Below are 57,671 nucleotides of genomic sequence, written 5' to 3' on the forward strand. Positions count from 1 at the left end.
GCAGTACCAGCAGGAACATCAGATCCAAATAACCCATGTGATCCAAACCCATTAGCAGTACCAGGCGGCGATTGTGATGGCGATGGAAACTCAAATGGCACAGATCCTAATCCAACGGTACCAACAGCAGCAGATGATACAGGAACAGTAGCTGTAGGAAGTACAACGACGATAGACATTTTAGGAAATGATGATTATTTAGATAACTCAGATCCAACAAATGGCGGAACGACGACTATTACACAAACAGGCGGAACAGCAGGTGGCACAGTAACTTTTGATCCAACAACGGGAACCTTAGATTACACACCACTACCAGGTGAAGCAGGAACAGTTGTAACCGTAGTTTATGAAGTATGTAATGATGCAAGTGGTACACCAGTATGTACAACAGCAACAGTAACAATTACGGTGTTAGCATGTCCAAGTCCAGTAGATACTGATGGCGATGGTTTAACAGATTGTGAGGAAACTACAGGCGTAGACGATCCAAGTACAACAGCCGTGCCAGCAGGAACATCAGATCCTTTAGATCCATGTTCAGATAGTAGTGGTGTAATTACAGATGGAGAGACATCTAACCCAATTTTTGCAAATGCAGATTGTGATGGAGATGGTGTTACAAATGGAGATGAATTAAATCCACCTAATGGAGGAACAGCAACTGATCCAGGAGATCCATGTGATTATAATGTAGGTGATATTTCAGCACCAATCACGGCAGGAGTAGATTGTGATGGTGATGGATTAAATGATTCTGAGGAAATTACAGGAGTAGATGATCCAGCAACACCAGATAATCCAAATGGTAATACTACAGATCCAAACAATCCAGATACAGATGGAGATGGTGTATTAGATGGAACAGAAGGTACAAACGGTACAGATCCAAATGATCCATGTGATTATAACGTTATAGATATTACCGAGCCAATTACGGCAGGAGTAGATTGTGATGGTGATGGATTAAATGATTCTGAGGAAATTACAGGAGTAGATGATCCGGCAACACCAGATAATCCAAATGGTAATACTACAGATCCAAATAACCCAGATACGGATGGAGATGGTGTATTAGATGGAACAGAAGGTACCAACGGAACAGATCCAAATGATCCATGTGATTATAACGTTATTGATATTACAGAGCCAATTACGGCAGGAGTAGATTGTGATAATGATGGATTAAATGACTCTGAAGAAATTACAGGAGTAGATGATCCGGCAACACCAGATAATCCAAATGGTAATACTACAGATCCAAATAATCCAGATACGGATGGCGATGGTGTATTAGATGGAACGGAAGGTACTAATGGAACAGATCCAAATGATCCATGTGACTTTAATGTAATTGATATTACAGAGATTCCAAGCGGACCATTCTTAGATGCAGATTGTGACGGAGATGGTGTTCCAAATGGTGTTGAAATCGATCCAGATGGTGACGGAACTCCAGGTCCAAATGGAACAGATCCAAACGATCCTTGTGACTTTAATGTAGAAGATCAAGATTTATCTACTGTAAGTGACGAATGGTTAGAATTAGACTGCGATGGAGATGGCATATTAAATGGAGATGAATTAGGAGATGTTAACGATAATGATATCCCAGATTACATTGAAGTGAATAATGGAGATCCAAATGCAGATGATGGTGTAGAAGTATTCGATATCATGACACCAGGTGACGGTGATGGATTAAATGATGTATTCGTAATTAGAGGTTTAGATAAATATCCAAATAACACAGTTAAAATCTATAATAGATGGGGTGTGTTAGTATTCGAAACACGTGGATATGGACTTAACAATAACTTCTTTACAGGAGAGTCTAATGGTCGAGTAACCATTGAGAAGAATAAACAACTTCCAGTAGGTACTTACTACTATGTTCTTGAATATGTTAACAATTCAGGAAACACAGTTAAGAAAGCTGGACCACTTTACATCAACAGAAGATAAAAACAACTTTAATTCAGAGGGTTTTTTATAAGCCCTCTGAAATATTAATCATCAATTATGAAAAAAAATAGTATAAAATTCTTTTTAGGACTTGTCTTAGGATTTTGCTTTTTCAACGTACAAGCGCAACAAGATGCTCAGTATACACAATATATGTACAATACATTAAGTGTGAATCCAGCTTATGCAGGCTCTAGAGATGTGTTTAGTTTTGTAGGTTTATATAGAACGCAATGGGTTGGTTTAGATGGTGCACCAGATACATTTACAGCTTCTATGCACTCTCCTTTAAGTGAAAAAGTAGGAATTGGATTAAACGTAACTAACGACAGAATATTTATTACAAGCGAAACGTATATTGATATCGATTTTAGCTACACCATTAAAACCGGTGAAGAAGGACAACTGGCTTTCGGATTAAAAGGTGGTGGACATTTTCTAGATATTGATACGCAAAGAGCTATTCGAGGTCCATACAACGTAAATGATGCAGGTTCTCAGGTTAATATAGATAATAAATTTTCTCCTCAGTTTGGATTAGGATTATACTATTATACCGATAAATTCTACTTAGGTTTAAGTGCTCCTAATATTTTAGAAACCGAACATTTTGACGAAAATTCGCCAGATTTAGGATCTTTTGCAACAGCTAAAGAGCGTATCAATCTGTATTTAATTGCAGGTAGAGTTTTTGAACTAAGTGAAGATATCGATTTTAAACCTGCAGTATTATTTAAAGGTGTTGCAGGAGCTCCGTTACAGGCAGATTTATCGGCAAACTTTTTATTTAATGATAGATTTACTGCCGGATTGGCTTACAGATGGAGTGCTGCATTAAGTGCACAATTAGGATTTCAAATCTCTGATGAGTTAATGTTAGGTTTTGCTTACGATAGAGAAACTACAGAGCTTCAACGTTATAATGATGGTTCTTTCGAAGTGTTTTTAAGATACGAGTTATTTAAACGTAACGATAAAATGATTTCCCCAAGATTCTTTTAATACAACTTAGATATGATTAAACAGGTTTTAAAATATAGTATATATACGTTTTTATTAATTGGAGCAGTAGTTGCTAACGCGCAAGAGAGACAATTAAAAAAAGCAAATGAGAAATTCGATAACTATTCTTTTATAGATGCCAGAGAAGCTTATATCGAAGTTTATGAAAAAGGATATCAGTCGGCAGACTTATTTCAGAAATTAGGGGATTCCTATTACTTTAATGGCGATTATGTAAATGCCGAAAAATGGTACGAAGAACTTTACAAATTAGAAGGCGCTTCAACTAAACCAGAATACATGTATAGATATGGTTTGACTTTAAAATCTTTAAAGAATTACGAGAAGTCTGACCAGATTATGATGGAGTTTTCTAAAACTAAACAAGAAGATGAGCGAGCTGAAATCTTTATAAATGAAAGAAATTATTTAAAGGAAATTGAGAAGAATTCTGGACGTTTCACTTTAAAGAATGAAGATTTTAATTCAGATTTATCAGATTATGCACCTTCGTTTTATGGTGAGGAATTAGTTATTTCAACCAATAGAGATAGAGGTACAGCAACACATAGAATACATACGTGGAACAATCAACCGTTTTCAGATCTATTTGTAGTTCATGTGGGTAAAGATTCAGGAGAGAAAGCTATTGATAATTTTGACAACACCATTAATTCTAAATTCCACGAGTCTTCATCTGTATTCACAAAAGATGGAAAAACAGTGTATTTTACACGTAATAATTATACAGATAAAAAATTAAAATCAGATAATGAAGGAGTTAACCGTTTAAAGTTATACAAAGGAGTTAAATCTGAAGACGATAAATGGACTGTAACAGAGTTACCTTTTAATGGGGATAATTATTCTGTAGCTCATCCTGCTTTAAGTGTGGATGAAAGTATATTATATTTTGCGAGCGATATGGAAGGTGGCATGGGAGCTTCAGATTTGTATATGGTTACTATAGATGGAGATTCTTACGGAACACCAGTTAATTTAGGAGAAGGTATTAATACAGAATCTAGAGAAACTTTTCCATTTGTAAGTGCAGATAACCGTTTATATTTTGCATCAGACGGACATCCAGGTTTGGGTGGTTTAGATGTTTTTGTTGCAGAAATTTATTCTGAAAATGATTTTAGTGAAACATACAATGTAGGAGCGCCTGTAAATGGCATTGCAGATGACTTTACATTTATTATAAATGCAGACACTAAAAAAGGCTATTTTGCCTCAAATAGAGCAGAAGGAAAAGGTGATGATGATATCTATAGTTTTGTAGAGAATAGATCTTTAGTATTTCCATTTGAACAAACTATTGAAGGTGAAGTTTTAAATGAAACCACAGAAGAACCTGTTGAAGGAGTAACGGTTTCTTTAATAGATGATGAAGGCAACGTTATAACAACTGTTACAACTAACGATGAAGGAAAATATACTTTACCATTAGAAGAGCGCTCTACACAGTACGCAATTCGTTATGAAAAAGATAATTTTGAAACTAAAGAAAAACCGTTTGCAAGTACTAATGAAAACGGAAGAGTTTTTAAAGATGTTGAAACGATTAAGTTAGGTAACAACTTAGGCGTTACTCAAGTTGGTTTAGGAGATGATTTAAATAATGCACTAGGCTTAAATCCTATTTATTTTGATTTCGATAAGTCTAATATTAGACCAGATGCAGAAATTGAATTACAAAAAGTAATCGCTGTTATGGAAAAATATTCTAACCTAAAAATTGATGTGCGTTCTCATACCGATAGTCGTGCTAATGATGCTTACAATGATGCATTGTCTAAAAGAAGAAATAAATCGACATTGAACTACATTATTAGTAAGGGAATCGATAAAAATCGTTTAACAGGAGATGGTTATGGAGAGAGCAAATTAGTAAACGAATGTTCTAATGGCGTAGAATGTACCGAACAACAACATCAGCTTAACCGAAGAAGTGAATTTATTATTGTGCAACAATAAACTTCTATATTAAAGAACTAAAAAAAGCATCAAATGAAAGTTTGATGCTTTTTTAGTTTAAACCAATCTATTTTCAATAATAGAATCTACACAATCCGGATTTAATAAAGTGCTGATGTCTCCAAGTTCGTCGATTTTATTTTCGGCAATTTTTCTTAGAATACGCCGCATAATTTTACCACTTCTGGTTTTTGGTAAACCTTCGGTAAACTGAATTTTATCTAATTTAGCTATAGGTCCAATGTGTGTAGCAATAAGCGTATTAATTTGCTTCTCAAGAGCTTCTAAATTAAAGTTTGGTGGTGTTTCTTTTAATGTGATAAAACCATACAATGCATTTCCTTTAACCTCATGAGGGAAACCAACTACGGCACTTTCTGCAATATATTCGTGTTCATTTATAGCATCTTCAATAGGAGCGGTACCTAAATTATGCCCTGAAACTATTATAATATCATCCACACGACCAGTAATCCTATAAAACCCCGTAGCATCTCTTAATGCGCCGTCTCCTGTAAAGTATTGATTTTTAAAAGTTGAAAAGTAAGTGTTTTTATAGCGTTCATGGTCGCCCCAAATGCTTCGTGCCATACTCGGCCAAGGGAATTTTATGGTTAATCTTCCAGCTACCTGATTTCCTTTAAATTCTTTACCTTCGTCGTCCATTAAAGCCAATTGTACACCAATAAAAGGTAAGGTCGCAAAAGTAGGTTTAGTTGGCGTTACATAGGGAATTGGAGTAATCATAATTCCACCTGTTTCGGTTTGAAACCAAGTATCTACAACAGGACATTTGTGTTTACCTACATACTCGTTATACCATTTCCAGGCTTCTTCATTTATCGGTTCACCAACCGTACCAATTACTTTAAGGCTTTTCAGTTTAAAAACTTCAACATAATTTTTTCCTTCTTTAGCTAATGCTCTAATGGCTGTTGGAGCTGTATAAAATTGATTGACGTTGTGTTTTTCAACAATTTGCCAGAAGCGACTATAATCTGGAAAACTAGGCACACCTTCAAACATTACAGAAGTTGCTCCATTGCATAATGGTCCATATATAATATAACTATGTCCGGTAATCCAACCTACATCTGCTGTACACCAATACACATCATTTTCTTCATATTGAAACACATTTTTAAATGTATATGCGGTATAAACCATATATCCTGCAGTGGTATGTAGCATCCCTTTTGGTTTTCCGGTAGAGCCAGACGTATAAAGTATAAATAAGGGGTCTTCTGCAGCCATAATTTCCGCAGGACAAATAGGAGAAGCTTCATTTAAAAGTTCTTCTAACCAGAAATCTCTTTCAATCTCCATTTGGACTTCTTCTCCAGTTCGTTTTACGACTAAAACCGTTTCTAAATCTTTACAATTCACTAAAGCATCATCTACAATCTGTTTTAAATTCAATGTTTTTGCACCTCTGAAAGATCCATCGCTGGTAATCATCATTTTACAGTTACAGTCGTTAATACGAGTCGCTAATGCAGTTGCCGAAAACCCTGCAAAAACTACAGAATGTACTGCACCAATTCTAGCACAAGCTAAAATAGCAACTGTAAGTTCAGGAATCATAGGTAAATAAATACAGACGCGGTCACCTTTTTGCACACCTTTAGCCTTTAAAACATTAGCCATTTTACACACCTGTTCATAAAGTGCAGCATAGGTAATATGTTGTGCTTTTTCGTTGGGATGATTGGGTTCAAAAATGATAGCCGTTTTATTGGCTCTGGTTATAAGATGTCTGTCCAGACAATTTTCTGTGATATTTAATTGTGCGCCTTCAAACCATTTAACCTCTGGTTTTGTAAAATCCCAGCTTAACACCTTATTCCATTTTTTATGCCAGATAAACTGTTCTTCAGCTATTTCTGCCCAAAAGGTTTCAGGTTCATCAATAGATTTTTTATAAACTTGAAGGTATTCCTGTAAATTTTTAATGTGATATTGACTCATATGTAGAATTTAAAACACTTCAATTTAAATAAAAATTAAATAATATTATGGTCTTGTAGGTTCTAATAGTATATTTAAACATATTTTTTAGTTATGAAACGTAGAACATTTTTAACCACATCTGCATTAGCATCATCTGCATTAGCATTTCCAAATATAGCTGTTCAGCCTTTATTCAATTCCACAGAAATAGAAACAGAAAAGCCTTTTAAAATATCAATATCACAATGGGCTTTTGAAACGGAGATTTTTGGTAAAGGCAGAGAAAACTACAAATTATTTAAACATAATTTGGAGCATAATCCCGATGCTGTATTGCAAGGTTCTATGAAAAATACAGATATAATATATAAAGCTCAGGAACTTGGAGTGAGTGGAGTAGACCTAGTGTCTACAATGATGTATAGCAAGCGAGACGATAAAAAATGGCAGAGACATTTTTCTAAAATGGCTAAAAATGAAGGCATTCAATTGGTTTGTATGATGGCAGACACACAAACTAAAATAGGAGATTTAGATCAACTGAAGCGGAAACAATCTGTTGAAGACCATAAACGCTGGATTGAAGCCGCTAAAGAATTAAATTGTGAACATATCCGGGTGAATCCATTTGGATCAGGAACTTATTTACAACAATTAAATCAATGTGCGGAATCTTTGGCAGAATTAAGTGAATTTGCCGACAAGACAGGAATTAAGTTGACGGTTGAAAATCATGGTCATCCATCAAGTAACGGAGCATGGCTAAATATGTTAATTGAATTAACCAACCATAGTAACTTGGGATTATTTTTAGATTTTGGTAATTTTTTTATGGGAGGTTTTAATGCTAGACCAAGACGTTGGTATGACGAAACACAAGGGATTTTAGATTTGGCACCATTTACCACAGGAGTTAGTGCCAAAGCACGTGAGGTAAAAATGGATGGCACAATTACAGATGTTAATTACGATTTTTGTACTGCAGAGGTATTAAAACACGGATTTAAAGGCTGGATGAGTGCAGAGTATGCAGGTAAAGACTTATCGAATACTGAAGGTAGTCAAGCTATTATTAAAAAATTAAGAGCTTTACAGAAAGCACATTCTAAATCTTAAAACCTAATTTAATTCCGCCCCATTTTGAAACACCATCGGTTTCAAACTGTTTGCTTAAGATAACCCTACTGTACTCCAGATAAAAACCATTGGTTTGTAAGACAATTCCATAATTATTTTGCATCGTTAAACGCTCTATTTGTCCCGAGTTAATAGTATAAGGGCTTGAAGTATTAACCAAACCACCTTGCAAGGTAGCATCGTAAGCTATAGCCGTAAGTTCTGGCTGTATAAAAGCATAGATTTTAAACCCTTTTTGATTAGCAAATTCTAGATAAGGATTGTTTATTAATCCAACGGTTATAGAACTTCCTAAAGAGACATTTGTAAATAAAGTACCTAATTGCAAAGTCGAATAGCCTTGAATAGCAAGAAGATTCTTATAACGTAACAGTTCTTTTTCGGCTGTAAATTTATAGTTTAAAACCACATCGTTTTTAATTTGATTTTGCCATCCCATAGGAATTTTATTTCCTGTAAGTTCGTGTATACCAACCTGCATTTCCTTTCCAAACGCTCCAGGTCCAATTAATCCAAAACTAAAAGCAGAAACAAAACGCATTTTTTTATCTTGTTCTACAGCTGTTTTAATAGATTTTAATAGTATAGATGCCGAAAATGGTCTGTCGCCAAACTGTATAGCTTCAGAAACATAATTATCTGGTGTAAATCCAATATGCTCTAATGTTAAAGCATAATTCTCTCGTGTATTTTTAAAGTTTATAAATAGGGAATTTATGGGGTTTTTTTTAAGCCAGTCTTTACTTAAACTGAAACTATAGCCTTGTGTATAATCTCGATCTCTGTTAGCAAAATAATCGTTATCGTAATTAAATTTAAAATACGATGACGTTTGCAGGCTTCTAAACGAAGCATTTTCGTCAATTTTTTGAGCATAACTCTTTACAAAAGCAAAGCAGAGTACTAATAAGATTAATTTTTTCATACTTTTACATACGCTTAATCATTTCATTTGGTTTTAAAAAGCCAATTCTAAAATATCCGATAGATTTTGATAACAAAAAGGCTTTACTTTCTTGATGCTGTTAGAGCATTTGCCATTTTAATGATGTTGCAAGGTCACTTTATAGACTCACTGATAGATCCTATTTACAGAAATTTAGAGAATCCTTTTTACGCAACTTGGAACTATTTTAGAGGGATTACTGCGCCTACATTTTATACCATTACAGGTTTAGTGTTTTGCTATTTATTATTTAAAGCGAAAGAAAAAGGGGACACTCAAAAGCGTATAAAAAAAGGTTTAAGTCGTGGACTTATGCTTATTCTAGTTGGATATTCCTTACGTATCAACTTTATAGCTTGGTTATTTGGCTATTTTGACACTTATTTTTTAGTCATAGATGTCTTGCAGTGCATTGGATTATCTTTAATTCTTATTATTGGGTTTTACTGGCTTTTAGGAAAAAGCAAAACTCTTTTAGCGCCGTTTTTTTTAATTTTAGGAACCATTATATTTTTAACAGAACCGCTTTACAGAACTATAAGTTTTCCAGAGCTACCATTGTTTTTAAGTAATTATCTCTCAAAAAGTAATGGCTCTGTATTTACCATGATTCCTTGGTTTGGTTATGTAGCTTATGGTGGGTTTATTGCTGCGCTTATGCATAAATATCAGAATGCAAAACAATTTAGACTAGTTACAACCGGATTATTTTTAATACTTGGATTGCTATTTATTTTTGCTTCTACTCCTTTTTTAAGACAATTAACAATGTGGACAGATATCCAATTATTTGCAGACAGTGGTAACTACAATTATTTGTTTTCTAGATTAGGAAATGTGTTGGTCATATTTGCTTTATTTTTTGGAGCAGAGCCTTTTCTTAAACAATCTATTATTACCAAAATAGGTCAAAAAACACTGTCGATTTATATTATCCATTTTATTATTATCTACGGAAGCTATACCGGTTTTGGTCTAAAGAGTTTTTTCTATAAGTCGCTAACCCCAACCGAAGCTGTTTTGGGTGCTATAATGTTTATGGTGGTCGTTTGCTTTATTTCTTTTCATTATGTGAAGACCAATAAGTTTGTTTATAATTATTTAGGTAAATTAGTGGGGATATTTAAGAAAAACCAAACCATAGATGAAGACTAATTTTACAGAAATACAAAAATTTAACCAATGGTGGCTTTGGCTAATATTAATTGCTGTTTGCTGCATTCCTATGTATGCAATCCTTCAACAGATTATTTTAGATAATGGTCCATATGGCAATAAACCTATGTCAAACTCAGGCTTAATTGCAACTGCAACTTTACTAATAGGTTTAATGGTACTATTTTATATATTCAAACTGGAAACTAAAATAGACCAACACACTATTCACTTTAAATTTATTCCATTTGTTAACCGAACAGTTTCTTGGAAAGATGTTAAGCATGCCCAAGTGGTGGACTATGGATTTGTTGGTGGTTGGGGTATTAGATTATGGACCAAATACGGTACTGTTTATAATGTAAAAGGCTCTAAAGGATTAGCTATAGAACTACATAGCGGAAAACGCTTTTTAATTGGAACTCAAAAAGAAAAAGAGCTAATTCTTTTTGTCGAAAATGTGGCATCAAAAAATTTTCAAAATTAAAAAAACACCTAAAACCTATAAATATGGCATCAAAATTATTTGATTTTAGTAATATTAAAGGCGATTTTACAGGTGGCCTGGTTGCAGGTGTGGTCGCTTTACCATTAGCACTTGCATTTGGAGTACAGTCGGGATTGGGAGCTACTGCAGGACTTTATGGTGCCATTATGGTAGGAATATTTGCGGCACTTTTTGGCGGTACTCAAACTCAAGCGAGTGGACCTACAGGACCAATGACTGTTGTAGCAGCTGCTTTAGTAGCTGCAGCTATTGAGATTACTGGTAGTTTAGAAGCTGCAATGGGAATTATACTTCTAAGCTTTTTATTTGGTGGGCTTTTACAAATTGTTTTTGGACTTATAAATATTGCAGGTTATGTAAAGTATTTTCCATACTCAGTAGTTTCAGGGTTTATGAGCGGTGTTGGGTTAATAATTATTATCTTACAACTGTTTCCTTTTGCAGGCCTTACTTCGGCTAAGTCTACCATTTCTGTCATTCAAGACTTTCCTAGGCTTTTTAATGATTTTAATGTATATGCATTGGCATTAGGAGCTTTAACCATAGTAATTTATTATGTCTTCCCTCTTATCACGAAAGCGATTCCAAGTGCGTTAGTGGCTTTAGTAGTTGCTGCTTTGGCAGGTTATTTACTAGGCTGGGATGTGCCAATTATTGGAGAAATTCCATCGGGAATTCCTAATCTTCAAATAGGAACTATGTTTAGTAATATTGTACCAGAGTCTTATCCAATAATTATAGAATATGCGGCGGTTCTTGCTGTTTTAGGAAGCATAGATTCCTTATTAACCTCTGTAATTGCAGATAATATGACTAAAACCAAGCATAATAGTAACAGAGAATTAATAGGGCAAGGTATAGGAAATATGCTTGCAGCTATTTTTGGTGGTATTCCTGGAGCTGGAGCGACTAAAGGGACAGTTGTTAATATTAATGGAGGAGGAAAAACTCGCCTTTCAGGAATTATACATGGCTTATTTTTATTAGCTGTTTTGTTCGGTTTAGGTTCTCTTGCAGCATATATTCCGCTTTCTGTTTTAGCCGGATTATTAATTCCAATTGGGTTTAAAATAATAGATATTAAAGGTCTGAAACACTTGTTTAGAGTGCCAAAAGCGGACGCAGTTGTGCTTATTTTAGTATTATTAGTTACTACATTTGGGAGTTTAATACAAGCTGTTGGTATAGGTGTAGCTTTAGCTTCTATTTTATTTATGAAAAAAGCCAGTGACTTAGGTGAAAAAGGAATTATCTCAGAAAAAATGGAAAGTTTAGAAGACGAGAAACCTTGGCAAGATGAATTACCTTTTTATAACTCATTTAAAGATCAAATTTTAATTAAACATTTAAACGGACCATTATTTTTTGGTTTTACAGCACATTTAAAAACCCAAATTGCTTTAATAGATCCTAAAATTAAAGTATTAATTATCCGAATGGACAAGGTGCCTTTAATTGACCAATCTGGACTTTATGCTCTGGAAGATATAGTTTTCGATTTAGAAAAAAGAGGTGTACAAGTGTTATTTGTTAATTTGCAAGAACAACCTTTAGATAAATTAAAGTCTATAGATATAATCGCAGATTTAGTTGCAGAGGAGCATCTGTTCAAAAATATTTCTGATGCATTTGCTTATATAAAAGCAAAGTTTAAAAAAGGCGAAGACATTTAAATCTTTGCCTGATAGGTATATAAATCATAATAACGACCTTCTTGAGCGATAAGTTCATTGTGGTTGCCACGCTCTGCAATTTTACCGTTTTCAATGACTAAAATCTGGTCTGCTTTTTTAATAGTACTTAATCGGTGTGCAATTACGATAGTAGTTCTGTCTTTGGTTAATTCCGATAAACTTTTTTGAATTAAACCTTCACTTTCCGTATCTAAATTAGATGTTGCTTCATCTAAAATAATCAGTTTAGGATCTGCCAAAATTGCTCTGGCTATGGCAATACGCTGTCGTTGTCCACCAGAAAGTTTTACGCCACGTTCTCCAATCAATGTATCTAAGCCTTTATCAAAACGGTCCGTAAATTCGTTGACATAAGCGGCATTTACAGCATGTTGTAATTCTTCTTGGCTTGCATTAGGTCTAGGAAACATAATGTTTTCTTTTATACTACCCTCAAACAAAAATTCATCTTGTAATACCACACCTAAATGCTTTCTAAAGCTATTGAGTTTTACTTTAGTAATATCTACACCATCAATAGTTATTTTACCGCTTTTAGGATTTAAAAACGTAGCAGATAAGCCAGCAATTGTAGATTTTCCAGAACCAGAACTTCCCACTAAAGCAACCACAGAACCACTTGGTGCTGTAAAGCTGATGTTATGGAGTACATTTTTATCTTCTTCATAGGCGAACGTAACGTCTTTAAATTCTAAGTTACCTCTAAACTGTTTTAGTGTCTCTGTACGGTTTTTATCATCTTCTTCTGTAGCAATTTGCATCAACTCTTCAGTTCTATCTAATCCCGCTAAGGCTTCAGTTAATTGACTACCAATATTACTCATTTGCACAATAGGGGCAATCATAAACCCAAGAACTAAAGTAAAGAACAGAAAATCTCCAGATGTCATTTGGTCTTGCATCATATAATAACCACCAATCCCCATAATTCCTGTGGTAGCCACACCAATTAAAAAGGTAGATGAGCTGGTCATTAATGCTGTTGCAGTTAAACTCTTTTTAACGTTTTGGTACAATTCATCTACACCTTTCTCAAACACTTTTTCTTCCTGAGCTTCTGCATTAAAGGCTTTAATAACTCTTATACCTGCTAAAGTTTCGGTTAAACGTCCTTTTACTTCAGCATTAATTTTACCACGTTTTCTAAAAATAGGTCTTATGTATTTAAAAGCTTTTAAAGCAATAAAGGCAAAAATAGATAGTGGCACAAATACAAAAAGTGTCATCCAAGCGTTAAGTTTTATTAAAATAATTAAAGAAACAACTGCAGTAAACGACCCGCCAACTAATTGTACCAAACCAGTTCCAATTAAATTACGAACACCTTCCACATCGCTCATAATTCGAGAGACTAATGCTCCAGATTTGGTATTGTCAAAAAAACGAATAGGTAAAGCCATTACTTTTTTTTGAACTTGTGCTCGTAACTCACTTATTAAATATTGAGCCTGCACACTTAAAATACGGGTTAGGAGAAAAGAACTAATGGCTTGTATGGTAATAGCAGTTATTACAATAGCAATAAGTTGATATAATTGGGCAGTGTCTTTGTTTGGGACTACTTGATCTAGCAAAACTTTACTTTGCCATGGTAAAATTAAACCCGACAAACTTCTTATAACAATTAATAATAAGCCAATAAAAACCAACTTACGTCTAGGCCAAATAATGGTTTTAAAGGCTGTTTTTAGATTAACTGTTTTATTTTTTTTATTAGGAGATTTATCTTGAAGATGTTTCATTTTAAATGCTGAAAGTTTTTACAAAGATACACCGCTAAATGCGGTTCTCTATATGATTGTAAATTAAAAAAGCGACTCTTTACAGAATCGCTTTTAATTTTATAACTATATAGTTTTAAAAAACTAGATCAACATTTAAATCGAAATCGTCGTAAATAGCTTTATCTTTTAACCCGTCAAAAAAGCTAGAAGAACCATATTTCACGTCGTATTTAGTACGGTCTACTTTTAAATTTGCAGTGGCTTTGTTACCATATACAGACATGGTGAATTTTTGAGCGTTAGTTTTACCCTTAATGGTTAAATTACCTTCCACTGCATAAGCATTTTTACCAGAAGGTGTAACTTTAGTAATCACTAATTGAGCTTCTGGGAAATTTTTTACTCCAAAAAAATCATCAGATTTTAAATGACCATCTAAGTTGTTTTTCATATCACCTTCTAAATCTGTTGTATTTATAGAAGTCATATCAATAACAAAAGACCCACCAGCAAGAGTATTGTTTTTAAATTCTAAAGAGCCAGATTTTAAAGCAATAGTTCCTTCATGAGAGCCTGTCACCTTATAACCTTTCCAAGTTACCGTACTTTCTGAAGTTTTTACAGGTTTTGTTTCATTTAAAGCTGTAAATGATAGTGAAGCAAATGCCACAACAGCTAATACAAGTGTCGATTTAATTAAATGTTTCATAATAAGATTGTTTTTGTTTTTATGTTGATACAAAGATGAATCTAATCCTAACGAAAAAAAATAATATAGATTATTAAATGAAGTTAATGTAGATTAATTTTAAGTACATCATTTACTCATCTTGTTTTTATAGTAAATGTATGATTTGAGTTTTACTATTTTAATACTGAGATAAATCTAATTCTTCAAAATCATTTATATCAGATAGTTTAATAAGTTTTTCTATTTCAATAGTGTGCCAAGTTTCCTCAAAGGATTCAGCTTGTCCTTCAAGATCTTCATTAGTGTTTTGTTTGATTAATTTCTGTTTAGTTAAAAAATTAATACTGAATTCTCTTAGTGTAATAGGACCACGACTAGTAACGGCATTATAACCAATTAATTCAAATCCGGAATTTTGAAAACGAAAGGTATAGTACCAAAAACCATATCTACCATGTCCAAAATGAATTTGTAAGGTGCCATTTTTTATTTCTAGCCATAATTCTGGTGGATAATAATTGCCTCCATCTTCATTTTCAGAATAAAAACAGCTGGAGTTTTTACTTGCTAGTTGGTAACCGTTTTTGTATTTAAATAATACAATTATACCTCGCCTATTTCTATCTACCTTGTTGCCAAATCTATTAGTAACAATAGCTGATGTGTCTGTTTCTTTAATGACTAAAATACAATCGTCTATTTTGTCATTATTTAGATCTCCAAAATAAGTTTCAGACTCCACATAGCCTTCAGGAATAAAATTAGAAGGCATACTACTTTGAGCTTCGCCAAAATTAAAGCTAAACAACAAAAGCGTTATTAAGTATTGAGTTTTAAACATTTGATTATCTATAACACCAAATTTAAATTTCCTTAAATACAGTATGGTTGATTTAATATAAATTATTTATCTAACAATTCAACAATCTAAACCAAGCTATTCTTCATTTTACTAAAAAACTCTTTAGTGATCCCTAAATAAGAGGCAATCATGTATTGTGGAATACGTTGTTCTATTTCGGGATAAGCATTTTTAAAATGAAGGTAACGTTCTTTAGCAGTTAAGCTTAAATTTCTAATTAATCGTTTTTGGGAAGCCACAAATGCACGCTCAATAATTTTTCTGAAAAACCGCTCAAGTTTCGGAACTTTTTCAAAAAGGACTTCTATGGTATCATAATGAAATTGAATAACGGTAGTGTCTTCCAAACATTGTACATTAAAATCGGCTGGAGTTTGGGACACAAAGCTACCAATATCTGCAGTCCACCAATTTTCTATCGAAAACATAATAATGTGCTCTTGTCCATTTTCATTAGAATAAAATGTTTTGGTACAACCACTCACTATAAACGATTCTGTTTTGCATACATCTCCTTGCTGAATGATAAACTGATTTTTAAGATACTTACGTTCTGTAACAAAGTTGTTTAAAATAGAAACTTCTTCAGCTGTGAGATTAACTATATCGTTTATATAATTTATTAGAGAATTTAAATGTATCATACTGTGCAAAATTCAATAAAAAAAATGAGATGTTAACAATTTCTGAGTTTTGTTATTAAGTTTTATATTTATAAACTCAAATCAAACACTTTAAAATTATGAAGTTTTTAAAATTACTAAAATTTTTTATTACTGTTTTTTTTATTTCATTTTCAACAGTTTTATGTGCACAGTCTGATGTAATATTAAAAACGGACGGTGAAGAAATGAAAGGTAAAGTCATCAAAATAAATGACACAACTATAGAATTTATATACGAGAATGAATCTCTAGAGTATGAGGTTAGTATAGGTGATATTAAAAAAATCACTTTTGCTTCAGGTCGAATCCAATTTTTTAATAAGGAAGAAAAACATGATGTAAATTTAGAAGAACACCATAATAAAGTTGCTATTTTACCATTTGGTTATATAAAGGATAAAGAAACTAGTAACGATTTAATGACAAAAAAAATACAGCAAGAGACCTATACTATATTTAAAAAGAAGGCTGCCGTTTTAAAATTTCAAGATCCTTTAACTACAAATGCATTATTGGCTAAAGCAGGCGTTAATAATAATAACATAGATGGTTTTACAATGGGTGAGATTTGTAATATTTTGAATGTAGAATATATCGTTCAAGGCTTAGTGTCTATAGAAAGGACTAGTGTATCAAATTTTTCAAACTCAAAAACTACTTCAACCAATACAAAAGCTAAAGTAGATAGAAACGGAAATATTATTGGTGATATATGGAGTAATGGTAAAAGTAAAAGTAGTACATCATCTTCTAGCTCCTCAATTCAAAATTATTCAACCAACATCACAATGAATGTTTATACAGATAAAGGTGAAAATGTTTTTACTAAAGATCATATGTCATTTTGGCAAACTACAGATGCTTATAAAATCACATTAAATTATTTAGCCAAAAGAACACCGCTCTACAAACGTTAATTTAAACAGTTAAGTTTAACAATAAATTGAGGTTATAAATAATAGCCTCTTTTTTTTTATATCTACTTTTGCCAGATGCAAAAAGCAAGTCCAGTAAAATTTGAATTTATAGCTATAATGGCCTCTTTAATGTCTATAGTCGCTTTATCTATAGATGCTTTATTGCCTGCTTTACCAGAGATTGGTAATTCGCTAGGAGTAACTAATACTAGTGAATATCAGCTTTTAATTACGATGATTTTTTTAGGCTTGGGTTTTGGGCAATTAATTTTTGGACCTTTATCAGACAGTTTTGGTCGTAAACCAATGGTTTATATTGGTTTTAGCATTTTTGTTATAGGAAGCATTTGTTGTGTTACCACTAAAAGTTTTGAAATGATGATTTTTGGACGCATCCTGCAAGGTATTGGCTTGTCTTCTCCAAGAACAATTGCAATTGCCATAATTAGAGATTCTTTTAGTGGCGATTTTATGGCGAAAACCTTGTCTATTGTCGTCATGTTTTTTATTCTTATACCTATAGTGGCGCCAACCTTAGGACAGCTTATTCTTGACTTTTTTAATTGGAAAGCCATTTTTAATTTTAATTTACTCTTTGGTTTGGCTATTGTAGTGTGGTTTTGGAGAAGACAGCCAGAAACACTAGTAATTTCTAAGCGTATAAAATTTAAGCCAGCTATTTTTATAACCGGAACAAAAGAGTTTTTAAAACACAGGTCTGCTGTTGCGTTTACCTTAGTTTCGGGCTTTATAACGGGATCATTTATGGTGTACTTAAGTACCTCACAACATATTTTCCAAGTGCAATACCAGTTGGGAGATTTGTTTCCATACGTGTTTGCAAGTACAGCTTTTGCAGTAGGTTTTGCTACGTTTAGCAACAGTCGTTTTGTAATGCGGTTTGGTGCTTTTAACATGGCATTTTATGCAGCTGTGGCTTACTTTTCAATTTCTTTATTATATATTGTTTTGTTTTCGTCAGGAAATAATCCACCACTAGCAGTATTAATAGGCTTCTTTTTAATGCAATTTTTTTCGGTAGGATTTTTATTCGGAAATTTACGAAGTCTGGCAATGGAACCTTTAGGACATATTGCAGGAATAGGAGCTGCTATAAACGGGTTTGTCTCAACAGTAATGGCAGTACCTATAGCAAATTATATTGGAAGTTTTGTAAAAACATCGGCTTTACCATTATTTGTTGGATTTTCTATTTTTGGAGCTTTGTCCGTAGCTACTTTTCTTTTCGTAAAATATCGATTTAGCCATAAATAAAGCCCTAAAGTTGTGCTTTAGGGCTTTATGAAATCTGGAGCAAAAAAAGGGATATATAATTCTCTATTTTGCAGGGTAATTTACTTACGTAATTTAATGACTCATTGGTTTTTTAAATATAGATGCTGCTTCTGTAGTTTTGGATAATTTAACTTCTGTAAACTCTAAGTCATTACGTTTATCTAAAACTTTAAAACCTTCAGCATTATACCAGCTTAATGTTTTTGGTAAAATTAAACCATTTACCATTTGCCAATCGGTATAGCGTATAAAATGCCAGTCTTTACTTTTCTCTTTGGTGAAATAAGTAACCGTATATCCTAACCACGCCATCTTTTTAGTGTCTGTATCAAAATATAAGATGTATTCATCTTCAGGAGAAGCTCCAACATCATTAGCATAAGAAATTTTTATACCAGGATAACTTTTTCCTTCAAACTCTAACTCATTAGTGTTTTCATAAGTAATGCCGTCATCTGCCAATACAAATGGCATGGCGTAGAAGTAAAACATTAAATTATAATAAAATTCTGGCTTACCTTCATATTTAAAATCGCCATGTTCTTCTAACCAAACTGTTTCACCGTCATATCCAAGCTGGAAATTATTCGTTTCAATATAACTACGTCTGTTTTTTAAATCGGTTACAGTTAACTCATCTCCAGTTGGTTTTTTCATTGTAAAGGATAAGCTTTTATAGGTATTCCATACATCAAGACCACCATGTGCCGCAAAAATACTAGACATGTTTTCTGGATATACCGAAGTGGTTACATCCAAAGTTTCTTGCTCATAATTAATGGTTTTTTCAACTTCTTTGTTTTGATCTGTTTTACAATTAAATAGACTTAATGTAATTGCCAGAATAATTAGTTTTTTCATGATTTATTTTTGAATTTGATTTGTAAGATGCTTTGGTCGACATAATAAATTTATAATTACAAGATTTACATTATTTTTACACTATGAAACAGATATCTAGCCATCATAACGACCTAATAAAACACATCGTTACCTTAAAAGAAAAATCGCGCGCACGAAAGAAAAGTGGCGAGTTTGTCGTGGAAGGTGTACGTGAATTGCAACTTGCATTGTCTTGCGGTTATGAAGTTGTACATGTGTTGTTTTATGAAGACTTGTTTCCTTTTGAACATTTAAAAACGATTGATGTTGAAGATTATAAATGTATTGAAGTTTCAAAAGATGTTTATACTAAAATAGCTTACCGCACAACAACTGAAGGTGTTTTGGCAGTTTTAAAGTCGCAATCGCACACGCTAGATCAATTACAATTTAAAACAAAAAATCCATTAGTTTTAGTAGCAGAAGCTCCAGAAAAACCAGGGAATATAGGTGCCTTATTAAGAACTGCAGATGCTGCCAATGTGGATGCTGTAATAATTGCTAATCCCAAAACAGATTTATATAACCCAAATATTGTGCGTTCTAGTGTAGGTTGTGTTTTTAGTAATACTATTGCAACCGGTTCTACCGAAGACGTTATAAGTTTCTTAAATACTAACAACATAAACATTTATAGTGCAATTTTGCAAGAATCTATAAATTATACACATCCAGATTATAAAATAGCAAGCGCCATAGTAGTTGGTACAGAAGCTACAGGTTTATCTCAAGACTGGCGTGATGCAAGTAAAGAAAACATTAGTATCCCTATGCAAGGTAAAATAGATTCTATGAATGTTTCTGTGGCTGCTGGTATTTTAGTTTTTGAGGCGGTTAGGCAACGCAGCTTGTAAAACTGTAAGGCTATCTTTTATGTATGTTAATTTAATAATTTTATCGCTTAAAACCATTTCATGAATTCAAACACACTATTTTTTATTTTAATTGCCATTTTAGTAATCGATTTTATAATTGATACGGTTTTGGATGTCTTAAATGCAAAGCATTTTAACGACGAATTACCTCAAGAACTAAAAGACGTTTATGATAAAGAGGACTATGAAAAATCTCAACGCTATAAAAGTGCCAACTTTAAATTTGGATTATTGTCATCTTCATTTTCATTACTCTTAACCTTATGCTTTTTCTTTTTTAATGGATTTGCTTGGGTAGATGAGTGGGCTAGAAGTGTAACTTCACATCCCATTTTAATTACATTAGTATTCTTTGGAGTTATTATGATAGGTAGCGATTTGCTAACCACACCATTTTCATATTATAGAACTTTTGTAATAGAAGAAAAATTTGGGTTTAACAAAACCACAAAGCGTACTTTTTTTATAGATAAATTAAAAGGTTTATTTTTAACTATAGTAGTGGGCGGATTGGTTTTAGCGGCAGTAACAGCTTTCTACTATCAGTTCCCAGAACAATTCTGGATTTACACATGGATTCTTGTAGCAGTATTTACCTTATTCATGAATTTATTTTATAGTAAATTAATTGTCCCAATTTTTAATAAACAAACGCCATTAGAAGAAGGTAGTTTACGCACAGCTATTTCAGATTATGCTAAAACTGTAGGGTTTACGCTAGATAATATTTTTGTTATAAATGGATCAAAACGAAGCACAAAAGCCAATGCATATTTTTCAGGCTTTGGTTCTCAAAAACGAATTACATTGTATGACACCTTAATAAACGATTTAGAAGATGATGAAATAGTTGCTGTTTTAGCTCATGAAGTAGGACACTACAAGCGCAAGCATATTATATTTAATTTATGTGCTTCGATACTTTTAACCGGTATGACACTTTATATTTTGTCATTGTTTATAAGTCATCCTTTATTTGCTGAAGCTTTAAACGTCTCTCAGCCAAGTTTCCATATTGGGTTAATTGTCTTCGGAATTTTATACAGCCCTATTTCGGAAGTTACAGGTTTAATTATGAATTTATTTTCGCGTAAATTTGAATACCAAGCAGATGATTATGCAAAAAACACTTATAAAACCGAACCATTAATCTCCTCTTTAAAAAAATTGTCTAAAAATAGTTTGAGTAATTTAACACCGCATAAGGCTTATGTATTTATGCATTATTCGCACCCAACGTTGTTTCAACGCATTCAAAATTTAAAAATTCAATAAGCCATATGCTTCGATTAAAATATTTAGCACTAATTATCTTGACTATGTTTTCATTTTCAAATTTATTTTCTCAATCTAAAGAAACTGTAACTTATATAGATACACCTTTAGAAAAACTTAAAATGGATATTTATTTACCTAAGAAAGCCAAAGAAGATAAGTTTTTATCTCCTTTAGTTATTTATGTTCATGGCGGAGGGTTTTCTGATAGAGATCGAAAAGATGGTTCTAGTTTAGGTAAATTTTTAGCTGAACAAAATGTAGTGACAGCGAGTATAGACTACACACTTTACATGCAGGATAAAGATTATGGTTGTAATGGAATTACCAGTGAGAAGGTAAAAGCTATACAAATTGTATCTAATCAGATCTGGCAGGCTACAAGCTTTTTATTAAAACAAAGCGATAGTTTAAAAATAAATAAAAGACAAATATTTTTAGCAGGAACTAGTGCTGGAGGTGAGAGTGTTTTGCATGCCGCTTACTTTAATAAAAATCAGCTAAAAACAGAACCTATAGATTTACCTATAGATTTTAAATATGCAGGATTAATTTCTGGAGCTGGAGCGCTAATGGATTTAAACTTAATTACCAAAGAAAACAGGATACCTATGTTTCTATTTCACGGCGATAAAGATGCTACAGTGCCTTACGCTACTGGTTCTCATCGTAACTGTCCTCCAAATTCAACAGGTTGGCTAATGTTATTTGGCTCACAAAGTATTGCCAAATATATAGAGCGTATTGGTGGCACCTGTCAGTTATTTACCATTAAGGATGGAACACACACTCAAGGTGATACTTATTTTTATTATCAGCAGTTTTATATTAAACGTTTTATAGATGATGTACTTTTTGGTGATCAGTTTTTAAGATATGAAACAAAATCTATAGTGAAGAAATAGTCCACAGTCTTCAGTCTGCAGTTAGCAGTCCACAGTCTACAGTTGAGTGATTAGTAGGAAAAAATAAAAAAGCATCAAATTCTTAAAAGAATTTGATGCTAACTGCTAACTGCTAACTGCTAACTGCTAACTGCTAACTGCTAACTGCTAACTGCTAACGAACAATAAAGTCAAAATATTTATTTTTAAAAGGTTCTCCGCGTAGCGTGAAATGCCACCATTCCTGCATATAGTTTCTAAAGCCGTGTTTTGCCATTACTTTTTGTAAGACATCTCTATTTTTACGATGTTCTTTATCTAGATGAGGTGCTTTAACCCAAGACTTTTGCCCGAAAAAATCATATGGAGAGCCCATGTCTAACTCTTCGCCAGTTGATAAATTTATAATAGTAACATCTAAAGTGCTACCACTACTATGCCTGGATTTTGAAGCAATATAACCTGCCGGGATTAAATTTCTTTTTTTAACGTCTGGGTAATAGGTTTGTTTCATTACTGTATCGTGTTCTACTTTAGCCCATCTTACAAAATGATTTACGGCTTGTTGCGGACGGTAAGCATCAAACACTTTTATACCTAAACCTTCTTTTTTTAAATCTTCTTGTACTTTTTTTAATGCATGAGCCGTTTGTAAGGTCATAATAATTACGGGCTTTTCATATCCGTCAATAGCTTCACCAACAAAATTATTTTCAGTGCAATAACGCAATTCTTCAACCAAATCCGGTATAATACTTTTAGCATAAACAAAGCCTTCTGGTAGTTGAGCAAAACACCATTGTGTGATGAATAATATAAAAATGAAGCAGTAATTTTTCATAGTGAAGATTTAAAAGTTTAAATTTAAAGAAATAATTTTTTAATGCACTATCCTTGGCACTTATATCTTATGGCTGCAATGTACATCTTTGCGGGCATTATGCATTTTATAAAACCTAAAGCTTATTTACGCATTATGCCTAAATACTTGCCAAACCCAAAATCTTTAGTGTTTTTTAGTGGTGTTGCAGAGATTCTATTAGGGTTTGCGCTAATCATACCAGTCTTAAAAACTTTAGCTATTTACGGTGTTATTTTAATGTTAACTATTTTCCTACTAGTTCATTTTTATATGTTAAGTGGTAAAAAAGCAGCTGCAGGAATTCCGAAATGGATTTTAATACTAAGGATTCCGCTTCAATTTGGATTAATGTATTGGGCTTACTGGTATTTACCACTGTAATTATGTTTAATGAGCCTTTCAAATTAAATCTTCCAGACTCAGACATTTTATATGTCCAAAAATTTTTTTCAGAAGAAGAGAGTCTTAATTTATTTAAAATGCTATTTGAAGAAATAGAATGGCAACAGGATGAAATTAAACTATTTGGTAAAACACATTTACAGCCCAGACTGACTTCATTAATGGCCGATAATGACAAGCCTTATAGTTATTCTAATATTACTATGACTCCAAAACCATTTCCAGATGTGGTAAAACATATAAAATCTAAAGTTGAAGCATTTACAAAAACAAAATTTACCACTTGCTTGGCCAATTTATATCGCAATGGGAAAGATAGTAATGGTTGGCATTCAGATAATGAAAAAGAATTAGGTGTAAATCCTGTAATTGCTTCGGTTAGCTTTGGAGCGTCTCGTTTTTTTCATTTAAAACATAAAACCAATAAATTACATAAATATAAAATCGAACTAACTTCTGGAAGTTTACTTCTTATGAAAGGGGAAACACAGCATCACTACTTACATCAAATTGCTAAAACTAAAAAAGAGGTTGGTTCAAGAATAAACTTAACTTTCAGAATTATTAACTAAATTTATAGTCTTACAAGTATGGCATTTAATTTGTAAATGTTATGTAAATATTTATATCTATGAAAACATTTTTTTACGCAATAGTTTTTCTAATCGGATCTCAGTTTGCAATAGCTCAAGACAACCCTAGTTTTACAGATCAGGAAATAGAAGTTAATAAGTTTATTAACGGTACATTACTTTTACCAAATGGGGTAGCTAAACCTAATCTAGCCATAATAATTGCAGGATCTGGACCTACAGACCGTGATGGAAATCAGAATTTTTTAAAAACAAACAATTTAAAAAAGTTGGCAGTTGGTTTAACCAAGCAAGATATTGCTACATTTAGATACGATAAACGTATTGTAAAACAAATACGAAAAGGTAATGTCGATAAAAACATGATGTTTGATGACTTTGTAACCGATGCTATTTCTGTGGTAGAGTACTTTAGGAACTCAGACGCGTACAATAGAATATATATAATAGGGCATAGCCAAGGAAGTCTTGTTGGTTTATTAGCAGCAAGAGATAGAGCAGATGGTTTTATCTCCTTAGCAGGAGCTGGGCAATCTATAGATATGGTTATTACCGAACAGGTTATAAAAACTGCACCAATGTTTAAAGATGATACGATTCGAATTTTTGATGTTTTAAAAGAAGGGAAGACAACAAAGGATTATCCTATTGCATTATCAAGCATATTTAATTTAGATGTACAACCATTTATTCGAAACTGGATGAAATACAATCCGCAAACGGAAATTGCAAAACTAGAGATGCCAATTTTAATTATTAATGGAACGAAAGATTTACAGGTTTCTGAAGCTGAAGCAAAACTATTACATGAAGCGGCAAAATCTTCAACTTTAAAAATTATAGAAAATATGAATCATGTTTTAGTAACTATTGAAGGAGATGATTTAGAGAATTCTAAATCTTATAATGAATCTGGAAGAAAATTAGCGGAAGGATTACTAAATGAACTTACCCAATTTATAAAATAAATTATAATGAATGTAAATAGAAAATGCCTCACAAGTGTGAGGCATTTTCATACTAACCAACCAAAAATATGTAATTAGTACTCAAATAATTAGGTAACCACACACTAACTATCGTCATCGTAATTAATTACATTTTATAATAAGCAAATGCTGTGCCAAAAACAAATTAATAGTTTTAATGTTTGTTAATATTGTTTATTTTGCAGTAAAATAAATATAAAATATGTCTACAGAACCTTTTTTTACTAATGATGCCATAGTTTTTGGTATCTTAATGCTTTGCTTAGGTATAGTCTTTTATACAGAAAATCTTAAAAAAGGTTTTTTTCCGAAGTTTTATAAATATGTGCCAGCACTGTTAATGTGCTATTTTTTACCTGCAATATTTAATTCTTTAGGTATAATTTCTGCCGAAACGTCACAAACTTATTTTATAGCAAGTCGTTATTTACTGCCTGCAGCTCTAATATTAATGACTATTAGTATAGACTTGAAAGCCATTTTTAATCTTGGACCCAAAGCCTTGATTATGTTTTTAACAGGGACAATAGGTATTGTTATTGGTGGACCTTTAGCCATATTACTAATTTCTACATTTTCTCCAGAAACTGTTGGAGGAGCAGGTTTTGATGCTGTTTGGCGTGGTTTAGCAACTCTAGCGGGAAGTTGGATTGGAGGAGGAGCTAACCAAGCTGCAATGTTAGAAATTTATGAGTTTAATCAGGAATTATATGGTGGCATGGTGTTAATAGATATTGTTGTGGCAAATTTATGGATGGCTGTTTTACTATTCGGAATTGGTAAACGTAAACAAATAGATAATTGGCTAAAAGCTGATAACACAGCTATTAATGCATTACAGGAAAAAGTTCAGCACTTTGCGGCAAAAACAACTAGAAATCCAAGTGTAACGGATTTAATGATTATTTTAATGATTGCATTTGTATCGGTTGGGATTGCGCATTATGGGTCGGATGTAATTTCTACTTTTTTAAGTGATAATTTTGAAGCGGTTAAAAACCCAAAAAGTGCTTTATCTTCATTTGGTAGTGGTTTTTTCTGGTTAATTACCATTTCAACCATTATTGGAATTGCACTGTCTTTTACAAAAGCAAAAAGTTATGAAGGCGCAGGAGCTAGTAAAATAGGAAGTGTGTTTATCTACATTCTGGTAGCTACCATAGGGATGAAAATGGACCTTGGGAAATTATTTGAAAATCCTGGATTAATATTAATTGGATTAGTTTGGATGACTATACACGCTTTGCTTTTAATTGTAGTTGCAAAATTAATTAAAGCACCATACTTTTTTCTTGCGGTTGGTAGTCAAGCTAACGTAGGTGGTGCAGCTTCGGCACCTGTAGTTGCAGCAGCATTTCATCCTAGTTTAGCAACTGTTGGAGCACTTCTGGCTGTATTTGGTTATGTTGTTGGGACTTATGGAGCATTATTATGTGCAGAATTAATGCGAATCGTTTCTGTAGGTTAGTTAGCATATTTAAATTTTTAATAAGATATTTGCGCCCTTAATTAAGTTTTATGAAACAGTTATTTTTTGGTGTACTGGCACTATGTGTTTTATCTTGTAATTCAGATAAAAAAGAAATGCAGGTAAAAGGTTCCATTCTTGGATTAAAAAAAGGGACCGTTTATTTAAAAAAAGCAAATGATTCTAGTATTGTTATAGTAGATTCAACGAAAATTGGAGACGATTATAAGTTCCAATTGTCTTCAGAACTTGAAGAGCCTGAAGCTTTTTATATCGAGTTAGATAAAAGTGTCAATAAAGAAAACCGAATCACGTTTATGGGTTATAATGGTGTTACAACAATTAATACCACTCTAAATAATTTCGGATTTGATGCTCAGATTAAAGGTTCTAAAGATCAAGAGGTTTTGGAAGATTATCTTAAAATGATGTCGCTTTTTAAAGATCAAAATTTAGAGTTTATAAAATCTAATTTAGATGCTCAATTAAAAAAAGATACTTTAGCTTACTTGGTTGCGAATAAGAAATTAAAAGGACAGACAAAGCGTAAGTATTTATACACAGCTAATTTTGCTTTAGCGAATAAAAATAGTATTGTTGCTCCTTATTTGGCCCTTACAGAAATTTACGACGCTAAGGTATCACTATTAGATACTATAAATATGTCTTTATCTAAAGATGTGAAAAACACTAAATACGGTAAAGCTTTAGATGCGTATATAAAAGAAATAAAATCCTCTAATTAAAAAAATAATAGTTTTAAAATAAAAAAAGGTATTGATCATAATCAATACCTTTTTTTTGGTGGATATTTATATTTATCGCTTTATGAGTTTTATTATTTTACTCTCATCATCTGCTTTAATATGTAAGAAATAAATTCCAGTACTTCCTACTATATTTAGATTAATCTTAGTGCTGTTCTGGCGTTTGGTTTTAAATACTTCTTGTCCTAACATATTAGTTATTTTCAAATCTATATTTTTATAAGTATTTCCTAAATCTACAGTAACATTACTACTAGTTGGATTTGGATACACTTTAAATAAATGACCAACCTGTATATCGTTTGTAGATAAAGTACCCAAAAATGTACTTCCAACAACTTCTATTTCTGCAAATTTTAAAACAGCAGTATTAGAAGTTTTATTAGATTGTATTCTCATATATCTACCAACTACTGAAAGACCATCTTGAGAAACTTTTCTCTTTGTTCCTCCAGTATGATAATAGGCATAATCAGACTCAGAAATAAGCGTTGCAGTATCTTGGGCACTCATACTTGAAAATGGTGTGTCCGAAATAAAAACATAGAAGTTATTAAATCCGCTTGAAACGGATTCCTCATCCTGTCCGTTTGCAGGTAAATCTACAGTATTCCATAAATCAAAAGATTCAATAGTTTTCATTTCACCAAAATCTAACTCATACCATGGTTGAAATTGAGCCTGTGTTTTTGATTGACTACCAACAAAAGGTACTAAATCTCTTTGATAGTAATTTACATTAATACGACCATTGTTGTTTCCGTCTACAGCGTTTTGTGCTATATAGTTAACTGGTTTGTTGCCCTCAACAGAAAAACCATCGTTGTAATTTGTGTTTGGGGCAGTACTACTTTGGGATACAACAGCATTAACACTAATTAGCTCATTTTTAGGCGCCAAAGCACTAGGTGTTTCTACTTGAGGGTTTGAGAATGGAGCTGTAGAAGGAGCATTTAAAATTTTAACTCTAACCGGGAAAGTAGTATAATTAAATGTTCTTCTGTTTGGTAGACTTTCATTAATAATAAAATATAGTTGGTCGCCATTAGCTTCATCTTTATAAACGCCGTTAGCGTTTAAATATTCAATAAATTTGGCTTGTGAAGCAAATTGGTAAATACGTTCAGGATAACCCAGTCTTAAATCGCCTTGAGCTAAAGATTGTTGTACACCCATGTCATACACTCCAAAATCATCCGTTATATATCCATCAACGTTAAATCTTAAAGCAGTTTCACCTGTACTATTATAATCTAGAGTAGGATCATTTTTTAATGTAAAAGTCGTTTCTCTTGCACTAAATTCTGAACTAGGTAAAATAATAGTGTTGTCTGTACATTGTTCATATTGGTAGGACGGATCTGTAGAAGGGTTGTCTATTTCTAATTCATATAAATTTGTAACGTTATCTGAATAATTAAAATCTACAAACAACCACGGTGTAAATCCATTATTCCTTACTTTAGGTCCAATTGTTGTACTAGAAGTGTTATTATTGAGTACTAATTTAGAGACTTTAATTCCGTAAGTTAAATCTGCTAATGTAATATTTTCAAAAGATTGATTATGCGAGTGTTTCCATAAGTCAATTCCTAAAGTGTTATTTGTACCATCTCCTGAGATATAAACATCCTTGTAAGAATAATCTGCTTGATAGGTAATACCTAATCCACTTCGGATACCCCACGCTATAAAGCCGTCAAAAACAGAACGCGATTCATGATTAACACCCATATCTCTTTCAATAGATTTCATAGCATTATTACAATCTATTATTGTGGTGTTTTCCATAATCAAGGAAGCTTCCAAAGGTAAAACCCCATCTCCATACTTACTATAACCATTTCTATTTAAAGGAAAATTATCCACTTCATATCCAGGTCTTGAAACGGCTAAAGCTTGTGCGTCAACACGATCTAAATTACTTATAGAATTATTGAAATTAATGACACGAATTCCAAACCGAGCGTTTGTTACAACATTATTTTTACATAAAACGGCTCGACCTTTCATACCTAAACCTACACCTGAAAACAAAATGTCATCATAATATAATGAGCTTTCATAAACATCGCCATTATAGCCAGCTTGCACATTAGTTACTAAGTTATCTGCCCATAAGCCTGTTTCACTACCAGTTTCAGAAACAATACCAGCACCTATAACATTATAGACTACATTTTTGGAGATATCTGCGTGAGAATCGTGATGCGTTATTCCCCAACCAGGGTTATCCCAAACTACATTACCTTTTATTATTGCCATAGGACTAGTAGAACTTGCTCCCATTTTGTGTAAGTGTATTGAATAGCGTCCTCTACTATTTGTTATTTCATCTGGAGCAGCAGCAATCATTTGTGCACACTCCATACCCAGAGTAGAAACTTTAGAAATAGGTGCTCCTGGAGCTAACCAAGATCCAAAATAAAAATCGTCTGTAGGTCTAGATTTATCAGTTCTTCCTAATCTAAGAAATAAAGCATTTTTAATACTAACATTTGGATTATTACCCATATTCATGGCCATGATATGTCCGCGCTCATCAACATTAGTAGTAAATGGAGACTTAATAGTTATGCTTCTAGTTAAATTACCTGCATAACAATGTAGTGTTTGACCTAAATTAGGCGCATTTCGTCCTTCATGATTTTTATTTAAAGATGTGGATAAATTTAGTGTTGTACCCGTAACATTAGAACTTAGTTTAACTAAATCCTCACCATTATTAGTAGCGTCGTCATTTCCACCACTAGTAATTATAATGTCATCGTTATTGGTCCAGTTAGACGGAATGGAAGATAGTTGTACGGTATTAGAACCACTAAGAGCATCGGCTCCTAATTTTACCATATTTGTTTTTTCTAATCCATCGATATTAACATTTCCCATAGTCATGATACCTAAAGAAACTTGTTTTGGATCCCATTGGTAACGTCCTAGTACACCCACACCAGAATTTAATGTAGCACTTAAGGTTCTTGAAACTGTTAATGGGTCCGTACTATTGTTGGCTTCATCAAGTGTGTCATATCTATCGTCACCTGTTACAGTGTAGGTATATTGTTTTACAGGAGCATTATCTGTAAAATGATTTTTTTGTGCATTAGTCCAAGTATTTCTAACAGGATTTCCCATTATGTCAAAAGGGTTAATGTCAATAATAACCTGTCCAGTTGAAGTACTGTTTGCAATAATATTTAAATTAGACATCATTCCTGTAAACATTGTGTCAAACCTCATACGTGTTGTTTTTGTCGGGTCAGGCTGCGAAATATTTAGTGTACCATCAACTCTTATTATAAATAGGTGAGGGTTTCCACTAACAGTACTATTATAATTTACAGTTATTCCATTTGGTATATAGATAATCGCACCTTCTCCAGGCACGCCGGAACTACCCCATGTAGAAGTATTATCCCAGTCTCCACTAATTTGAGCAGTATGGTTTGCAAGATTTGTTGGGAACAAAGCATCCAAGCCTTGAGAAAATCCTGTAGAAATCCAAAGCGTAAAAAAAAGAGCTAGGATAAAACGTAATTTTAATTTCATAAGAATAAATTAAAGTTAATTGTATCTTAAAATTACATTTAAAAATGAAGTTTAAGGTTTCTTATGAGTCAATAAGGGTTTAAAAACTGTTGTAAATAGGCACTTTGTATTATTTCTACAAAAAAAGCGTGCTAAATATATTAGCACGCTTTTTTTTTAGTAAAATATAATATTATGAGTTGATTCTAAAAGTAATAACTGGTTTGATAGCGTGATTTGCAATATCTTCTGAAATACTTCCTGAAAAGAAATGTGAAATTCCAGTTCTACCATGTGTCGCTACTGCAATTGCGTCAACGTTATTTTGATTAGCAAAATTAATAACTCCTTTTTCAACAGTATAATCTGAAACGAAAGAAACATCTTCAATTAAATTTTGTTTTTGTGTAGCATTTAAAAATGTTTTAACACGATCTCTCATTTCAGTTGAGTTACTAAAGTAATCACCTGGTGTATTTACATAAACTAGTTTTACTTTTGATCCAAGAGTTTCAAATAGTTGACAAGCATTAATAAATGGCTCTACAGCTTCTTCTGTAAAATCTGAAGCAAAAACTACATTGTCTAATGAGAAATTTGAAGCCATTTCTTCCTTAATAACTAAAACCGGAATATTAGAATGTCTTACAATTTTTTCTGTATTTGATCCTACGAATATCTCTTCTAAACCACTTGTTCCATGAGACCCCATAACAATTAAATCCGTATTAAATTTATTTGCAGAGGTAATTACACCCTTAAAATCTAAGTGATTTTGTACCGCTTCTTCGTATTCTACACCTTCCATAAAAGGTAATTCTCTAACTTCTTCAAAACGTTTTTGAGCTAATTTCATATAAAAAAGAGCTTCAGGTAAATCATTACTATGCGTGCTGTGAACAGGTTGCACATCGTTAGAAGCAATCATGTTATCTGGTAACAAATGTTTTGCAATTTCTAGCATGTGTAATAAAACTAATTTACAATTATGTTTTTTTGAAAGTTGTGCAGCGACTTTAAGAGCATGATTAGCAGTGTCCGAAAAATCTGTAGGTACTAAAATAGTTTTCATAGGGTTGGAATTAAATTAATTATCCTTAAAGTTATGAAAATTAGCTAAATTTCAGGTAGAAATTAATTTAAAATATCCTTAATTTTTTCAAAATGAATCGCTTTAAAATCATTTATTTTTAAATCTGCAATGCTATAGTCTTGATTTTTAGAGTTTAAGCTATCGTAGCCAACACAAAATACATTTGCTCCAATTGCAGCTTTAAGTCCATTTGTAGAATCTTCTATTACCATGCAATGTTCTGGTGGATGTTTTGCAGCTTGTGCTGCTTTTATAAAAATTTCTGGATGAGGTTTCGAAGCTTTTAAATCGGCACCACTTAATTTGGCGACAAAATACTGGTCCAGTTCAAAACGTGTAAATACTTTGTTAATAGTTCCCATAGACGCAGAAGAAGCTAAAACTAGAGTTAATCCATTTTTATTATAGTTTTGGATAAGATCTAAAACCCCAGGTAAAAGTTGTAAACTTTCGTCATAATCAAATAAGCCATTAAAGTGATTGCGCTTACATAACACTAATTGTTCTGGGTCTTCATTTAGCTTAAAATGTTCTACCAGTTTCTTACAGACGTTAATTGTAGATTGGCCAGTAAAACTTTCGTACAACTCCTTATTAACTTCAATACTATAATCCTTAAACATTAAATGGTAGGCTTTATGGTGTAAAGGTTCTGTGTCTACAATAACACCATCCATATCAAATAATACCGCTTTTAGCATGCTATTTTCATTTTAAGTTTCAAATATAAGGCGTAATTTTTTTTAGTGTTAATCTTTTTAGAAACTAAATTCTTAATTACAATGAATGTGGTTATTTTGCAAAAAAAATTAAACTATGATTTATGCTATTCTATTTTTAGGACTGCTTATTTTGGCAGTTTTAGGATTCTCAAAATTAAAGCGGCCTAAAGTAGAAGCTTTTCCCGAACATTGGAATGCATTGTTAGAACAACACGTAAAGTTCTATAACGACTTAAAATCTAGAGAGAAAAAAAGATTTAAAAAACGGATTATGCTTTTTTTAAGTGAAGTCCATATTGAAGGTGTTAAAACCGAAATTGAAGATTTAGATAAAATTTTAATTGCTTCTAGCGCAATTATACCGGTTTTTGGTTTTAAAGAATGGTATTATAACAATTTAAGTGGTGTAATTGTCTATCCAGATACGTTTAATCATGATTTGCAATTTTCTTCAAAGTCCGAAAAACGTCAAATATTAGGTATGGTCGGAACTGGTCAATTTGAAAAGCAAATGATTTTATCCAAACGTGCCATAAGACAATCCTTTAAAAATGAAACCGATAAACGGAATACACCAATTCATGAATTTGTTCATTTAATAGATAAGACCGATGACCAGACCGATGGAATTCCAGAAGCTATTATGAAACGGGAATATATAGAGCCATGGTTGGAGCTTATGCATAAAGAAATGGAAGATATTAACAATAATAAATCTGACATTAGAACTTATGCAACAACTAATCAGGCTGAGTTTTTTGCAGTAGCATCAGAATATTTTTTTGAGCGTCCCAGATTATTTAAAAGGAAACATCCAGAAATTTATAAGATGTTAAAAGATTGCTTTCAACAGCATCCAGCTAAGAGAAGACAAGAAGATAGAGCTTAAATTATCTTAAAATAAAAAGGACATCATAAGAAGAGAGTTGATTCTTTTGTATTCAAATTAGTTCCTTAAATTTGTAAATAATAATAGAAGAGTTATGATAGTAGAACAAATATATACAGGATGTTTGGCGCAAGGCGCTTATTATATAGAAAGTAATGGTGAAGTAGCTATAATAGATCCCTTACGTGAAGTCGATAATTATATTGACAAAGCAGAAAGTAATCATGCTAAGATTAAATATATTTTTGAAACGCATTTTCATGCCGATTTTGTTAGCGGTCACATTACGTTAGCAGAAAAAACGGGCGCTAAGATTGTTTATGGACCTACTGCAAAACCAAAATTTGAAGCCCTAATTGCTAAAGATAACGAGGAATTTAAATTAGGAGACGTTACCATTGTGGCACTACATACTCCGGGTCATACAATGGAAAGTACAACATACTTGCTAAAAGATGAAAATGGCAAAAATCATGCTATTTTTAGTGGAGATACCTTGTTTTTAGGAGATGTTGGTCGACCAGATCTGGCACAAAAAGCGGCAGATATGACTATGGAAGATCTGGCGGGTTTATCTTTTGAGAGTTTAAGAGAAAAAATTATGCCTTTAGAAGATGAGGTTATTGTTTATCCAGGTCATGGTGCTGGTTCCGCTTGTGGAAAAAATATGATGAAGGAAACTGTCGACACTTTAGGTAATCAGAAAAAAATGAATTATGCTTTGCGGGCAGATATGACCAAAGCCGAATTTATAAAAGAAGTGACTGAAGGTTTACAGGAGCCACCAAAATACTTCCCGCTTAATGTGAAAATGAATAAGGAAGGTTATGCTAATTTAGAAGACGTGATTGTAAAATCTAACAACGCTTTAAATCCTGAAGATTTTGAAGCTTTAGCAGAACAAACGGAAGCTTTAGTATTAGATGTTAGACATCAAAACGATTTTGTAAAAGGCTTTATCCCACGTTCTATTTTTATAGGTTTAAAAGGTGGTTTTGCTCCTTGGGTTGGCGCACTAATTGCCGATGTGAATCAGCCATTGTTATTGGTAGTCGATGAAGGTATGGAAGAAGAAGCCATTACCCGACTGTCTCGAGTAGGTTTTGATAATGTTTTAGGTTACTTAAAAGGTGGTTTTGAAGCTTGGAAAGCAAGTGGTAAAGAAGTGGATGCGATGACTTCTATTTCTGCAGATGAATTTTCTAATCGTTTAAAAAACGATGCAATTCCTGTATTTGATGTTCGTAAAGAAGGCGAATACCTATCGGTGCACGTAGATGGTGCAGAATTAACACCTTTAGATAATTTAAACACACATTTAAGTAAATTTCCTAAAGAAAAAGACTTTTATATACACTGTGCTGGTGGATACAGGTCGGTTATTGCTTCTTCAATATTAAAAAGTCGTGGTATTCATAATTTAATAGATGTTGCAGGTGGCATGAGCCATATTAGAAATTCCGATATACCTTTAGTCGAAAACGCGTGTCCTTCAACCTTAAAGTAAAACCTTATAAATCTAAGTGATGTTATGAGTACATTTTCAGAATTAATAAATAAAGAGCAGCCTGTTTTGGTAGACTTTTATGCCGATTGGTGTGGGCCTTGTCAAACCATGATGCCTATTCTGGAAGAGGTTAAAAAAGAGTTGGGCGACGCTGTTTCTATTATTAAAATAAATATAGATAAAAATCAAAATATTGCCACTCGTTTTCAAGTGCGAGGTGTTCCTACGTTTATGTTGTATAAAAATGGAGAGCAGGTGTGGCGGCAATCTGGTTTAGTACAAAAGGCTGAATTAATTCAAACTCTAAAAAAATTTCAATAATGGAGCTTATTTATACACCATGGGCTTGGTATGTTGCAGGACCCATTATTGCTTTTGTGCTATTTATGATGATTAAATTAGGCAAAAGTTTTGGGATGAGCTCTAATTTAAATACCATTTGTAGTATGGCAGGAGCTGGGAAAATTTCCAATGCTTTTAAAATAGACTGGAAAGCAAACCTGTGGAGTCTTACTTTAATTTTTGGTGTTTTCTTAGGAGGTATTATTGCTTTTTATTTTTTACAGGTAGAAGCACCACAAATTAGCTCTCAATCTGTAGAAAAGCTACAGACAATAGGTTTTGAAAGTGTAAACAAAAGTTTTTTACCAGAAGAATTATTTAGTACCGATGCACTCTTTAGTTTAAAAGGATTTGTAATTATTTTACTGGCAGGATTTCTTGTGGGTTTTGGAGCAAGATATGCAGGTGGCTGTACATCTGGACATGCCATTTCGGGACTTAGTAATTTGCAATTACCTTCTTTAATTGCTGTAATTGGGTTTTTTATAGGTGGATTAATTATGGTTCACATTATCATGCCTTTAATTTTTTAAAATGAAATATTATATCGCTTATTTAGGTTTGGGGATTCTTTTTGGAATAACACTTATAAAATCTGAAGTGGCTTCTTGGTTTAGAATATATGAAATGTTTCAATTTGATAGCTTTCATATGTACGGTGTAATTGGTTCAGCTGTTGTCTTAGGGATTATAGCGACTTTCTTATTGAAAAAACAAAAAGACGTCAAGGGACAATCCATTACTATTAAAAATAAACCGAAAGGGTTTAAAAACTATTTAATTGGTGGAATTATTTTTGGTTTAGGCTGGGCACTAGGAGGTGCTTGTCCTGGACCTATCTATGCATTATTAGGGTCAGGATTATTAAGTATTGTAATTTTGTTTTTAGGAGCTTTGTTGGGCGCGTTTACTTATGGCGTTATTAAAAACAAATTGCCGCATTAAAAAAAAACAGCTTCAATTTGTTGAAGCTGTTTAAAATTTATTTTCCTTTATTTTTATTAATTTCATCTTGAAGTTGTCGCCTTACTTTTTGTTCTCGCTCAACTGCATTTCGTCTATGGTCTTCATATTCTGTTTCCACTTCTAAAAGCTTGTCTTTAGCTTCTTTAGTTACGGCGTTGCTTCGTTTAAATTGAAAGGCGAAAAATAGGCAAAGAGCAATAAGTAATGCTATAATTACAAAAAACATAGTGCTATAACCAGCTTTACTCATCTGAATTCCTAAAAAATTTATATTGTCTTTTTCTTCAGTCGTTTCAGACAAATCATTTTTAGTTGAAGTTAAATTAGTTTTAAGTGCTTTTATTTCTCGGTTTTGACGTTCAATTTCTATTTTAGACTTTTTAATTTCCGACTTAAGTAATTTTAAGGTGTCTAAAGTGTGAGCTTTTAAGGTTTCTAAATGTCTTCTTTTTACAACTTCATAGTATTTACCAGAACCATCTTTCCATCCGTTAGATTCTTTAATAACAAATTCAAATTGACCGCTTACATTACTGGTTTCCAGAGAAAGCTCTTCAGTGTCTTGAGTTTTATCCTGTGCAAATAAAAAAGAATTGGAAAGTAGGATAGTTAAAATTAAAAATAGTTTGTAAGTAGGTTTCATAAAATGGCTTTGATTTGCTTTACTATTTAAGGGTAACGTCATTTTTTTTGTAAAATTATAAAAAAAAGCCTCAATGTTATGAGGCTTTCAATTTTTAACTTATTTAATCGATTAGTAGTAAGTATAACGCTTTACTTTTGCAATATGTTTAGCTAATCGAATCACTTGATGGCTATAGCCATACTCATTATCATACCAAACATATAAAATAGCATTTTTACCATCTTTTCTAACAATGGTTGCCTTGCTATCATATATTGAAGGTGCAGAAGAACCAACAATATCGCTACTTACTAATTCATCACTTAATTCATACTTTATTTGCTCTACCAAATCACCTTCTAAAGCATATTTTTTTAGAGTAGCATTCATGCTGTCTACAGAACATTTTTTATCTAACTCTAGATTTAAAATAGCAAGAGAACCATTTGGTACAGGAACACGAATAGCATTACTGGTTAATTTACCTTCAAATGTTGGTAGGGCTTTACTTACTGCACTACCAGCTCCAGTTTCTGTAATAACCATGTTTAATGCGGCTGCACGTCCACGACGGTATTTAGAATGAAAATTATCTACTAAATTCTGGTCGTTAGTGTAAGCGTGAATAGTTTCTAAATGTCCGCTCTTAACTCCAAAAGTATCATCTACAGCTTTTAATACTGGTGTAATGGCATTGGTAGTACAAGAAGCAGCAGAAAATATATCAATCTCATCTGGATTGTTTTCCAAATGGTTTACACCATAAACAATATTTGGGATACCTTTTCCAGGTGCGGTTAGTAATACTTTACTTGCGCCTTTAGAATTTTTTAAACGCGTTAAGGCTTCTTTATCTCTAAAAACACCTGTATTATCAATAATTAATGCATCATTAATGCCATAAGTAGTATAATCTATATCTTCTGGCTGGTTTGCATTAATAATTCTTACGGTAGTTCCGTTTATTATTAGAGCATTATTTTTTACATCTACAGAAACAGTTCCCGAAAAATCACCATGAACAGAGTCATTTCTTAATAAAGCTGCTCTTTTTTCCAAAATTACTGCATCAGATTTTCCGCGTATTACAATTGCTCTTAATCGTAACTGACTACCTTTACCTGTCTTAGTCATTAATTCTCTTGCAACTAAACGTCCAATCCTACCAAAACCATAAAGAACAACATCTTTAGGTTTAATAGCTGCTTTTTCTTTTCCGTTTTTAAGGCGGTTTGCAATAAAGTCCATTGCATTGCTATACTTACTTTCTTCTAAATGATACTCATAAGTTAATTTCCCTATGTCCAGTTTAGCTGGCGGAATATCAATCATTTTTATAGCTTGTGCTATTTCAACAGTGTCAAAAACAGAAATTGGTTTTTGAACAAATTCTCCCGCGTATTCGTGTAGGTTTAAAATATCACTTACGTTACGGTCTATTAACTGATTTCTAAATAAAACCAGCTCTATAGACTTGTCGTACCATAAATCGCTAATAATTTTAATAAACTCTACTGTTGCACGACGTCTATCGGCTTGAAACGCTAATTCGCTTTCGTAAGTTTCATTTAATGACATAAGTAAAAAATTTAGTTGTGTTAAATTTGATGCAAAAGTATATATTTCAAACGTTTTCGTAAAGCAAAAAATGATAAAAAAAACATCTTTAAAATATTAAAGATGTTTTTTTGAAAAAAGATATATATAAAGTAAAACTATTTGGAATTTCTTGAGAATAAGTTAACTAAGCTGTCAAAAAAGTTAGATTCTTTTTTTTCTTTTTCACTAAATTCTCTAAGAAAATCTTTTTCAGACGCTGTATGCTCGTGTTTTTGTCGCTCTCTAGCTATTTTTTCTAATAAATCCTTCTTTTCTAACAATAAGCTCGTTAATAATGTAGAAAGTCTTTCATTTAAATTGTTTATAGGATCTTTTAAGAAAAATCCTTCAGCACCTGCTTCAATTAATTGCGTTTCATTTTCTTCATTTTTTAAATGTCCAGAAATTACTATAACAGGAATTTTACTGTTGTATTCTTTCACAATTTTTATAACATCAAAAGCATCCATTCCAATTAAGTTAAAATCGGTTAAAACAAAATCGGGAATATATGTTTTTAAAGCATTAATTAAAGATAATTTACTATCTACAAAACGCACTTCTGGGTCACTACTTAGCTTTTTTAATTGTCTTTGTAATAAAAACGAATCTGAAACAAGATCTTCTACAACCAAGAAGTTTAAATATTTTGGGATTTGCATAAATGTATTTTTTTGTTAAAGTTAAAATAAAATGCCATATACTTTACAATTATTAGTGATACTTTTAGGGAAATATTTAACACATATACATTGATTAAAACAAGTAAAAGCTTAGGTATAAATAACATTGTCATTTTAATTGGAGCCTTATTTACAACGGTAATTTTAATGGGGATTTCTTATTACAAAACCGATAAATCTCGAGAAGAACTATTAGTTTCAAACCAACTCTCAAATAAGGTATTAGAGATACAATACATAATCTCTAGAGCAGAAAGTAGTCAGCGTGGTTATTTGTTGACAAATAATAAAATATATCTACAACCATATACAACAGCTAGAAAAGATTATTTAAAATTATTACGAGAGTTAACACTATATAATAAGAATGATTATGATGTAAGAATCCCAATCTCTAAAATAGATAAATTAGATAGTATAATATCCTTAAAGTTTAAGGAACTTGATAAAACCATTAGATTAACTAAATCTGGTAATGAAGCAACCAGCTTACTTATTGTAGAAAGCGATTTAGGGCTGTATTATATGAAGGATATAAAATCCTTAACTAATGATATTAGGCGAAATTTAGAAATTAATCTATTGGACAAGAAAACTAATTATCATGTCTGGAATTATATCTCTATAACGTTAATAATTTTAGCGTTTTTAATTATTTTAATAAGTTTAATTAATCTTATAACTAAAATAAGGCCTGTATTAAACGATTTGGTTTCTACTAAACGCTCTTTGGAGGAGTCAAATAATCAATTAAATAATTATGTCGAGCATTTACGTGTAGCCAATAAAGAAAAAGACCGGGCAATGCTTAAAAATAAATTACTTATTGATTCATTAAAAGTTAAAAATGAACAATTAGATCATTTTGCTTATGTGGCGTCTCACGATTTACAAGAACCACTAAGAACTGTTTCAAATTATGTCGAAATTTTTGAAGAAGATTATGAGGACAAATTGGATGATGATGCACGGATGTATTTTGGTTTTATAGATGGAGCTCTGGATAGAATGCGAAAATTAATATCCGGATTGTTAAATTTTTCTCGTCTTGGTACGAGTGGAGAGAAGGAAAAAGTAGACTTAAACCTTTGTTTAAATGAAATAAAAGCTAATTTTCAGGCTACTATTGAAGAGGAAAATATTACAATAAACGCTGATAGTTTACCTGTTGTAGAGGCGTATAAAGTTGAGATAACCCAATTATTTCAAAATATTATCTCTAATGCTATTAAATTTAGAAAGCCAGACATTGCTCCAATTATTAATATTTCTTTTGAAGAAGAATCAACACATTATAAATTTAAAATAACCGATAATGGTATAGGTATTAAAGAAGAGCATCTATACAAAATCTTTGATATGTTTAGTCGTTTACATAGCGCTAAAGATTATGAAGGTCAAGGTATTGGACTGGCATTTTGTAAAAAAATTGTAGAAATGCATCATGGTGAAATCTGGGTAGAATCTACCCATGGAGAAAGTACAACGTTTAATTTTACACTACAGAAATAAAAATGAAACTAAAAAGAAAACTAAAAACTGTTCTATTAATAGACGATTCGGAATCTGATAATTTTTATCACAAAAGAAAAATTACTAAGCTTGGAATAAGTGATAATATTAAAGTAACCTATAGTGGGGAAGAAGCTCTTGAATATTTAATTACAGAATTAAATGGAGAATACCCACAGCCAACTTTAATATTTTTAGATATTAATATGCCAGGAATGAATGGTTGGGAATTTTTAGAACATTACGAAAAATTAGACATTGCCCATAAAGGTGAAATAGTCCTAACCATGTTAAGCAACAGTCAGGATCCTCGCGATATTAATAAAACGAGTCAGTATAAAAGTCTTAAGGGGTATTACAGTAAACCATTGCAAGATGATTATTTAGAAGCCATTATTTTAAAGCATTTCCCAGACTATGTAGAGGATTAAAACAGAAAAAACCAGGTGAAAACCTGGTTTTTTCTGTTTTTAAAATAAAAGCTTTATAGCCTGTAGCGTTCAGCTTCACCTTTATTATTTACAATTTCTATTATTAGAGGTTCGTTAACAGCTCTGTTTTCTACAATAGCTCTAACGTCTTCTATAGTATTTATCTTAACATTGTTTATTTTAGTAATAATGTGACCTTCATTTATACCATAATATTGTTTTAAGGTACGTTCATTATTTCTATCTAAGTCCGAAATCTTTACGCCATAACTTAATTTGAATTTTTGTAAATCTTCTTTTTTAGCATTTCTTAAAACACCTATTTGCTCTAAAACATAAGCGTTACTTTTGGTTAAAGTAACATCAACAGTCTTTGTATTTCCGTCTCTGGTGTAAGTAACATTAACAACATCTTTAGGACTTTTAGTAGACAAGTAGCCAAATAAATCACTAAATTTTGTAATTTTTACATTATCAATTTTTTTAATAATATCACCTTCTTTTAAACCTGCATTTTTAGCTCCAGAGTCATCTTCTACTTGGCTAACGTAAAATCCTTCAGTAAATCTTACATTTAAATCATCTGCTGTTTTGCTAGTTAAAATGCCTCCAGAAATACCTAAAATACCATTCTGAACATTTCCAAACTCCATGATATCTTGCACAACTTTTTTTGCAATATTACTTGGTACAGCAAATGAATAGCCAATGTAAGAACCTGTTTGAGATGAAATAGCTGTGTTAATACCTATTAAATCTCCATTGGTGTTTACCAAAGCTCCTCCAGAATTCCCAGGGTTTACAGCTGCATCTGTTTGGATAAAAGATTGACTATTGTTTCCAGATAAATCTCTAGATTTTGCACTTACAATACCAGCAGTAACTGTTGAGGTTAAATTAAATGGATTACCAACAGCTAAAACCCATTCGCCAATTTTAACAGAATCACTATCTGCAAAAGTGGTATAAGGTAGTTCCTCATTTGCATTTATTTTTAAAAGGGCAATGTCTGTCTTAGCATCTGTTCCAATAATTTCTGCATTATAAGTTTTGTTATTATTTAAAGTTACACTAAGCTGTTCGCTGCCTTCAATAACATGGTTATTTGTAATTATATAACCATCTGGAGAAATAATTACACCACTTCCAGTCCCTAGTTGTTTTCTAGTGGGCATTCTTCCATACATTAAATCTGCAAGAGTTGGATTTCCTGTACTCATCGTAACATTTTTAACGTGTACAACAGTATGTATTGTTTTTTCTGCGGCAATTGTAAAATCTGTTTGTTCTAAAGCACTCAGGTTTGAGTTGTAATTGGTTTTTACTAAAGGAGTAGTGTCTTTGTTTTCTGTTATATAAACAGGTATGTCTTTTTCAAAAAAGGTTTTGTAGCTTCCTAGCGCAATAGCGCCACCTAATACCGAAACTAAAACCAAGCTTAATAATTTTTTCATTGTTTTGATAGTTTTGAGTTATTAGTTTAACGATTAAAATTAATTATTTATTGAGGCTTTATTATAACTTTAACGCCTATTTAACATCAATAAATAACCTTATATTTGTGTTCTAAAAAAACAAAAAATGTTGCAGACATTCTATAAATATCAAGGCGCCGGAAACGATTTTGTTTTAATAGATAACAGGTTAAAAGTATTTTCCAAAAATGATACCAAACTTATCTCGAAAATATGTGACAGACGATTTGGTGTTGGAGCAGACGGTTTAATACTTTTAGAAGATACGGATCAAGCCGATTTTAAAATGGTGTATTTTAATTCTGATGGAAGAGAAAGTACCATGTGTGGAAATGGTGGTAGGTGTATTGTTGCTTTTGCAAAATTCCTTAAAATTATAAAATCAGAAACTGTGTTTGTAGCAGTAGATGGAATGCATAAAGCTAGTATTAAAAATGACATTGTGTCTTTGGGAATGATAGATGTAAACCAAATTAGACAGCAAGACGATTACATGTTTTTAGATACAGGATCTCCGCACCATGTAGTTTTTGTAGACGATGTAGAACAAATAGATGTAAAAAAACAGGGCAGTGCTATTCGTTATTCCGATTTGTATATTTCTCAAGGAGGAAGTAATATTAACTTTGTAACACAAATCAATTCAGATACTTTTAAAGTGAGAACTTATGAGCGCGGGGTGGAAGATGAAACACTAGCTTGTGGAACAGGTGTAACAGCAGTAGCAATTGCGGCACATAAAAGTAATTTAACAACTACACAGCAGGTGCAATTAAAGGTTAAAGGTGGAGATTTAAGTGTCTCTTTTGATGAAAATGAAAATATTTATACTAACATATATTTAAATGGTCCTGCGGTTCAGGTTTTCAAAGGTGAATTTTTATGCGAACATTAAAAAGTGAACATTGTTATTTAAGAGCATTAGAGCCAGAGGACTTAGATTTTATATACGATATAGAAAATGACGAATCGGTTTGGGAAGTTAGTAATACAATTACACCATATTCTCGTTTTTTAATCCAAGAGTACTTAGATAATGCGCATAAGGATATTTTTGAAGTGAAGCAGCTTCGTCTGGTTATTTGCGATAATAGCGACAGAACTGTGGGCTTAATAGACTTGTTTGATTTTGATCCGCATCATAAACGCGCTGGAGTTGGGGTTTTAATTTATGACGAAAGTAGTCGAGCTAAAGGTTTTGGTAAAGCAGCACTCCAAATGATTATAGATTACAGTTTTAAACAGCTTAATTTACATCAGTTATTTTGCAATATTTCAGAAGAAAACACGTCTAGCATTAAACTTTTTGAACAATTTAATTTTCAACGTATCGGTACTAAAAAAGACTGGATATGTATTAATAATATTTATAAAGACGAATATTTATATCAACTAATTAATCATGTATATTAAAAAAATCTTATTGGCAATTGCCTTAATTGGTCTTGTTATAGCCGGTTACTGTTCTTATTATGTTTATAACACTATGTTTCAGCCTAACACAAGTTTTAATAATGAAGAAGCTTATGTTTTAATCTCTAAGAATGATACTTACGAAGATGTAAAGCTTCAGATAGAGCCTTTACTGAAAGATATAAAGACTTTTGATGCTTTAGCAGAGCAAAAGAAATATAAATATAATGTAAAATCAGGACGTTATATTATACGAAAAGGGATGAATAATAACGACATTATTAACTCTATTCGTAGTAAAAATATGCCTTTAAATATTTCATTTAATAATCAAGAACGTTTAGAGAATTTAGCAGGTCGGTTAGCTCAACAATTAGATGTTGATAGTTTAGAGCTTTTAACGGTTATGGAAGATCCAAAATTTTTGGCTAAACATAATTTTACAAATGAAACAGCGATTAGTATGTATGTGCCTAATAGTTACGAGTTTTTCTGGAATAGCTCAGCAGAAACTATAAGAAGTCGTATGCTAAAAGAATATGAAGCATTTTGGACTCCATCAAGATTAAAAAATGCGAAAGCTATAAATTTATCAAAAAATGAAGTGGTTGCATTAGCTAGTATTGTTCATAAAGAAACCGCTAAAGTAGACGAACGACCACGAGTTGCAGGAGTTTATTTAAATCGCTTGCGTTTGGGTATGCCGCTTCAAGCAGATCCTACAGTCATTTACGCTAAAAAGAAAGAAGCTAATAATTTTGATATGGTTATAAAGCGAGTGCTTTATAAAGACCTTGAAATAGATTCACCTTACAACACCTATAAATATGGCGGATTACCACCAGGACCTATTACCATGCCAGATGTCTCTGCTGTTGATGCAGTTTTAAACGCGGAAAAACACGACTATTTGTATTTTGTTGCTAACGTAGAAAATTTTGGATACCATAAGTTTGCTAAAACTCTAGCACAGCATAACCGTAATAAGAATGAATATGTACGTTGGATAAATAAAATGGGTATAAATCGATAAACTTGAAATATTATAAATTTCTAATTCTCTGTTGTGCTTTTCAATTAAGTTGGTCTCAAACTGGTTTAAATTCATTTTTAAAACCAAGTGATTCATTACACAAAGGACGTTTTAAAGCAGTTTTAGTTACTGAAGGTTCTTTAGTTGGAGTAAGCTTAATTGGTTTAAACCAGCTTTGGTACGCCAATTATCCAAAAAGTAAATTCCATACCATAAATGATAGTGATGAGTGGTTGCAAATGGATAAGTTAGGTCATACCTTTTCAGCTTATCAACTTAGCCGATTGGGAGCTCAAAGTTTTGAGTGGGCAGGAGCTAATAAAAATAAGCAACTAGTTTATGGTGCTAGTTTAAGTTTAGGCTTTTTAACTGCTGTAGAAGTTATGGATGGTTTTTCTGCAGAGTGGGGTTTTTCATGGTCGGATATGGCAGCAAATGTTTCTGGAGCAGGACTATTTGTAGGACAAGAATTGCTTTGGAAGGAGCAGCGAATCAAGTTAAAATACTCATTTCATAGAACAAGATTTGCACCACAAAGACCAAACAAGCTTGGGAATGGTTTGAATGAGGAGTTTTTAAAAGATTATAATGGTCAAACCTATTGGCTTTCTATAAATCCTCATTCGTTTTTTAAGCAAAGTAATTTGCCCAAATGGTTGAATGTAGCCGTAGGTTATGGAGCAAGTGGTATGCTTTCCGGAAGAAGTGAAACATTACCACATATAAATCAAAATAGGTTTAGACAGTTTTATTTAAGTTTTGATGTAGATTTAGAACGTATTGAAACCCAATCTGCTTTTCTTAAAACACTCTTTTCAGTCATTAATGTTGTAAAAGTACCATTACCAACTTTGGAATTTACCAATGATAGCAGGCTAAAATGGCATGCTTTTTATTTTTAACTTTTACTTAACTATCTGATAATCAATATTTCATAATTTTGCGTATATTTGCACGCTCAAATTTAAGTTTTACTTAAAGATTAAGGTTATGAAAAAAAATACATTACAGTTTATAGTATTAAGTATTACAATTATTGGTTTAATATATGTTTCGGTACAAACTAAACCACAATTTGTAAGTACCCAAGACAATGAAATGGCTTTTTATTCAACAAAAGACATGTTATTAGATTATAATTTATGTCGAGAATATAATGACAGCAGAGAGGAGAATGTTAAAGCATATTCACCTAAGTTGGGGAAATCTTTAATAGCTTTTAAAGAAGCATTAGGATTTAAAGAGTCTAGAGGGAATTATTTTATTGTTAATGAATTTGGTTATTTAGGAAAATACCAATTTGGATTAACTACATTACAAGCTTTAGGGATAACAGATCCGACTGTGTTTTTAAAAACACCTAAACTACAGGAAGAGGCTTTTTATGCTTTTACAGCACGTAATAAGTGGATATTAAGACATGATATTAAGCGGTTTGCGGGTAAAACCATAAATGGTGTTAAAGTTACTGAATCTGGAATACTTGCAGCAGCCCATCTTGGTGGTGCGGGTAGCGTAAAAAAATGGCTAAGAAGTTATGGAGCTCAAGGTTTTAGTGATGCTTTTGGATCTTCTATTAAACATTATATGAAACGATTTTCTGGTTTTGATACTTCTAAAATAGAAGCAAATAGAAAAGCTCAAGTTAAGTTAAAAGCTTAATTAATAAATATTTAAAAAAAATGCCTCAAATTTTTGGGGCATTTTTTTGTAACAAACTTATTTTTTTATCGTCTTATAAATAAATCCAATTATTATGAAAGAAGATAAACAACTATTAGTATTAACTCATTTAAGTCAGTTAATAATTTTAATTACAGGCTTTGGAAGTTTAATCGTGCCTTTAATTATTTGGCTTACACAAAAAGATAAGGTTTACCAATTAGACCAACAAGCTAAGGAAATTATAAATTTCCAAATAAGTCTAATTATTTATGTGCTTTTGTGCATTCCACTTATTTTACTTTTCGGATTAGGTCTTTTAGGGTTTATTGTTTTGGGAATTAGTTCTATTATTTTTCCGATTATAAACGCTATGAAGGTTAATAATGATGAAACACCAAATTATCCATTTGTATTTACAATTCTTAAGTAAATTATAGGCATAAAAAAGCTCCTCAATATTGAGGAGCTTTTTAAGAGCCGATGGAGGGACTCGAACCCACGACCTGCTGATTACAAATCAGCTGCTCTAGCCAGCTGAGCTACATCGGCAAAACGGTTGCAAATTTAAAATGTTTTTTAATATCTGCAACATTTTTTTTAATTATTTTAATGCATTTATTCGGTCAATTAATCCGCGACCTTTTTCTTCAAGTTCATTTTTAATAGCTTTGAAGTGTGCTTTCTTGTTTTCTACAGATTTATCGTTTACTTTAACAATTAAATCATCAAAAATTACGATAGCATCATCAATAATTGCCTCGCTTTCTTTAGTACTTTTTTCAGTGTTGGTGTATTCCCATACATAAACTGCTTCAATAATATCACCTAATACGTAATTAATGTCTTTTTTTAATTCTCTTTTATTAGCCATAAATAGTCAAAATTTTATTAGTGCAAAAGTAATTTTTATTTATAAATTATAATCTTATTTTCCTGCGTATTTTACAAAATTTCTTGGAGTTTCAAATAAAGTCACTTCTAAGTCTAATTGTTGATCTAATTTAGCCTTAAGTTTATTGTAAATAACAACTACTATATTTTCTGCGGTTGGATTTAAATCTTTAAACTCAGGAACATCTAAATTTAAGTTTTTATGATCAAAAGCGTCTTCAATTTCACTTTTAATATAATCTTTTAAAACTTTTACATCAATAACAAAACCTGTCTCAGGATCAATTTCTCCAGTCACGCTGGCAATTAATTCATAATTATGACCATGATAATTTGGATTATTACATAACCCAAATACAGCGTCGTTTTTTTGGTCAGACCAATCTTTGCGATACAGTCTGTGTGCAGCATTAAAATGTGCGCGTCTACTAACGGTTACTTTCATCGGTAATGTTTATATAATCGTAAAATTTATCAAAAATGATTTTAAACCAAGCGGTATAAATTTCAGGATTTGTATTTATATCTTTTTTTACTTCGTCTAAGCTTACCCATTTATAGGCGTGAGCTTCTTCCTTATTTAATTTTGGTTCTTCATTGTAGTGACCTAATAGAATATGGTCAAATTCATGTTCCGTTAAGCCATTATCAAAAGGTGCTTTATATATAAATGAGATGGTGTCTCTTAAATCTGTAGTAAACCCCATTTCTTCCTGTAAACGTCTTGTGCCAGCTTCTATATTGCTTTCTCCTTCTCTTTGATGACTACAACAAGTGTTGGTCCATAATCCTGGAGAGTGGTATTTGGTTAATGCACGTTGTTGTAACATTAATTCATTTTTGTCATTAAAAATAAAAACAGAAAAAGCTCTATGTAATAATGCTTTTTCATGTGCTTCCATTTTAGGCATTAAACCAATCTGTTCGTCAAGTTCGTTAACCAAGATAACTTGTTCTTCTTTCATAAAATTTATTTCAAAGCAAATTTAATAAATCATTAAGGGTATTGTATTACAATTTAAAACAAATTATAATTAAATAAAAAAGCATCGAATGGTCGATGCTTTTCTGTTTTGACTAATTAATTATTTACGCTTTTTTAGCAACAACATCAATTTTAAGTTCTACATCATCTTTAATCATTTTATCGCCTAAAGCTTTAGCATCCATAACAGATCCTGAATTATAATTGATGTCCCACTTTGTTCTATCAATTTTAAAAGTGTCGCTTGTAATCATAACCATATCATTTTCCATATTTACATTTGCTGGAAAAGTAACATTTTTAGTAATTCCTTTTAAGGTTAAGTTACCACTAATAGTACTGTTTTCAACACTAGTAATTTCAAAGGTAGCAGTATCATGTACTTCCGCATTAAAAAAGTCTGGGCTTAATAAATGCCCAACTAGTTTTCCGTTTGCTTCATCTTCAGCAGGAATATCTGTACATTTTAAAGATTTAATGTCAAATACAAATTTACCACCTACTAACTTGTCATCTTTTATTTGAGCCATACCATTTGCTAAATTTATAGTTCCTTCATGACCACCAACAATTTTATTGGCTTTCCAAATTACCATAGACTTATCTGCAACAGCATTATAGTCTGCAGTCATCGCAACTTCTTCAACCATTTGTTCTTCTGTGGTTTCAGCTTCTTTGACATTGTCTTTACACGACGTGAATACAGCTGTAATAGCTAAAATAGTCACAATATTTAATAGTTGTTTTTTCATTTTTTTAATGTTTTATGTTTGATACCAAAAGTAAATACACAAAGCTGAAATTATCTAAAAAAAAACTTAAAATTTATTCTGTGACATTTTGACATTTTAATATAAATGGCAGTACTTTTGCAAATTAAAATTCGATTAAACAAATCATTTGGATTTATGAGTACTAATAAAGAAGAAAAAGCAATTGAAGATCAACTAGAAGAGGTTTTAAATGAAGTTGAAAATCAAGAGGAAAATATAAAAAAAGAAGCGGAAACAACTGAAGAAACACTTAGTCCTGAAGAACAGTTGCAGATGGATTTAGATAAAGAAAAAGATAAATTTTTAAGACTGTTTGCAGAATTTGAAAATTATAAAAGACGAACTAGCAAAGAACGCATCGAGTTGTTTAAAACCGCTAGTCAGGATGTTATGATCTCGATGTTACCAGTTTTAGACGACTTTGAACGTGCTTTGATGCATATTGAGGATGATAAAGAAGCAGAAGAGCTACGTAAAGGAGTGGTTTTAATTTATCAAAAATTATTAAAAACATTAGAGCAAAAAGGTCTGGAAGCTATTAAAGTAGAAGCAGGCGATGTTTTTAATGCCGATAACCATGAAGCTATAACACAAATACCTGCCCCGACAGATGATATGAAAGGGAAAATTATAGATGTGGTTGAAAAAGGGTACAAGCTTGGAGAAAAAGTAATTCGTTTTCCTAAAGTGGTTATAGGACAATAATACATTAAACTTATTTCGATGAAGAAAGATTATTATGACATATTAGGTATTAGTAAAGGCGCTACACCTGCTGAAATTAAAAAAGCTTATCGTAAAAAAGCTATAGAATTTCATCCTGATAAAAATCCTGATGATGCTGAAGCAGAAACTAAATTTAAAGAAGCTGCTGAAGCTTATGAGGTTTTAAGCGATGAAAACAAGAAGGCAAGATACGATCAGTTCGGCCATCAAGCATTTGAAGGTGGACAAGGCGGCTTTGGTGGTGGCGGAATGAATATGGATGATATCTTCAGTCAATTTGGTGATATATTTGGTGGTGGCTTTGGTGGCGGTTTCTCTGGCTTTGGAGGCGGACAAAGACAACGAACCGTTAAAGGAAGTAACCTTAGAGTTAGAGTTAGTTTAACATTGGAAGAGGTTGCTAAAGGAGTAGAAAAAAAGCTTAAAGTAAAACGAAAAGTTCAAGCAAAAGGTACAACATATAAAACATGTACAACTTGTAACGGTGCTGGTCAGGTAACTAAAATCCAAAACACAATCCTTGGTCGTATGCAAACGGCAGCTCCTTGTCATACTTGTCAAGGTGCAGGACAGATAATTGATAAAAAACCAGCAAATGCAGATACACAAGGTTTAATAACTGAGGAAGAAACTATTTCAGTTAAAATACCTGCAGGTGTAGTAGATGGCATGCAATTAAAAGTATCCGGAAAAGGAAATGCTGCGCCAGGAAATGGTATTTCTGGAGATTTATTAGTGGTTATACAAGAACAGGAACATCCAAAGCTACAACGAGAAGGAGATAATTTACATTACGATTTATATGTGAGTTTGCCAGATGCAGTTTTAGGAGCATCACAAGAAATAGAAACCGTTACTGGAAAAGTAAGAATTAAAATAGAACAAGGCTTACAGTCTGGTAAAATTTTGCGCTTAAAAGGTAAAGGTATTCCTAGTATTAATGGTTATGGACAAGGAGACCTTTTAGTTCATGTTAATGTTTGGACACCAAAAACATTAAGCAAAGAGCAAAAAGAGTTTTTTGAAAGTATGAGAGAAGACGAGCATTTTTCTCCAAAACCAGAACAATCGGACAAATCATTTTTTGAAAAAGTAAAAGATATGTTTTCTTAAAAACATTAAAAATATACCGTAATACGTTAAAATTTAGGTTTTGTTTAACTTTTTAGGCATGATTTATACCTTGTTTGATAAAAAATAGTATATTTGAATATCATTAGATAACACTAATGGTAATTTTTCTTTTTCATAGCAATTTTTTCCCATCCTTAATTTTTTTAAGGGTGGGTTTTGTTTTTTGGATGTGTTTGTAACAATAATTTTGTTAAAATACACTTCAATTAAATTGTATTAAATTATTCATAATAGTAAATCGTTACATTTTAACATTTTCTATATTTACGAACTAATCATCCAAACCCCATAATGAATAAATTACTTCAAGTTAAAGAAGTTTCTAAGACTTTTGGAAATTATACAGCTTTAAATAATGTGTCTTTATCCATAGATAAAGGGCAAATATTTGGGCTGCTTGGACCTAATGGAGCAGGGAAAACGACTTTAATTAGAATTATAAATCAAATTACTATGCCCGACTCGGGCGAGGTTTTTTTAGATGGCGAAAGTTTAAAACCTCACCATATTAGAAATATAGGTTATTTGCCAGAAGAACGAGGATTATATAAATCCATGAAAGTTGGTGAGCAAGCCATTTATCTAGCTCAATTAAAAGGACTTAGTAAAACAGAAGCGAAAAAGCGCTTAAAAATATGGTTTGAACGATTAGAAATCGGAGACTGGTGGGACAAGAAAATTCAAGAGTTGTCAAAAGGTATGGCACAAAAGATACAGTTTATTGTAACTGTGTTACACGAGCCTAAGCTTTTAATTTTTGATGAGCCCTTTTCAGGTTTTGACCCTGTAAATGCAAATCTTATAAAAGATCAAATCCTGCGCTTGCGTGAAGATGGCGCTACAATTATTTTCTCCACACATAGAATGGAATCTGTTGAGGAATTGTGCGATGATATAGCTTTATTACATAAGTCTAATAAGTTAATAGATGGAAATCTATTAGATATAAAGCGTCAATACAAAACCAATACCTTTCAAGTTGGAATAAATCCTACTAATTCCTATAATGAGTTAGATTTTCACTCTAAGTTTAATGTAAACGATGCCCATTTTAAGACTTTAAATGAAGAGTTAAAATTTAGTGTTCAATTACAGCATAACCAATCGGCTAACGATTTATTGCAGTATTTAATTTCTATAGGAGAAGTTTCATATTTTAAGGAGCAGATACCTTCTGCTAATGATATATTTATTCAAACGGTAAATCAAAGTTAAATGAACCATTTGCCACTTATTATAAAAAGAGAATATCTAACAAAAGTTAGAAATAAGTCATTTATAATTATGACAGTTTTGAGTCCATTATTGTTTATTGGATTATTTACTGTTGTTGCTTTTCTTTCACAGGTAAATAATGATAAGGTTAAAGATATTTCAGTTTTGGATCAAACGGGTTTATTTTCAAGTGATTTTAAATCTAATGATACTTATAAATACCATCAATTAAATAATGCAGAACTTTCTATAGCTAAAGATCTTACAAAATCTTCAGATTATTACGGTTTATTAGTTATTTCAAATTTAAATGAAAATCAAACCAATGTCCAGTTTTTTTCGGATGATACACCAAGTATTAGTGTTATTTCAGACTTGGAGCGTTTAATTGAAAAAAAATTAACTCAACTAAATTATACAAAAAGAGCTATTGATATTTCAGCCATAAAGGATTCTCAAGTCAATATTACCATTGCTCAAGAGAATTTTTCTGGTCAAAAATCTTCTAAAATTGAAGGCTTTTTAAAACTTGGTTTTGGAGGTGCAGCAGGATATTTATTATTCATGTTTATAATCATTTATGGAAACATGATTATGAGAAGCGTTATTGAAGAAAAGACAAGTCGTATTATCGAAGTTATTATTTCTTCAGTTAAACCAACTCAATTATTATTAGGTAAAATTATAGGAACTTCTTTAGCGGGTATTACACAATTTGTAATCTGGATAGGTCTAGGTTCTGTACTATTGGTTTTAGTGTCGGCTATTTTTAATATAGATTTTTCGCAAACTCAAGCTCCTCAACAGGTTTTAGCAAATCAGGCCATGCAAAATAACGATGTTCAAATGCAGGTCGGAGAGGTTATGACAGCATTTTATCATTTGCCTTTAGCTAATTTAGTTATTGCTTTTTTATTATTTTTTATATCTGGTTATCTACTTTATAGTTCTATTTACGCATCTATTGGTGCAGCTGTAGATAATGAAACCGATACGCAGCAGTTTATGCTTCCGGTGTTATTACCACTAATTTTAGCGGTTTACATTGGGTTTTTTACGGTTATAGAGAATCCGCACGGAACTGTATCTACTATATTTTCGTTTATACCTTTTACGTCACCTGTAGTCATGCTTATGCGTATTCCATTTGGCGTTCCAATGTGGCAGCAAATTTTGTCTTTGTTAATTGTAATCGGAACCTTTTTAGTAATGGTTTGGTTTGCAGCAAAAATTTACAGAATAGGGATTTTAATGTATGGTAAAAAACCAAGTTATAAAGAATTAGTTAAGTGGATTAAATATTAATTATGCAGGAAAAAGTTGTTGAAAAATTAGAGGAGAAAGTAGAAGTAATAGGTGAAACTATTGCTGAAAGTTCTTTATGGACTAAGTTTTCTGAAGTAATGAGTAAAGAATATTATTTTACAGATAAGATCTCAATAACCCTTTGGAATGTAGTTTTATTAGTTACAGTCATATTTATTGCTTCAATAGTTTTAAAAGTTGTTTACAGACTTATAACTAAAAGCTTGCCAGAAGAAGACAAAGATAAATTTGGAGTCGTTTATGGTTATTTTAGATGGTTAATATATCTTATTATATTTCTTGGAACATTGCATTCCATAGGAATCTCTGTAACCGCAGTTTTTGCTGCTTCTGCAGCATTATTAATAGGTATTGGTCTAGCTTTGCAAACTTTGTTTCAAGATATTATATCTGGGGTTTTTATATTAGTAGACCAATCTGTTCATGTAGGTGATATTATAGAAATTGAAGATAAGGTTGGACGCGTTATAGAAATTAAGTTAAGAACTACCAGAGCAGTTACTATAGATAATAAGGTTCTAGTTATACCAAACCATTTATACTTAACCAATAGTCTGTATAATTGGACTCAAAACGGTACATTAACTCGTGAAAGTGTTGAGGTTGGTGTGGCTTATGGTAGCGATGTGCAATTGGTAAAAAAATTGTTGTTGCAAGCTGCTAATGAGCAGGAAGATGTTATCGCAGTACCAGAGCCTACTGTGTTTTTTACCAATTTTGGTGATAGCTCTTTAGATTTTAAATTGGTATTTACTATAGACGATAGTTTTCAGGCCAATAACCCAAAAAGTGATATTAGATTTAAAATAGATAAACTTTTTAGAGAACATAATGTAACTATTCCTTTCCCACAAAGAGATGTTCATGTATTTCAAACTAAAAACTTTAATAACGACTTAACTAAAGATTAATCAACCCCAAACTTCAAATAATTATGAAATTATTTAAAAAAATTATGATGGTGTGTGTAGTTTGTTTTGCTATGCATTTAACAGCACAAACTAGCGACTTGTTAAGAGTTGAATATTTAAATATTCCAAACAACAACTCCAAAAATAGTATCCAACGCTTTCGAGGATTTTTTCAACTTCCATTAAAAATTAATGAAAACGATTATTTTGTTGTGAGTGGAGATTATAGAACTACAAATTTAGAGTTTAATAATAATATACCTTTTGAAACCAAAGACTTAGAGAACATTCAAAGAATTGAAGCTACTTTAGGCTATGTCCATAGAACTGAAGGAGATTGGATTTATGCCGGAAACGCAGGACTAAGACTAGCGTCTAATTTTGTGGGTAAAATGGTAAGTGATGATTATATATATGTAGCAAATGTTTATGCAATTAGAGACCGAACCAGAAAAGAAGATGTAGAAAAGCCAAGTCGTTTAATTTTAGGTTTAAACTATACAACAACTCCAGGTAGAGATTTTCCATTGCCTATTATTAATTACTATAAGGAGTTTCATCCAAATTGGACTTACACCTTAGGTGTGCCAAAAACAAATGTTCGTTATAAAATAGACGATAAAAATCATGTGCAAACTTTTGTGACTTTAGATAATTTTCATGCTAATATTCAAAAAAATCTAATAGTAGATAATAAATTAGCAGAACACATTTCTATGACAACCATATTAGGAGGTGTAGGTTATGAGCACTATTTTACAGACCACTTATTGTATTATGCATATCTTGCATACACGATATCTAATGATCACAGATTAAGAGATAATGATAGAGAAGATATATATACGTTTGAAGACCAACCATCTGTTTATCTAAGAACTGGACTTAAATTTAAAATATAATGGCAAAAATATTAGTAATAGAAGATGAAGCTGCAATTCGTAGAGTTTTAGTTAAAATCTTATCAGAAGAAAGTGATACTTATCAAGTCGATGAAGCTGAAGATGGCTTAGAAGGTGCAGAAAAAATTAAAAAAGAAGATTACGATTTAGTACTTTGTGACATAAAAATGCCAAAAATGGATGGTGTTGAGGTTTTGGAAGCTATAAAAAAAGTAAAACCAGAAATTCCGTTTGTAATGATCTCAGGTCATGGCGACCTAGATACAGCAGTAAACACCATGCGTTTAGGAGCTTTTGACTATATTTCAAAGCCGCCAGATTTAAACCGTTTATTAAATACTGTACGTAATGCTTTAGACAGAAAGGAACTAGTTGTAGAAAATAAACTCCTTAAAAAGAAAGTCTCTAGAAAATACGAGATGGTTGGTAAAAGTGATGCAATTGCTCAAATTAAGGATATGATTGAGAAAGTTGCACCAACAGAAGCACGTGTTTTAATAACAGGACCAAATGGAACTGGGAAAGAGTTGGTTGCACATTGGTTACACGAAAAAAGTACACGCTCAAAAGGACCAATGATTGAAGTAAACTGTGCTGCAATACCAAGTGAATTAATTGAAAGTGAATTGTTTGGTCATGTAAAAGGGGCTTTTACAAGCGCAGCAAAAGATCGCGCAGGTAAATTTGAAGCTGCTAATAAAGGAACCATTTTTTTAGATGAGATAGGAGATATGAGTCTATCAGCTCAGGCTAAAGTATTGCGAGCACTCCAAGAAAGTCGCGTCCAACGTGTGGGTAGTGATAAAGATATTAAGGTAGATGTACGTGTGGTGGCTGCCACTAATAAAGATTTAAAAACTGAAATTGAAGAAGGTCGTTTTCGTGAAGATTTATACCATCGTTTAGCAGTTATTCTTGTTAAAGTTCCGGCATTAAACGATCGTAGAGATGATATCCCAGAATTAATAAGTCACTTTGCAAAAAAAATAGCCGAAGAGCAAGGTACTGCATTAAAGACGTTTAGTGATAAAGCTGTAAAATTACTTCAAGAATATGATTGGACAGGTAATATTAGAGAGCTTCGTAATGTGGTTGAACGTTTATTAATTTTAGGAAACAAGGAAGTTAGCGAGCAAGATGTTAAATTATTTGCAAGTAAATAACATATGAAATTAAAACTATCGGTATATAATAAACGTGCACTTTTTGGAGGTGTTCTAGCTAGTTTAATAATTGGTTTAGGCGCTTATGGTTTAGGAAATATTAGTGGTTATGAAGCTAAGTCTTTAATAACATCTTCATTACCAGGAATTAATGCACTTTGTAATACGATTGTTTTAGGTTCAGCCACTATTTTGGCGTTACTACTAACTTTGCTAAGTATAAGTTCAAGTTCTAATTCTAAATTAAACAAAGAGCATTATAAACACGTTTTATTAATTGCAAAAATAGATACCATTGTTTTTGTTGCTGCTATGATTGTTTTTCAGTTGATGAATATTCCTGTAACAGAAGCAGAAAACGTTCCTCATTCATGGTATTCAATTATATATTATATTAGTTTGGGCTTATCAGCAATCTTAAGCGGTGGTTTAATAGTAGTTGTGTTAATGTTATATAATACAGTAGTTAGTATAATAAAAATTATAGGTTTAGGGATTACAGATCACCCGCTAACCGTTAATGAAGATGAAGAAGACGAAATTGATTAAAAATGTTATATGAATTTATCAGACTATAAAATAAGTTCTCAAGTCAAAATAAATGAACTAAGAACAAAGCCCACCTTTGAGGTTAATGAGAAAAAATTAAAAAAAGAACTTAAAACCGTTCGTA

58 protein-coding genes and 1 tRNA gene (1 of these 59 running past the window's edge) are annotated in these 57,671 nt (G+C 32.1%); 39 read left to right on the forward strand and 20 right to left on the reverse strand.

The annotated features are described in order from the left end of the window. The 3 genes from C7H52_RS11225 to C7H52_RS11235 all read left to right on the forward strand — a co-directional run. Positions 1-1,965, forward strand: a 1,965-nt coding sequence (locus tag C7H52_RS11225; RefSeq protein WP_106464001.1) for a T9SS type B sorting domain-containing protein, incomplete at its 5' end; no start/stop codon positions are given. A gap of 57 nt (positions 1,966-2,022) precedes the next feature. Beyond that, positions 2,023-2,967 carry a PorP/SprF family type IX secretion system membrane protein gene (locus tag C7H52_RS11230; protein WP_106464002.1) on the forward strand — a complete coding sequence of 315 codons (945 nt, stop codon included), beginning with the start codon at positions 2,023-2,025 and terminating at the stop codon, positions 2,965-2,967. Positions 2,968-2,979: 12 nt separating this feature from the next. Continuing rightward, complete coding sequence (locus tag C7H52_RS11235) at positions 2,980-4,947, forward strand: OmpA family protein (protein ID WP_106464003.1); 1,968 nt, start codon at positions 2,980-2,982, stop codon at positions 4,945-4,947. Positions 4,948-5,004: 57 nt separating this feature from the next. On the opposite strand, the gene acs is transcribed toward C7H52_RS11235, so the two are convergent. Next, positions 5,005-6,915: an acetate--CoA ligase gene (gene acs / locus C7H52_RS11240; RefSeq protein WP_106464004.1), complete on the reverse strand. Its 1,911-nt coding sequence runs from the start codon at positions 6,913-6,915 to the stop codon at positions 5,005-5,007. Positions 6,916-7,008: 93 nt separating this feature from the next. Here acs and C7H52_RS11245 point away from each other — a divergent pair, with 93 nt between their 5' ends. Then, positions 7,009-8,013 carry a sugar phosphate isomerase/epimerase family protein gene (locus C7H52_RS11245; protein WP_106464005.1) on the forward strand — a complete coding sequence of 335 codons (1,005 nt, stop codon included), beginning with the start codon at positions 7,009-7,011 and terminating at the stop codon, positions 8,011-8,013. Here C7H52_RS11245 and C7H52_RS11250 read toward each other — a convergent pair. Continuing rightward, positions 8,003-8,959 carry a lipid A deacylase LpxR family protein gene (locus C7H52_RS11250; protein WP_106464006.1) on the reverse strand — a complete coding sequence of 319 codons (957 nt, stop codon included), beginning with the start codon at positions 8,957-8,959 and terminating at the stop codon, positions 8,003-8,005. The genes C7H52_RS11245 and C7H52_RS11250 overlap by 11 nt on opposite strands. A gap of 66 nt (positions 8,960-9,025) precedes the next feature. Between C7H52_RS11250 and C7H52_RS11255 the strand changes: the two genes are divergently transcribed. From C7H52_RS11255 to C7H52_RS11265, 3 genes are read left to right on the forward strand one after another with little or no spacing between them, the layout of a single operon-like run. Then, positions 9,026-10,135: a heparan-alpha-glucosaminide N-acetyltransferase domain-containing protein gene (locus tag C7H52_RS11255; RefSeq protein WP_106464007.1), complete on the forward strand. Its 1,110-nt coding sequence runs from the start codon at positions 9,026-9,028 to the stop codon at positions 10,133-10,135. Next, the gene (locus C7H52_RS11260) at positions 10,125-10,622 is read left to right on the forward strand and encodes a phosphoethanolamine transferase domain-containing protein (protein WP_106464008.1); all 498 of its coding nucleotides are present in this window, start codon (positions 10,125-10,127) and stop codon (positions 10,620-10,622) included. The genes C7H52_RS11255 and C7H52_RS11260 overlap by 11 nt, the downstream gene beginning before the upstream one ends. A gap of 23 nt (positions 10,623-10,645) precedes the next feature. After that, positions 10,646-12,316, forward strand: coding sequence for a SulP family inorganic anion transporter (locus C7H52_RS11265; RefSeq protein ID WP_106464009.1), 1,671 nt, complete (start codon positions 10,646-10,648; stop codon positions 12,314-12,316). On the opposite strand, the gene C7H52_RS11270 is transcribed toward C7H52_RS11265, so the two are convergent. The 4 genes from C7H52_RS11270 to C7H52_RS11285 all read right to left on the reverse strand — a co-directional run bounded on the left by C7H52_RS11270 (position 12,313) and on the right by C7H52_RS11285 (position 16,258). Further along, on the reverse strand, positions 12,313-14,079 hold the full coding sequence (locus C7H52_RS11270) for an ABC transporter ATP-binding protein (protein WP_106464010.1): 1,767 nt from the start codon (positions 14,077-14,079) through the stop codon (positions 12,313-12,315). The genes C7H52_RS11265 and C7H52_RS11270 overlap by 4 nt on opposite strands. 115 nt (positions 14,080-14,194) lie before the next feature. Beyond that, positions 14,195-14,770 (reverse strand): YceI family protein, encoded by a 576-nt coding sequence (locus tag C7H52_RS11275; RefSeq protein WP_106464011.1) that lies wholly within the window; start codon positions 14,768-14,770, stop codon positions 14,195-14,197. A 160-nt stretch (positions 14,771-14,930) separates the two neighbouring features. Then, positions 14,931-15,593 (reverse strand): hypothetical protein, encoded by a 663-nt coding sequence (locus C7H52_RS11280; protein ID WP_106464012.1) that lies wholly within the window; start codon positions 15,591-15,593, stop codon positions 14,931-14,933. An 86-nt stretch (positions 15,594-15,679) separates the two neighbouring features. Continuing rightward, the gene (locus C7H52_RS11285) at positions 15,680-16,258 is read right to left on the reverse strand and encodes a Crp/Fnr family transcriptional regulator (protein WP_245918617.1); all 579 of its coding nucleotides are present in this window, start codon (positions 16,256-16,258) and stop codon (positions 15,680-15,682) included. A 98-nt stretch (positions 16,259-16,356) separates the two neighbouring features. Between C7H52_RS11285 and C7H52_RS11290 the strand changes: the two genes are divergently transcribed. Then, positions 16,357-17,196: a hypothetical protein gene (locus C7H52_RS11290; protein WP_106464013.1), complete on the forward strand. Its 840-nt coding sequence runs from the start codon at positions 16,357-16,359 to the stop codon at positions 17,194-17,196. Positions 17,197-17,271: 75 nt separating this feature from the next. Further along, on the forward strand, positions 17,272-18,471 hold the full coding sequence (locus tag C7H52_RS11295) for a multidrug effflux MFS transporter (RefSeq protein WP_106464014.1): 1,200 nt from the start codon (positions 17,272-17,274) through the stop codon (positions 18,469-18,471). Positions 18,472-18,564: 93 nt separating this feature from the next. On the opposite strand, the gene C7H52_RS11300 is transcribed toward C7H52_RS11295, so the two are convergent. Beyond that, the gene (locus C7H52_RS11300) at positions 18,565-19,353 is read right to left on the reverse strand and encodes a DUF6503 family protein (protein ID WP_106464015.1); all 789 of its coding nucleotides are present in this window, start codon (positions 19,351-19,353) and stop codon (positions 18,565-18,567) included. Positions 19,354-19,436: 83 nt separating this feature from the next. On the opposite strand from C7H52_RS11300, the gene C7H52_RS11305 reads away from it, so the two are divergent. Genes C7H52_RS11305 through C7H52_RS11315 form a run of 3 tightly spaced genes read left to right on the forward strand, consistent with a single transcriptional unit; the run spans position 19,437 to position 22,429 of the window. Further along, positions 19,437-20,228 (forward strand): TrmH family RNA methyltransferase, encoded by a 792-nt coding sequence (locus C7H52_RS11305; protein WP_106464016.1) that lies wholly within the window; start codon positions 19,437-19,439, stop codon positions 20,226-20,228. Positions 20,229-20,288: 60 nt separating this feature from the next. Next, a complete protein-coding gene (locus C7H52_RS11310; protein ID WP_106464017.1) occupies positions 20,289-21,524 on the forward strand; it encodes a M48 family metallopeptidase in 1,236 nt (411 codons plus the stop codon). Positions 21,525-21,568: 44 nt separating this feature from the next. Continuing rightward, entirely contained in the window at positions 21,569-22,429 is an 861-nt protein-coding gene (locus C7H52_RS11315) for an alpha/beta hydrolase (protein ID WP_106464018.1), read from the forward strand. Positions 22,430-22,583: 154 nt separating this feature from the next. Here the strand turns inward: C7H52_RS11315 and C7H52_RS11320 are convergent, their stop codons facing one another. Then, positions 22,584-23,249 (reverse strand): M15 family metallopeptidase, encoded by a 666-nt coding sequence (locus C7H52_RS11320; protein WP_106464019.1) that lies wholly within the window; start codon positions 23,247-23,249, stop codon positions 22,584-22,586. 42 nt (positions 23,250-23,291) lie between these two features. On the opposite strand from C7H52_RS11320, the gene C7H52_RS11325 reads away from it, so the two are divergent. The 5 genes from C7H52_RS11325 to C7H52_RS11345 all read left to right on the forward strand — a co-directional run bounded on the left by C7H52_RS11325 (position 23,292) and on the right by C7H52_RS11345 (position 27,468). Next, positions 23,292-23,651, forward strand: coding sequence for a DoxX family protein (locus C7H52_RS11325; protein WP_106464020.1), 360 nt, complete (start codon positions 23,292-23,294; stop codon positions 23,649-23,651). Between the two features lie 2 nt (positions 23,652-23,653). After that, positions 23,654-24,244 (forward strand): alpha-ketoglutarate-dependent dioxygenase AlkB family protein, encoded by a 591-nt coding sequence (locus C7H52_RS11330; RefSeq protein ID WP_106464021.1) that lies wholly within the window; start codon positions 23,654-23,656, stop codon positions 24,242-24,244. A gap of 59 nt (positions 24,245-24,303) precedes the next feature. Further along, the gene (locus C7H52_RS11335) at positions 24,304-25,233 is read left to right on the forward strand and encodes an alpha/beta hydrolase family protein (RefSeq protein ID WP_106464022.1); all 930 of its coding nucleotides are present in this window, start codon (positions 24,304-24,306) and stop codon (positions 25,231-25,233) included. Between the two features lie 223 nt (positions 25,234-25,456). Beyond that, on the forward strand, positions 25,457-26,722 hold the full coding sequence (locus C7H52_RS11340; protein ID WP_106464023.1) for a DUF819 family protein: 1,266 nt from the start codon (positions 25,457-25,459) through the stop codon (positions 26,720-26,722). Positions 26,723-26,772: 50 nt separating this feature from the next. Beyond that, complete coding sequence (locus C7H52_RS11345; RefSeq protein WP_106464024.1) at positions 26,773-27,468, forward strand: DUF4369 domain-containing protein; 696 nt, start codon at positions 26,773-26,775, stop codon at positions 27,466-27,468. A 72-nt stretch (positions 27,469-27,540) separates the two neighbouring features. On the opposite strand, the gene C7H52_RS11350 is transcribed toward C7H52_RS11345, so the two are convergent. From C7H52_RS11350 to C7H52_RS11360, 3 genes are all read right to left on the reverse strand, one after another. Next, a complete protein-coding gene (locus C7H52_RS11350) occupies positions 27,541-31,038 on the reverse strand; it encodes a T9SS type A sorting domain-containing protein (protein ID WP_106464025.1) in 3,498 nt (1,165 codons plus the stop codon). Between the two features lie 172 nt (positions 31,039-31,210). Beyond that, a complete protein-coding gene (locus C7H52_RS11355) occupies positions 31,211-32,089 on the reverse strand; it encodes a universal stress protein (protein ID WP_106464026.1) in 879 nt (292 codons plus the stop codon). 62 nt (positions 32,090-32,151) lie between these two features. Beyond that, positions 32,152-32,811, reverse strand: coding sequence for an HAD family hydrolase (locus tag C7H52_RS11360; RefSeq protein WP_106464027.1), 660 nt, complete (start codon positions 32,809-32,811; stop codon positions 32,152-32,154). 115 nt (positions 32,812-32,926) lie between these two features. Between C7H52_RS11360 and C7H52_RS11365 the strand changes: the two genes are divergently transcribed. From C7H52_RS11365 to C7H52_RS11385, 5 genes are all read left to right on the forward strand, one after another. Beyond that, positions 32,927-33,721 carry a M90 family metallopeptidase gene (locus C7H52_RS11365; RefSeq protein ID WP_106464028.1) on the forward strand — a complete coding sequence of 265 codons (795 nt, stop codon included), beginning with the start codon at positions 32,927-32,929 and terminating at the stop codon, positions 33,719-33,721. A gap of 94 nt (positions 33,722-33,815) precedes the next feature. Beyond that, a complete protein-coding gene (locus C7H52_RS11370) occupies positions 33,816-35,228 on the forward strand; it encodes an MBL fold metallo-hydrolase (protein WP_106464029.1) in 1,413 nt (470 codons plus the stop codon). A 6-nt stretch (positions 35,229-35,234) separates the two neighbouring features. Continuing rightward, positions 35,235-35,549: a thioredoxin gene (trxA, locus tag C7H52_RS11375; protein ID WP_394336020.1), complete on the forward strand. Its 315-nt coding sequence runs from the start codon at positions 35,235-35,237 to the stop codon at positions 35,547-35,549. Then, positions 35,549-36,103, forward strand: coding sequence for a YeeE/YedE family protein (locus tag C7H52_RS11380; RefSeq protein WP_106464031.1), 555 nt, complete (start codon positions 35,549-35,551; stop codon positions 36,101-36,103). Before trxA ends, C7H52_RS11380 begins: the two co-directional genes overlap by 1 nt. Position 36,104: 1 nt before the next feature. Further along, entirely contained in the window at positions 36,105-36,515 is a 411-nt protein-coding gene (locus C7H52_RS11385; protein ID WP_106464032.1) for a YeeE/YedE family protein, read from the forward strand. Positions 36,516-36,552: 37 nt separating this feature from the next. Here the strand turns inward: C7H52_RS11385 and C7H52_RS11390 are convergent, their stop codons facing one another. The 3 genes from C7H52_RS11390 to C7H52_RS11400 all read right to left on the reverse strand — a co-directional run bounded on the left by C7H52_RS11390 (position 36,553) and on the right by C7H52_RS11400 (position 39,422). Continuing rightward, the gene (locus tag C7H52_RS11390) at positions 36,553-37,221 is read right to left on the reverse strand and encodes a tRNA (guanine-N1)-methyltransferase (protein WP_245918618.1); all 669 of its coding nucleotides are present in this window, start codon (positions 37,219-37,221) and stop codon (positions 36,553-36,555) included. A 69-nt stretch (positions 37,222-37,290) separates the two neighbouring features. Beyond that, positions 37,291-38,739: a glyceraldehyde-3-phosphate dehydrogenase gene (locus tag C7H52_RS11395; RefSeq protein WP_106464033.1), complete on the reverse strand. Its 1,449-nt coding sequence runs from the start codon at positions 38,737-38,739 to the stop codon at positions 37,291-37,293. Between the two features lie 137 nt (positions 38,740-38,876). After that, positions 38,877-39,422 carry a response regulator gene (locus C7H52_RS11400; RefSeq protein ID WP_106464034.1) on the reverse strand — a complete coding sequence of 182 codons (546 nt, stop codon included), beginning with the start codon at positions 39,420-39,422 and terminating at the stop codon, positions 38,877-38,879. 90 nt (positions 39,423-39,512) lie between these two features. Here C7H52_RS11400 and C7H52_RS11405 point away from each other — a divergent pair, with 90 nt between their 5' ends. Beyond that, a complete protein-coding gene (locus C7H52_RS11405) occupies positions 39,513-40,955 on the forward strand; it encodes a sensor histidine kinase (RefSeq protein WP_106464035.1) in 1,443 nt (480 codons plus the stop codon). Between the two features lie 2 nt (positions 40,956-40,957). Then, positions 40,958-41,386, forward strand: a complete 429-nt coding sequence (locus C7H52_RS11410) for a response regulator (protein ID WP_106464036.1) — start codon at positions 40,958-40,960, stop codon at positions 41,384-41,386. A 53-nt stretch (positions 41,387-41,439) separates the two neighbouring features. On the opposite strand, the gene C7H52_RS11415 is transcribed toward C7H52_RS11410, so the two are convergent. Beyond that, on the reverse strand, positions 41,440-42,840 hold the full coding sequence (locus C7H52_RS11415; RefSeq protein WP_106464037.1) for a S1C family serine protease: 1,401 nt from the start codon (positions 42,838-42,840) through the stop codon (positions 41,440-41,442). 127 nt (positions 42,841-42,967) lie between these two features. Here C7H52_RS11415 and dapF point away from each other — a divergent pair, with 127 nt between their 5' ends. From dapF to C7H52_RS11445, 6 genes are all read left to right on the forward strand, one after another. Beyond that, positions 42,968-43,756 carry a diaminopimelate epimerase gene (gene dapF, locus C7H52_RS11420; RefSeq protein ID WP_106464038.1) on the forward strand — a complete coding sequence of 263 codons (789 nt, stop codon included), beginning with the start codon at positions 42,968-42,970 and terminating at the stop codon, positions 43,754-43,756. Further along, complete coding sequence (locus C7H52_RS11425) at positions 43,744-44,274, forward strand: GNAT family N-acetyltransferase (RefSeq protein WP_106464039.1); 531 nt, start codon at positions 43,744-43,746, stop codon at positions 44,272-44,274. The genes dapF and C7H52_RS11425 overlap by 13 nt, the downstream gene beginning before the upstream one ends. Next, positions 44,264-45,307 carry an endolytic transglycosylase MltG gene (mltG, locus tag C7H52_RS11430; protein ID WP_106464040.1) on the forward strand — a complete coding sequence of 348 codons (1,044 nt, stop codon included), beginning with the start codon at positions 44,264-44,266 and terminating at the stop codon, positions 45,305-45,307. Before C7H52_RS11425 ends, mltG begins: the two co-directional genes overlap by 11 nt. Further along, the gene (locus tag C7H52_RS11435; protein ID WP_394336021.1) at positions 45,304-46,209 is read left to right on the forward strand and encodes a DUF2279 domain-containing protein; all 906 of its coding nucleotides are present in this window, start codon (positions 45,304-45,306) and stop codon (positions 46,207-46,209) included. Before mltG ends, C7H52_RS11435 begins: the two co-directional genes overlap by 4 nt. Positions 46,210-46,297: 88 nt before the next feature. Further along, positions 46,298-46,969, forward strand: coding sequence for a peptidoglycan-binding protein LysM (locus tag C7H52_RS11440; protein WP_106464042.1), 672 nt, complete (start codon positions 46,298-46,300; stop codon positions 46,967-46,969). 94 nt (positions 46,970-47,063) lie between these two features. Continuing rightward, positions 47,064-47,402, forward strand: coding sequence for a DUF4870 domain-containing protein (locus tag C7H52_RS11445; protein ID WP_106464043.1), 339 nt, complete (start codon positions 47,064-47,066; stop codon positions 47,400-47,402). 45 nt (positions 47,403-47,447) lie between these two features. Here C7H52_RS11445 and C7H52_RS11450 read toward each other — a convergent pair. The 5 genes from C7H52_RS11450 to C7H52_RS11470 all read right to left on the reverse strand — a co-directional run bounded on the left by C7H52_RS11450 (position 47,448) and on the right by C7H52_RS11470 (position 49,600). Then, a tRNA-Thr gene (locus C7H52_RS11450) sits at positions 47,448-47,521 on the reverse strand. 52 nt (positions 47,522-47,573) lie between these two features. Then, positions 47,574-47,843, reverse strand: coding sequence for a hypothetical protein (locus tag C7H52_RS11455; RefSeq protein WP_106464044.1), 270 nt, complete (start codon positions 47,841-47,843; stop codon positions 47,574-47,576). A 54-nt stretch (positions 47,844-47,897) separates the two neighbouring features. Then, the gene (locus C7H52_RS11460; RefSeq protein ID WP_106464045.1) at positions 47,898-48,308 is read right to left on the reverse strand and encodes a 6-pyruvoyl trahydropterin synthase family protein; all 411 of its coding nucleotides are present in this window, start codon (positions 48,306-48,308) and stop codon (positions 47,898-47,900) included. Then, positions 48,292-48,828, reverse strand: coding sequence for an isopentenyl-diphosphate Delta-isomerase (gene idi, locus C7H52_RS11465; RefSeq protein ID WP_106464046.1), 537 nt, complete (start codon positions 48,826-48,828; stop codon positions 48,292-48,294). The genes C7H52_RS11460 and idi overlap by 17 nt, the downstream gene beginning before the upstream one ends. A 124-nt stretch (positions 48,829-48,952) precedes the next feature. Beyond that, the gene (locus C7H52_RS11470) at positions 48,953-49,600 is read right to left on the reverse strand and encodes a YceI family protein (RefSeq protein WP_106464047.1); all 648 of its coding nucleotides are present in this window, start codon (positions 49,598-49,600) and stop codon (positions 48,953-48,955) included. Positions 49,601-49,756: 156 nt separating this feature from the next. Between C7H52_RS11470 and C7H52_RS11475 the strand changes: the two genes are divergently transcribed. The 9 genes from C7H52_RS11475 to C7H52_RS11515 all read left to right on the forward strand — a co-directional run. Beyond that, entirely contained in the window at positions 49,757-50,326 is a 570-nt protein-coding gene (locus tag C7H52_RS11475) for a nucleotide exchange factor GrpE (protein WP_106464048.1), read from the forward strand. Positions 50,327-50,344: 18 nt separating this feature from the next. Then, positions 50,345-51,460, forward strand: a complete 1,116-nt coding sequence (gene dnaJ, locus C7H52_RS11480) for a molecular chaperone DnaJ (protein WP_106464049.1) — start codon at positions 50,345-50,347, stop codon at positions 51,458-51,460. Between the two features lie 312 nt (positions 51,461-51,772). After that, a complete protein-coding gene (locus tag C7H52_RS11485) occupies positions 51,773-52,696 on the forward strand; it encodes an ABC transporter ATP-binding protein (protein WP_106464050.1) in 924 nt (307 codons plus the stop codon). Further along, the gene (locus C7H52_RS11490) at positions 52,697-54,001 is read left to right on the forward strand and encodes an ABC transporter permease (protein ID WP_106464051.1); all 1,305 of its coding nucleotides are present in this window, start codon (positions 52,697-52,699) and stop codon (positions 53,999-54,001) included. 2 nt (positions 54,002-54,003) lie between these two features. After that, positions 54,004-54,933, forward strand: coding sequence for a mechanosensitive ion channel family protein (locus C7H52_RS11495; RefSeq protein ID WP_106464052.1), 930 nt, complete (start codon positions 54,004-54,006; stop codon positions 54,931-54,933). Positions 54,934-54,956: 23 nt separating this feature from the next. Continuing rightward, positions 54,957-55,835: a hypothetical protein gene (locus C7H52_RS11500; protein ID WP_106464053.1), complete on the forward strand. Its 879-nt coding sequence runs from the start codon at positions 54,957-54,959 to the stop codon at positions 55,833-55,835. Then, a complete protein-coding gene (locus tag C7H52_RS11505) occupies positions 55,835-56,998 on the forward strand; it encodes a sigma-54-dependent transcriptional regulator (RefSeq protein WP_106464054.1) in 1,164 nt (387 codons plus the stop codon). The genes C7H52_RS11500 and C7H52_RS11505 overlap by 1 nt, the downstream gene beginning before the upstream one ends. 3 nt (positions 56,999-57,001) lie before the next feature. Further along, the gene (locus C7H52_RS11510) at positions 57,002-57,547 is read left to right on the forward strand and encodes a hypothetical protein (protein WP_106464055.1); all 546 of its coding nucleotides are present in this window, start codon (positions 57,002-57,004) and stop codon (positions 57,545-57,547) included. Between the two features lie 9 nt (positions 57,548-57,556). After that, positions 57,557-57,671, forward strand: partial view of a PPK2 family polyphosphate kinase gene (locus C7H52_RS11515; protein WP_106464056.1) — the start only. Its footprint extends 758 nt past the window's final position; only the first 115 of its 873 coding nucleotides appear in the window; its start codon is at positions 57,557-57,559; its stop codon lies off the right edge, out of view.

The organism is Aurantibacter aestuarii, assembly GCF_003008425.1.
Taxonomy (GTDB): Bacteria; Bacteroidota; Bacteroidia; order Flavobacteriales; family Flavobacteriaceae; genus Aurantibacter; species Aurantibacter aestuarii.

Bases quoted from the DNA above. Each gene is read 5' to 3' on its own strand.
- C7H52_RS11230 (WP_106464002.1), top strand. From the start codon at position 2,023: ATGAAAAAAAATAGTATAAAATTCTTTTTAGGACTTGTCTTAGGATTT.
- C7H52_RS11245 (WP_106464005.1), top strand. From the start codon at position 7,009: ATGAAACGTAGAACATTTTTAACCACATCTGCATTAGCATCATCTGCA.
- C7H52_RS11425 (WP_106464039.1), top strand. From the start codon at position 43,744: ATGCGAACATTAAAAAGTGAACATTGTTATTTAAGAGCATTAGAGCCA.
- C7H52_RS11290 (WP_106464013.1), top strand. From the start codon at position 16,357: ATGAAGTTTTTAAAATTACTAAAATTTTTTATTACTGTTTTTTTTATT.
- C7H52_RS11285 (WP_245918617.1), bottom strand. From the start codon at position 16,258: ATGATACATTTAAATTCTCTAATAAATTATATAAACGATATAGTTAAT.
- C7H52_RS11395 (WP_106464033.1), bottom strand. From the start codon at position 38,739: ATGTCATTAAATGAAACTTACGAAAGCGAATTAGCGTTTCAAGCCGAT.
- C7H52_RS11500 (WP_106464053.1), top strand. From the start codon at position 54,957: ATGAAATTATTTAAAAAAATTATGATGGTGTGTGTAGTTTGTTTTGCT.
- dnaJ (WP_106464049.1), top strand. From the start codon at position 50,345: ATGAAGAAAGATTATTATGACATATTAGGTATTAGTAAAGGCGCTACA.
- C7H52_RS11300 (WP_106464015.1), bottom strand. From the start codon at position 19,353: ATGAAAAAACTAATTATTCTGGCAATTACATTAAGTCTATTTAATTGT.
- C7H52_RS11275 (WP_106464011.1), bottom strand. From the start codon at position 14,770: ATGAAACATTTAATTAAATCGACACTTGTATTAGCTGTTGTGGCATTT.
- C7H52_RS11380 (WP_106464031.1), top strand. From the start codon at position 35,549: ATGGAGCTTATTTATACACCATGGGCTTGGTATGTTGCAGGACCCATT.
- C7H52_RS11335 (WP_106464022.1), top strand. From the start codon at position 24,304: ATGAAAACATTTTTTTACGCAATAGTTTTTCTAATCGGATCTCAGTTT.
- C7H52_RS11490 (WP_106464051.1), top strand. From the start codon at position 52,697: ATGAACCATTTGCCACTTATTATAAAAAGAGAATATCTAACAAAAGTT.
- C7H52_RS11340 (WP_106464023.1), top strand. From the start codon at position 25,457: ATGTCTACAGAACCTTTTTTTACTAATGATGCCATAGTTTTTGGTATC.
- C7H52_RS11310 (WP_106464017.1), top strand. From the start codon at position 20,289: ATGAATTCAAACACACTATTTTTTATTTTAATTGCCATTTTAGTAATC.
- C7H52_RS11295 (WP_106464014.1), top strand. From the start codon at position 17,272: ATGCAAAAAGCAAGTCCAGTAAAATTTGAATTTATAGCTATAATGGCC.
- C7H52_RS11495 (WP_106464052.1), top strand. From the start codon at position 54,004: ATGCAGGAAAAAGTTGTTGAAAAATTAGAGGAGAAAGTAGAAGTAATA.
- acs (WP_106464004.1), bottom strand. From the start codon at position 6,915: ATGAGTCAATATCACATTAAAAATTTACAGGAATACCTTCAAGTTTAT.
- C7H52_RS11390 (WP_245918618.1), bottom strand. From the start codon at position 37,221: ATGACGTTACCCTTAAATAGTAAAGCAAATCAAAGCCATTTTATGAAA.
- C7H52_RS11445 (WP_106464043.1), top strand. From the start codon at position 47,064: ATGAAAGAAGATAAACAACTATTAGTATTAACTCATTTAAGTCAGTTA.
- C7H52_RS11370 (WP_106464029.1), top strand. From the start codon at position 33,816: ATGATAGTAGAACAAATATATACAGGATGTTTGGCGCAAGGCGCTTAT.
- C7H52_RS11330 (WP_106464021.1), top strand. From the start codon at position 23,654: ATGTTTAATGAGCCTTTCAAATTAAATCTTCCAGACTCAGACATTTTA.
- C7H52_RS11320 (WP_106464019.1), bottom strand. From the start codon at position 23,249: ATGAAAAATTACTGCTTCATTTTTATATTATTCATCACACAATGGTGT.
- C7H52_RS11440 (WP_106464042.1), top strand. From the start codon at position 46,298: ATGAAAAAAAATACATTACAGTTTATAGTATTAAGTATTACAATTATT.
- C7H52_RS11305 (WP_106464016.1), top strand. From the start codon at position 19,437: ATGAAACAGATATCTAGCCATCATAACGACCTAATAAAACACATCGTT.
- C7H52_RS11400 (WP_106464034.1), bottom strand. From the start codon at position 39,422: ATGCAAATCCCAAAATATTTAAACTTCTTGGTTGTAGAAGATCTTGTT.
- C7H52_RS11510 (WP_106464055.1), top strand. From the start codon at position 57,002: ATGAAATTAAAACTATCGGTATATAATAAACGTGCACTTTTTGGAGGT.
- C7H52_RS11315 (WP_106464018.1), top strand. From the start codon at position 21,569: ATGTTTTCATTTTCAAATTTATTTTCTCAATCTAAAGAAACTGTAACT.
- C7H52_RS11235 (WP_106464003.1), top strand. From the start codon at position 2,980: ATGATTAAACAGGTTTTAAAATATAGTATATATACGTTTTTATTAATT.
- C7H52_RS11485 (WP_106464050.1), top strand. From the start codon at position 51,773: ATGAATAAATTACTTCAAGTTAAAGAAGTTTCTAAGACTTTTGGAAAT.
- C7H52_RS11350 (WP_106464025.1), bottom strand. From the start codon at position 31,038: ATGAAATTAAAATTACGTTTTATCCTAGCTCTTTTTTTTACGCTTTGG.
- idi (WP_106464046.1), bottom strand. From the start codon at position 48,828: ATGAAAGAAGAACAAGTTATCTTGGTTAACGAACTTGACGAACAGATT.
- C7H52_RS11270 (WP_106464010.1), bottom strand. From the start codon at position 14,079: ATGAAACATCTTCAAGATAAATCTCCTAATAAAAAAAATAAAACAGTT.
- C7H52_RS11355 (WP_106464026.1), bottom strand. From the start codon at position 32,089: ATGAAAACTATTTTAGTACCTACAGATTTTTCGGACACTGCTAATCAT.
- dapF (WP_106464038.1), top strand. From the start codon at position 42,968: ATGTTGCAGACATTCTATAAATATCAAGGCGCCGGAAACGATTTTGTT.
- C7H52_RS11475 (WP_106464048.1), top strand. From the start codon at position 49,757: ATGAGTACTAATAAAGAAGAAAAAGCAATTGAAGATCAACTAGAAGAG.
- C7H52_RS11460 (WP_106464045.1), bottom strand. From the start codon at position 48,308: ATGAAAGTAACCGTTAGTAGACGCGCACATTTTAATGCTGCACACAGA.
- C7H52_RS11470 (WP_106464047.1), bottom strand. From the start codon at position 49,600: ATGAAAAAACAACTATTAAATATTGTGACTATTTTAGCTATTACAGCT.
- C7H52_RS11410 (WP_106464036.1), top strand. From the start codon at position 40,958: ATGAAACTAAAAAGAAAACTAAAAACTGTTCTATTAATAGACGATTCG.
- C7H52_RS11265 (WP_106464009.1), top strand. From the start codon at position 10,646: ATGGCATCAAAATTATTTGATTTTAGTAATATTAAAGGCGATTTTACA.
- C7H52_RS11385 (WP_106464032.1), top strand. From the start codon at position 36,105: ATGAAATATTATATCGCTTATTTAGGTTTGGGGATTCTTTTTGGAATA.
- C7H52_RS11455 (WP_106464044.1), bottom strand. From the start codon at position 47,843: ATGGCTAATAAAAGAGAATTAAAAAAAGACATTAATTACGTATTAGGT.
- C7H52_RS11360 (WP_106464027.1), bottom strand. From the start codon at position 32,811: ATGCTAAAAGCGGTATTATTTGATATGGATGGTGTTATTGTAGACACA.
- mltG (WP_106464040.1), top strand. From the start codon at position 44,264: ATGTATATTAAAAAAATCTTATTGGCAATTGCCTTAATTGGTCTTGTT.
- C7H52_RS11365 (WP_106464028.1), top strand. From the start codon at position 32,927: ATGATTTATGCTATTCTATTTTTAGGACTGCTTATTTTGGCAGTTTTA.
- C7H52_RS11345 (WP_106464024.1), top strand. From the start codon at position 26,773: ATGAAACAGTTATTTTTTGGTGTACTGGCACTATGTGTTTTATCTTGT.
- C7H52_RS11415 (WP_106464037.1), bottom strand. From the start codon at position 42,840: ATGAAAAAATTATTAAGCTTGGTTTTAGTTTCGGTATTAGGTGGCGCT.
- C7H52_RS11505 (WP_106464054.1), top strand. From the start codon at position 55,835: ATGGCAAAAATATTAGTAATAGAAGATGAAGCTGCAATTCGTAGAGTT.
- C7H52_RS11250 (WP_106464006.1), bottom strand. From the start codon at position 8,959: ATGAAAAAATTAATCTTATTAGTACTCTGCTTTGCTTTTGTAAAGAGT.
- C7H52_RS11280 (WP_106464012.1), bottom strand. From the start codon at position 15,593: ATGTTTAAAACTCAATACTTAATAACGCTTTTGTTGTTTAGCTTTAAT.
- C7H52_RS11325 (WP_106464020.1), top strand. From the start codon at position 23,292: ATGCACTATCCTTGGCACTTATATCTTATGGCTGCAATGTACATCTTT.
- C7H52_RS11260 (WP_106464008.1), top strand. From the start codon at position 10,125: ATGAAGACTAATTTTACAGAAATACAAAAATTTAACCAATGGTGGCTT.